47 protein-coding genes and 5 pseudogenes (2 of these 52 cut by a window edge) are annotated in these 56738 nt (G+C 70.2%); 21 read left to right on the top strand and 31 right to left on the bottom strand.

Annotated features, from left to right (window positions below; genetic code table 11):
* Positions 1-360: the 5' portion of a LysR family transcriptional regulator gene (locus ACZ4WS_RS01030; protein ID WP_467975999.1), read on the bottom strand. It extends 522 nt beyond the left edge of the window; 360 of the gene's 882 nt are visible here — the first part of the coding sequence; its start codon is at positions 358-360; its stop codon lies beyond the left edge, outside the window.
* A 120-nt stretch (positions 361-480) separates the two neighbouring features.
* Between ACZ4WS_RS01030 and ACZ4WS_RS01025 the strand changes: the two genes are divergently transcribed.
* From ACZ4WS_RS01025 to ACZ4WS_RS01005, 5 genes are all read left to right on the top strand, one after another.
* On the top strand, positions 481-1152 hold the full coding sequence (locus ACZ4WS_RS01025) for a succinate dehydrogenase (protein WP_467975998.1): 672 nt from the start codon (positions 481-483) through the stop codon (positions 1150-1152).
* 1 nt (position 1153) lies between these two features.
* The gene (locus tag ACZ4WS_RS01020; RefSeq protein WP_467975996.1) at positions 1154-3103 is read left to right on the top strand and encodes a fumarate reductase/succinate dehydrogenase flavoprotein subunit; all 1950 of its coding nucleotides are present in this window, start codon (positions 1154-1156) and stop codon (positions 3101-3103) included.
* Positions 3100-3849, top strand: a complete 750-nt coding sequence (locus ACZ4WS_RS01015) for a succinate dehydrogenase/fumarate reductase iron-sulfur subunit (protein ID WP_467975994.1) — start codon at positions 3100-3102, stop codon at positions 3847-3849. Before ACZ4WS_RS01020 ends, ACZ4WS_RS01015 begins: the two co-directional genes overlap by 4 nt.
* A 229-nt stretch (positions 3850-4078) precedes the next feature.
* Positions 4079-4921, top strand: a complete 843-nt coding sequence (locus ACZ4WS_RS01010) for a GNAT family N-acetyltransferase (protein WP_467975993.1) — start codon at positions 4079-4081, stop codon at positions 4919-4921.
* Between the two features lie 5 nt (positions 4922-4926).
* Positions 4927-5994, top strand: coding sequence for a lysophospholipid acyltransferase family protein (locus tag ACZ4WS_RS01005; protein ID WP_467975992.1), 1068 nt, complete (start codon positions 4927-4929; stop codon positions 5992-5994).
* On the opposite strand, the gene ACZ4WS_RS01000 is transcribed toward ACZ4WS_RS01005, so the two are convergent.
* The 5 genes and pseudogenes from ACZ4WS_RS01000 to ACZ4WS_RS00980 form a co-directional block, all read right to left on the bottom strand.
* Positions 5982-8321, bottom strand: a complete 2340-nt coding sequence (locus tag ACZ4WS_RS01000; protein WP_467975990.1) for an ATP-binding cassette domain-containing protein — start codon at positions 8319-8321, stop codon at positions 5982-5984. The genes ACZ4WS_RS01005 and ACZ4WS_RS01000 overlap by 13 nt on opposite strands.
* 40 nt (positions 8322-8361) lie before the next feature.
* Positions 8362-9375 carry an LLM class flavin-dependent oxidoreductase gene (locus ACZ4WS_RS00995; protein WP_467977115.1) on the bottom strand — a complete coding sequence of 338 codons (1014 nt, stop codon included), beginning with the start codon at positions 9373-9375 and terminating at the stop codon, positions 8362-8364.
* Between the two features lie 105 nt (positions 9376-9480).
* Positions 9481-9603, bottom strand: a pseudogene (locus tag ACZ4WS_RS00990) (non-oxidative hydroxyarylic acid decarboxylases subunit D); the annotation flags it as partial.
* 29 nt (positions 9604-9632) lie between these two features.
* Positions 9633-10052: pseudogene (locus ACZ4WS_RS00985) on the bottom strand (phenolic acid decarboxylase); the annotation flags it as partial.
* A gap of 4 nt (positions 10053-10056) precedes the next feature.
* Positions 10057-10449 (bottom strand): annotated as a pseudogene (locus ACZ4WS_RS00980) (UbiX family flavin prenyltransferase); the annotation flags it as partial.
* Between the two features lie 89 nt (positions 10450-10538).
* On the opposite strand from ACZ4WS_RS00980, the gene ACZ4WS_RS00975 reads away from it, so the two are divergent.
* Positions 10539-11408: a helix-turn-helix transcriptional regulator gene (locus ACZ4WS_RS00975; RefSeq protein ID WP_467975988.1), complete on the top strand. Its 870-nt coding sequence runs from the start codon at positions 10539-10541 to the stop codon at positions 11406-11408.
* A gap of 7 nt (positions 11409-11415) precedes the next feature.
* Here ACZ4WS_RS00975 and ACZ4WS_RS00970 read toward each other — a convergent pair whose 3' ends face one another.
* On the bottom strand, positions 11416-12345 hold the full coding sequence (locus tag ACZ4WS_RS00970; RefSeq protein ID WP_467975987.1) for a helix-turn-helix domain-containing protein: 930 nt from the start codon (positions 12343-12345) through the stop codon (positions 11416-11418).
* A gap of 210 nt (positions 12346-12555) precedes the next feature.
* Here ACZ4WS_RS00970 and ACZ4WS_RS00965 point away from each other — a divergent pair, with 210 nt between their 5' ends.
* The 4 genes from ACZ4WS_RS00965 (at position 12556) to ACZ4WS_RS00950 (ending at position 18106) form a co-directional block, all read left to right on the top strand.
* Entirely contained in the window at positions 12556-13329 is a 774-nt protein-coding gene (locus tag ACZ4WS_RS00965) for a nuclear transport factor 2 family protein (RefSeq protein WP_467975985.1), read from the top strand.
* A 191-nt stretch (positions 13330-13520) separates the two neighbouring features.
* Positions 13521-14489 (top strand): aldo/keto reductase, encoded by a 969-nt coding sequence (locus ACZ4WS_RS00960; protein WP_467975983.1) that lies wholly within the window; start codon positions 13521-13523, stop codon positions 14487-14489.
* Positions 14490-14583: 94 nt separating this feature from the next.
* Positions 14584-15822, top strand: a complete 1239-nt coding sequence (locus tag ACZ4WS_RS00955; RefSeq protein WP_467975982.1) for a L,D-transpeptidase — start codon at positions 14584-14586, stop codon at positions 15820-15822.
* Between the two features lie 370 nt (positions 15823-16192).
* Positions 16193-18106: a ricin-type beta-trefoil lectin domain protein gene (locus tag ACZ4WS_RS00950; protein WP_467975980.1), complete on the top strand. Its 1914-nt coding sequence runs from the start codon at positions 16193-16195 to the stop codon at positions 18104-18106.
* A gap of 4 nt (positions 18107-18110) precedes the next feature.
* Here the strand turns inward: ACZ4WS_RS00950 and ACZ4WS_RS00945 are convergent, their stop codons facing one another.
* The 3 genes from ACZ4WS_RS00945 to ACZ4WS_RS00935 all read right to left on the bottom strand — a co-directional run bounded on the left by ACZ4WS_RS00945 (position 18111) and on the right by ACZ4WS_RS00935 (position 21909).
* Positions 18111-19358 (bottom strand): polysaccharide deacetylase family protein, encoded by a 1248-nt coding sequence (locus ACZ4WS_RS00945; RefSeq protein ID WP_467975978.1) that lies wholly within the window; start codon positions 19356-19358, stop codon positions 18111-18113.
* A gap of 213 nt (positions 19359-19571) precedes the next feature.
* Positions 19572-20240, bottom strand: a complete 669-nt coding sequence (locus ACZ4WS_RS00940; RefSeq protein WP_467977113.1) for a DUF4232 domain-containing protein — start codon at positions 20238-20240, stop codon at positions 19572-19574.
* A 286-nt stretch (positions 20241-20526) separates the two neighbouring features.
* Entirely contained in the window at positions 20527-21909 is a 1383-nt protein-coding gene (locus ACZ4WS_RS00935) for a serine/threonine-protein kinase (protein WP_467975977.1), read from the bottom strand.
* Positions 21910-21955: 46 nt separating this feature from the next.
* Between ACZ4WS_RS00935 and ACZ4WS_RS00930 the strand changes: the two genes are divergently transcribed.
* The gene (locus tag ACZ4WS_RS00930; RefSeq protein WP_467975976.1) at positions 21956-22507 is read left to right on the top strand and encodes an RNA polymerase sigma factor; all 552 of its coding nucleotides are present in this window, start codon (positions 21956-21958) and stop codon (positions 22505-22507) included.
* A 203-nt stretch (positions 22508-22710) separates the two neighbouring features.
* Positions 22711-23643 (top strand): annotated as a pseudogene (locus ACZ4WS_RS00925) (hydrolase); the annotation flags it as partial.
* Positions 23644-23732: 89 nt separating this feature from the next.
* Here the strand turns inward: ACZ4WS_RS00925 and ACZ4WS_RS00920 are convergent.
* The 4 genes from ACZ4WS_RS00920 to ACZ4WS_RS00905 are packed head-to-tail and all read right to left on the bottom strand — an operon-like array spanning position 23733 to position 30504.
* Entirely contained in the window at positions 23733-25082 is a 1350-nt protein-coding gene (locus ACZ4WS_RS00920) for a jacalin-like lectin (RefSeq protein WP_467975975.1), read from the bottom strand.
* A 29-nt stretch (positions 25083-25111) separates the two neighbouring features.
* Positions 25112-26491, bottom strand: coding sequence for a glycoside hydrolase family 43 protein (locus ACZ4WS_RS00915; protein ID WP_467975974.1), 1380 nt, complete (start codon positions 26489-26491; stop codon positions 25112-25114).
* A 29-nt stretch (positions 26492-26520) separates the two neighbouring features.
* Positions 26521-27924 carry a glycoside hydrolase family 43 protein gene (locus ACZ4WS_RS00910; RefSeq protein WP_467975972.1) on the bottom strand — a complete coding sequence of 468 codons (1404 nt, stop codon included), beginning with the start codon at positions 27922-27924 and terminating at the stop codon, positions 26521-26523.
* 21 nt (positions 27925-27945) lie between these two features.
* Positions 27946-30504, bottom strand: coding sequence for a beta-L-arabinofuranosidase domain-containing protein (locus ACZ4WS_RS00905; RefSeq protein ID WP_467975970.1), 2559 nt, complete (start codon positions 30502-30504; stop codon positions 27946-27948).
* A gap of 222 nt (positions 30505-30726) precedes the next feature.
* Here ACZ4WS_RS00905 and ACZ4WS_RS00900 point away from each other — a divergent pair, with 222 nt between their 5' ends.
* The gene (locus ACZ4WS_RS00900) at positions 30727-31218 is read left to right on the top strand and encodes a phosphatase domain-containing protein (protein WP_467975968.1); all 492 of its coding nucleotides are present in this window, start codon (positions 30727-30729) and stop codon (positions 31216-31218) included.
* A 66-nt stretch (positions 31219-31284) separates the two neighbouring features.
* Here the strand turns inward: ACZ4WS_RS00900 and ACZ4WS_RS00895 are convergent, their stop codons facing one another.
* A complete protein-coding gene (locus ACZ4WS_RS00895) occupies positions 31285-31500 on the bottom strand; it encodes a dodecin (RefSeq protein ID WP_467975966.1) in 216 nt (71 codons plus the stop codon).
* 224 nt (positions 31501-31724) lie between these two features.
* Here ACZ4WS_RS00895 and ACZ4WS_RS00890 point away from each other — a divergent pair, with 224 nt between their 5' ends.
* The gene (locus tag ACZ4WS_RS00890; protein WP_467975964.1) at positions 31725-32984 is read left to right on the top strand and encodes an extracellular solute-binding protein; all 1260 of its coding nucleotides are present in this window, start codon (positions 31725-31727) and stop codon (positions 32982-32984) included.
* Positions 32985-33115: 131 nt separating this feature from the next.
* On the opposite strand, the gene ACZ4WS_RS00885 is transcribed toward ACZ4WS_RS00890, so the two are convergent.
* Genes ACZ4WS_RS00885 through ACZ4WS_RS00875 form a run of 3 tightly spaced genes read right to left on the bottom strand, consistent with a single transcriptional unit; the run spans position 33116 to position 37637 of the window.
* Positions 33116-34087, bottom strand: coding sequence for an antibiotic biosynthesis monooxygenase (locus ACZ4WS_RS00885; RefSeq protein ID WP_467975962.1), 972 nt, complete (start codon positions 34085-34087; stop codon positions 33116-33118).
* On the bottom strand, positions 34084-36813 hold the full coding sequence (locus ACZ4WS_RS00880; RefSeq protein WP_467975960.1) for a molybdopterin-dependent oxidoreductase: 2730 nt from the start codon (positions 36811-36813) through the stop codon (positions 34084-34086). Before ACZ4WS_RS00880 ends, ACZ4WS_RS00885 begins: the two co-directional genes overlap by 4 nt.
* The gene (locus ACZ4WS_RS00875; protein WP_467975958.1) at positions 36810-37637 is read right to left on the bottom strand and encodes an FAD binding domain-containing protein; all 828 of its coding nucleotides are present in this window, start codon (positions 37635-37637) and stop codon (positions 36810-36812) included. The genes ACZ4WS_RS00880 and ACZ4WS_RS00875 overlap by 4 nt, the downstream gene beginning before the upstream one ends.
* Positions 37638-37744: 107 nt before the next feature.
* On the opposite strand from ACZ4WS_RS00875, the gene ACZ4WS_RS00870 reads away from it, so the two are divergent.
* Positions 37745-37948 (top strand): hypothetical protein, encoded by a 204-nt coding sequence (locus tag ACZ4WS_RS00870; RefSeq protein ID WP_467975956.1) that lies wholly within the window; start codon positions 37745-37747, stop codon positions 37946-37948.
* Between the two features lie 40 nt (positions 37949-37988).
* Here the strand turns inward: ACZ4WS_RS00870 and egtD are convergent, their stop codons facing one another.
* From egtD to egtA, 4 genes are read right to left on the bottom strand one after another with little or no spacing between them, the layout of a single operon-like run.
* Entirely contained in the window at positions 37989-38951 is a 963-nt protein-coding gene (egtD, locus tag ACZ4WS_RS00865) for an L-histidine N(alpha)-methyltransferase (protein WP_467975954.1), read from the bottom strand.
* Positions 38948-39775 carry an ergothioneine biosynthesis protein EgtC gene (gene egtC, locus ACZ4WS_RS00860; RefSeq protein WP_467975953.1) on the bottom strand — a complete coding sequence of 276 codons (828 nt, stop codon included), beginning with the start codon at positions 39773-39775 and terminating at the stop codon, positions 38948-38950. The genes egtD and egtC overlap by 4 nt, the downstream gene beginning before the upstream one ends.
* On the bottom strand, positions 39775-41118 hold the full coding sequence (gene egtB, locus ACZ4WS_RS00855; RefSeq protein ID WP_467975951.1) for an ergothioneine biosynthesis protein EgtB: 1344 nt from the start codon (positions 41116-41118) through the stop codon (positions 39775-39777). Before egtB ends, egtC begins: the two co-directional genes overlap by 1 nt.
* Positions 41115-42401, bottom strand: coding sequence for an ergothioneine biosynthesis glutamate--cysteine ligase EgtA (egtA, locus tag ACZ4WS_RS00850; RefSeq protein WP_467975949.1), 1287 nt, complete (start codon positions 42399-42401; stop codon positions 41115-41117). The genes egtB and egtA overlap by 4 nt, the downstream gene beginning before the upstream one ends.
* A gap of 257 nt (positions 42402-42658) precedes the next feature.
* On the opposite strand from egtA, the gene ACZ4WS_RS00845 reads away from it, so the two are divergent.
* Entirely contained in the window at positions 42659-43480 is an 822-nt protein-coding gene (locus tag ACZ4WS_RS00845) for a TIGR02452 family protein (RefSeq protein ID WP_467975947.1), read from the top strand.
* Between the two features lie 115 nt (positions 43481-43595).
* Here the strand turns inward: ACZ4WS_RS00845 and ACZ4WS_RS00840 are convergent, their stop codons facing one another.
* The 4 genes from ACZ4WS_RS00840 to ACZ4WS_RS00825 all read right to left on the bottom strand — a co-directional run bounded on the left by ACZ4WS_RS00840 (position 43596) and on the right by ACZ4WS_RS00825 (position 47459).
* Positions 43596-44051 (bottom strand): type II toxin-antitoxin system PemK/MazF family toxin, encoded by a 456-nt coding sequence (locus ACZ4WS_RS00840; protein ID WP_467975946.1) that lies wholly within the window; start codon positions 44049-44051, stop codon positions 43596-43598.
* A gap of 106 nt (positions 44052-44157) precedes the next feature.
* Complete coding sequence (locus ACZ4WS_RS00835) at positions 44158-45645, bottom strand: SPFH domain-containing protein (RefSeq protein WP_467975945.1); 1488 nt, start codon at positions 45643-45645, stop codon at positions 44158-44160.
* Positions 45646-45789: 144 nt separating this feature from the next.
* The gene (locus tag ACZ4WS_RS00830; RefSeq protein ID WP_467975943.1) at positions 45790-46014 is read right to left on the bottom strand and encodes a hypothetical protein; all 225 of its coding nucleotides are present in this window, start codon (positions 46012-46014) and stop codon (positions 45790-45792) included.
* Positions 46015-46034: 20 nt separating this feature from the next.
* Complete coding sequence (locus ACZ4WS_RS00825; protein ID WP_467975941.1) at positions 46035-47459, bottom strand: amidase; 1425 nt, start codon at positions 47457-47459, stop codon at positions 46035-46037.
* 170 nt (positions 47460-47629) lie between these two features.
* Here ACZ4WS_RS00825 and ACZ4WS_RS00820 point away from each other — a divergent pair, with 170 nt between their 5' ends.
* From ACZ4WS_RS00820 to ACZ4WS_RS00810, 3 genes are read left to right on the top strand one after another with little or no spacing between them, the layout of a single operon-like run.
* Positions 47630-48664 (top strand): LacI family DNA-binding transcriptional regulator, encoded by a 1035-nt coding sequence (locus tag ACZ4WS_RS00820; RefSeq protein WP_467975939.1) that lies wholly within the window; start codon positions 47630-47632, stop codon positions 48662-48664.
* Between the two features lie 47 nt (positions 48665-48711).
* Positions 48712-49890, top strand: a complete 1179-nt coding sequence (locus tag ACZ4WS_RS00815) for a 4-hydroxybenzoate 3-monooxygenase (protein WP_467975938.1) — start codon at positions 48712-48714, stop codon at positions 49888-49890.
* A gap of 38 nt (positions 49891-49928) precedes the next feature.
* Positions 49929-51365: an aldehyde dehydrogenase family protein gene (locus ACZ4WS_RS00810; RefSeq protein ID WP_467975936.1), complete on the top strand. Its 1437-nt coding sequence runs from the start codon at positions 49929-49931 to the stop codon at positions 51363-51365.
* A gap of 3 nt (positions 51366-51368) precedes the next feature.
* On the opposite strand, the gene trxA is transcribed toward ACZ4WS_RS00810, so the two are convergent.
* Positions 51369-51746, bottom strand: coding sequence for a thioredoxin (gene trxA / locus ACZ4WS_RS00805; protein WP_467975935.1), 378 nt, complete (start codon positions 51744-51746; stop codon positions 51369-51371).
* Positions 51747-51873: 127 nt separating this feature from the next.
* Here trxA and ACZ4WS_RS00800 point away from each other — a divergent pair, with 127 nt between their 5' ends.
* Positions 51874-53307: a dihydrolipoyl dehydrogenase family protein gene (locus ACZ4WS_RS00800; RefSeq protein ID WP_467975933.1), complete on the top strand. Its 1434-nt coding sequence runs from the start codon at positions 51874-51876 to the stop codon at positions 53305-53307.
* Between the two features lie 80 nt (positions 53308-53387).
* Here the strand turns inward: ACZ4WS_RS00800 and ACZ4WS_RS00795 are convergent.
* Positions 53388-53801 (bottom strand): annotated as a pseudogene (locus ACZ4WS_RS00795) (hypothetical protein); the annotation flags it as partial.
* A complete protein-coding gene (locus tag ACZ4WS_RS00790; RefSeq protein ID WP_467975932.1) occupies positions 53686-54342 on the bottom strand; it encodes a peptide deformylase in 657 nt (218 codons plus the stop codon). The gene ACZ4WS_RS00790 and the pseudogene ACZ4WS_RS00795, both read right to left, overlap by 116 nt.
* 202 nt (positions 54343-54544) lie before the next feature.
* On the opposite strand from ACZ4WS_RS00790, the gene ACZ4WS_RS00785 reads away from it, so the two are divergent.
* Positions 54545-55942 carry a PepSY-associated TM helix domain-containing protein gene (locus tag ACZ4WS_RS00785; protein WP_467975930.1) on the top strand — a complete coding sequence of 466 codons (1398 nt, stop codon included), beginning with the start codon at positions 54545-54547 and terminating at the stop codon, positions 55940-55942.
* Between the two features lie 184 nt (positions 55943-56126).
* Here the strand turns inward: ACZ4WS_RS00785 and ACZ4WS_RS00780 are convergent, their stop codons facing one another.
* Together ACZ4WS_RS00780 and ACZ4WS_RS00775 are read right to left on the bottom strand one after the other, a co-directional pair.
* Positions 56127-56474 carry a tetratricopeptide repeat protein gene (locus ACZ4WS_RS00780; protein ID WP_467975928.1) on the bottom strand — a complete coding sequence of 116 codons (348 nt, stop codon included), beginning with the start codon at positions 56472-56474 and terminating at the stop codon, positions 56127-56129.
* 114 nt (positions 56475-56588) lie between these two features.
* Positions 56589-56738 carry the 3' portion of a MarR family winged helix-turn-helix transcriptional regulator gene (locus ACZ4WS_RS00775; RefSeq protein ID WP_467975926.1) on the bottom strand. Its footprint extends 291 nt past the window's final position, so 150 of the gene's 441 nt are visible here — the last part of the coding sequence; its start codon lies off the right edge, out of view; it ends in the stop codon at positions 56589-56591.

Below are 56738 nucleotides of genomic sequence, written 5' to 3'. Positions count from 1 at the left end.
GATGCCCGGATAGCGGTCGTGGAAGACGCGCAGGACATCCGGGAGCAGACCGGTGCACACACTCGGAGTCGCGCCGAGGCGGATCCGGCCGCTGCGCAGCTGCGCCAGCTCCTGCACCTCGTGCCGGGCCGTGTCGGCGTCGGCGAGGATGCGCCGGGCCAGCGGGAGCAGGGCCTCCCCGGCGTCCGTGAGCGTGATGTTCCCGCGCGCCCGCAGGAACAGATCCGCCCCCAACTCCCGCTCCAGCGCCTTGATCTGCTGGGAGAGGGACGGCTGCGCGACATGGACCAGATCGGCGGCCCGGGTGAAATGCCGGGTCTCGGCGACCGCCACGAAGTACTGGAGCTGTTGGAACTGCACCCAAGCCACGATAGGCCATGCCTATGGAATCCAGCCGCACCATGTCTTGGACCGATCGGCCCCCTCGGTCCTAGCGTCTGTGACATGGCTCTGGCAACGAGGACGGACCGACGACCGTCCATGACACGCACCGTGTGGGACAGCTCCGTCGGGAAGAAGACGGTCATGGCCGTGAGCGGTCTGATCATGCTGCTTTACCTGGCCGCCCACATGTTCGGCAATCTCAAGATCTTCTTCGGTTCCGGCGAATTCAACCGCTACGCGCACGCCCTGCGCACCCTCGGCGAGCCCTTCCTGCACTACGAGTGGGCCCTGTGGATCATCCGCGTCGTCCTGGTCGTCGCCGTCGTCGCGCACGCCACAGCCGCGTACCAGCTGAGCCGCCGCGACATCAAGGCGCGCCCCAGCAAGTACGTCCACAAGAAGCCGCGGGCCAGCTACGCCACGCGCACCATGCGCTGGGGCGGTATCATCCTCGGCCTGTTCATCGTGTGGCACATCCTCGACCTGACGACCGGCACCGTGCACCCGGACGGCTTCCAGGCCGGACACCCGTACCAGAACGTGATCGACACCTTCTCCACCTGGTACGGCGACGCCATCTACATCGTCGCGATGCTCGCGCTCGGCCTGCACATCCGGCACGGCTTCTGGAGCGCGGCACAGACCCTCGGCGCGGGCAGCCGCACCCGTGACCGCGCCCTCAAGACCATCGCCAACGTCCTCGCGCTGGTGCTGACGGTGGGCTTCATCTCCGTACCTGTCGGTGTCATGACCGGATTGGTGAGCTGACATGACCTCTTACGCCGAGTACGCGACCGGTGAGCCGGTCGTCGACACCAAAGCCCCCGAGGGCCCCGTCAACGAACGCTGGGACACCCGCCGTTTCGAGGCCAAGCTGGTCAACCCCGCCAACCGCCGCAAGCACACGGTGATCGTCGTCGGCACGGGCCTCGCGGGCGGTTCCGCCGGCGCCACACTCGCCGAACAGGGCTACCACGTCGTCCAGTTCTGCTACCAGGACTCGCCCCGCCGCGCCCACTCGATCGCCGCGCAGGGCGGCATCAACGCGGCGAAGAACTACCGCAACGACGGCGACTCGGTCCACCGGCTGTTCTACGACACCGTCAAGGGCGGGGACTTCAGGGCGCGCGAGTCGAACGTCCACCGGCTCGCGCAGATTTCGGTGGAGATCATCGATCAGTGCGTGGCGCAGGGCGTCCCCTTCGCCCGCGAGTACGGCGGCCTCCTCGACACCCGCTCCTTCGGCGGCGTCCAGGTGTCCAGGACCTTCTACGCCCGCGGCCAGACGGGCCAGCAGCTTCTCCTCGGCGCCTATCAGGCGCTGTCGCGGCAGATTGCCGCGGGCAACATCGAGATGCACCCGCGCACCGAGATGCTCGACCTGATCGTGGTCGACGGCCGGGCGCGGGGGATCGTGGCCCGCGATCTGATCACGGGGAAGATCGACACGTACTACGCGGACGCGGTGGTCCTCGCCTCCGGCGGATACGGCAACGTCTTCTACCTCTCGACGAACGCCATGAACTCCAACGCGACCGCGATCTGGCGGGCGCACCGGCGCGGCGCCTACTTCGCCAACCCCTGCTTCACCCAGATCCACCCCACCTGCATCCCGCGCACCGGCGACCACCAGTCCAAGCTCACCCTGATGAGCGAGTCGCTGCGCAACGACGGCCGGATCTGGGTGCCGAAGGCGCAGGGCGACACGCGACCGCCGAACGAGATCCCCGAGGACGAGCGCGACTACTACCTGGAGCGCATCTACCCGTCCTTCGGCAACCTCGTGCCCCGCGACATCGCCTCCCGCGCCGCCAAGAACGTCTGCGACGAGGGCCGTGGCGTAGGCCCCGGCGGCCAGGGTGTCTACCTGGACTTCGCCGACGCCATCCAGCGGATGGGCAAGGCGAAGGTCGAGGAGAAGTACGGCAACCTCTTCGACATGTACGCGCGGATCACCGCCGAGGACCCGTACACCGTGCCGATGCGCATCTACCCCGCCGTGCACTACACGATGGGCGGACTGTGGGTCGACTACGACCTCCAGACCACCATCCCGGGCCTGTTCGCGATCGGCGAGGCCAACTTCTCCGACCACGGCGCGAACCGGCTGGGCGCCTCGGCCCTGATGCAGGGCCTCGCCGACGGCTACTTCGTGCTGCCGTCCACGATCAACGACTACCTCGCTCGCAACCCGCACCACGAGCGGGTCACCGACGAACACCCCGCCGTCCAGGAGGTGCTGACCGAGACCGAGGACCGCGTCACCAGGCTCCTCGCCGTCGACGGCGACCGCACCCCCGATTCCTTCCACCGCGAAGTCGGCGAACTCATGTGGGAGTTCTGCGGCATGGCCCGTACGGAGACGGGGCTGCGCAAGGCACTTGAGCGCATCCCGCAGATCCGCGAGGAGTTCTGGCGGCGCATCAAGGTGCCCGGCACCGGCGAGGAGTTCAACCAGTCCCTGGAGAAGGCCAACCGCGTCGTCGACTACCTGGAGCTCGCCGAGCTCATGTGCCTCGACGCCCTGCACCGGTCGGAGTCCTGCGGCGGGCACTTCCGCGAGGAGTCCCAGACCCCGGACGGCGAGGCCGCCCGCAGGGACGAGGAGTTCTCGTACGCGGCCGCCTGGGAGTTCACCGCCACCGGCGACGCGCCCGTCCTGCACAAGGAAGACCTGGTCTTCGAGTACGTCCACCCCACTCAGCGGAGCTACGCATGAAGCTCACCCTGCGCGTCTGGCGCCAGAAGAACGCCGACGCCGACGGAGCGATGTCCACGTACGAGGTGGACGACATCTCGGCCGACATGTCCTTCCTGGAGATGCTCGACACCCTCAACGAGGAGCTCATCCTCAAGGGCGAGGACCCCGTCGCCTTCGACCACGACTGCCGTGAGGGCATCTGCGGCGCCTGCTCGCTCGTCATCAACGGCGACGCGCACGGCCCGGAGCGCACCACGTCCTGCCAGCTGCACATGCGGTCCTTCCAGGACGGCGACACGATCGACATCGAGCCGTGGCGCGCCTCGGCCTTCCCGGTCGTGAAGGATCTCGTGGTCGACCGGTCCGCCTTCGACCGGATCATCCAGGCCGGCGGCTACATCACCGCCCCGACCGGCGCGGCGCCCGAGGCCCATGCGACACCGGTACCGAAGCCGGACGCCGACTTCGCCTTCGAGCACGCCGAGTGCATCGGCTGCGGCGCCTGCGTGGCGGCCTGCCCGAACGGCGCGGCGATGCTGTTCACCTCGGCGAAGATCAACCATCTGAACGTCCTGCCGCAGGGCGCGCCCGAGCGCGAGACCCGCGTGCTCGACATGGTGGCGCAGATGGACGAGGAGGGCTTCGGCGGCTGCACCCTCACCGGGGAGTGCGCGACCGCCTGCCCGAAGGGCATCCCGCTGGTCTCCATCACCGGCATGAACAAGGAGTGGCTGCGCGCGACCCGCAGGGCGGGAAGGCGTTAGCCCGTAAGTCGTTCGCCGTTAGGGTGCGGACGGGCGGGACCGGCAGTGGTGCTCATTGCCGGTCCCGTCTCGCTCCTCCGGGCACCCCTGGCATTCAACATCCTCACATCCGCCCTCCTGGCACAGGTCACGCGCACGCCAACCGGCATCGGAAGAACAGGAGCGCGCAGACCGCACCGATCCGGTCTGCCGCCGCTTCGCCGAACCGGCCCGTGACCAGGAGAGTGCCATGACCGGCGTTTCCACCCTCGACAGCCCCCCACTGTCGACCGCCCCCACCCGCTACACCGTCACCCTCGCCCGCGACGAGGCCGACGTCCGAGCCGCACAGCGGCTGCGCCACGACGTCTTCGCGGGAGAGATGGGCGCCCTGCTGACCACCCCGCAGCCGGGCCTCGACATCGACCCCTTCGACGCGTACTGCGATCACCTGCTGGTCCGCGACACGGTGAGCGGTCAGGTCGTCGGCACCTACCGGCTGCTGCCGCCCGAGCGGGCCGCGATCGCCGGACGGCTGTACTCGGAGAGCGAGTTCGACCTCGGCCCGCTGGCCGCGATCCGCTCCGGGCTCGTCGAAGTCGGCCGCTCCTGTGTGCACCCCGACCACCGCGACGGCGCGGTCATCGGCCTCATCTGGGCCGGGATAGCCCGCTACATGGTCGAGGGCGGCCACGAGTGGCTCGCGGGCTGCTGCTCCATTCCGCTGGCCGACGGCGGCGCGCTGGCCGCGGGCACCTGGGACCGGGTACGGGAGAAGCACCTGGCTCCCGAGGAGTACCGCGTACGGCCGCTGCTGCCCTGGACCGCGGAGGACGTCACCCGGCCCGCCCGCACACCTCTGTCCCCACCCGCCCGCACACCTCTGTCCCCACCCGCCCGCACACCTCTGTCCCCACCCGCCCGCACCGAGCTGCCCCCGCTGCTGCGCGGCTACCTCCGCCTCGGCGCCTGGGTCTGTGCCGAGCCCGCGTACGACCCGGACTTCGGCGTCGCCGACCTGTATGTGCTGCTGTCGATGCGCCGGGTCAACCCGCGCTATCTGCGGCACTTCCTCTCGCTCGTCCCGGCGTGATGAGCGTGACCCGTAGCGGTGTCCTGCGCGCGTCTGGCATCGGTGTCCTGCGCGCATCCCACACAGGTGTCCTGCGCGCGTCCCGCATCGGCGGGATACGCCGCCCCGGCCGCGGCGCGGCGGCGCTCACCGGTCCGGACGCCGGCACGGCGGCGGTCCCGGCCACCGGAAAGGTACCGTCGCCGCGCCGCGCCGGCGTGCCGGTCAGGCCCCGGTCCGGGTGGGCGCCCCCGGGCGCCGCGCCGGAGAGCGCCTGGCTGCCCAGCGCCCCGTGCTCCCCGCGCGTCTGCGTGGAGTCCACGGGGTCGGTGGCCACCGCGCCGCGCGCCGTGCTGCGGCTGGCCGCGCTCCTGGTCGTGGTCGTCGTCGGGATCGCGCTGACCCCGGTGGTCGCGCGGATCTCCGCAGCGCCGCGCGACCGGATGGTCAGAACGTGGTGCCGGACGGTCGTTCGGGCCGCCGGCGTGCGCGTACGGATCACCGGTGCCGCCCCGCCCACCGGCGGTCTGCTGATGGTCGCCAACCACATCTCCTGGCTGGACATCCCGCTGCTCGCCGCCGTCCGCCCCGGCCGGATGCTGGCCAAGGCGGAGATCCGGCAGTGGCCCGTGGCGGGCGCGCTGACCGCCAGCAGCGGCGCGCTGTTCATCGAGCGGGACCGGCTGCGCGCGCTGCCCCGGACGGTCGCGCGGATCGCGGACACCCTGCGCGACGGAGCCGCGGTGGCGGTGTTCCCCGAGGGGAGCACCTGGTGCGGCCGGGCACAGGGGTACTTCCGGCGGGCCGTCTTCCAGGCCGCGCTCGATGCGGCCGCGCCCGTCCAGCCAGTACGCCTCCACTACCGGCTGGACGGAGGAGCGGCGAGCACGGCGCCCGCGTTCGTCGGGAGCGATTCGCTGCTCGCCTCGGTGTGGCGGGTCGTATCGGCCCGCGCGCTCGTCGCGGAGGTGAACGTGCTCCCCGTGCTCGTGCCGGGCAGCCACTGCGACCGCCGCGGCCTGGCCCACGCCGCACAAGGAGGGCTGCACACACCGAGCGCACACGCACACTCCGCCACCATCTACGGGGCTTGAGGGAGCGCGCGGGCGAGATAGGGAGCCGTCGTGCTGCCCTCCGCCCGCGCCATCTCGGCCGGAGGCCCCGCCGCGACGATCCGACCGCCCGCGTCACCGCCGCCCGGACCCAGGTCGATCACCCAGTCCGCGCCCGCGACCACCGCCATGTCGTGCTCGACGACCACGACGGTGTGGCCCGCGTCGACCAGACCGTGCAGCTGGCGCATCAGCACCTCCACATCGGCCGGGTGCAGTCCCGTGGTCGGCTCGTCGAGGAGGTAGAGGGTGTGGCCACGGCGGACGCGCTGCAACTCGCTGGCCAGCTTGATGCGTTGGGCCTCGCCGCCCGACAACTCCGTGGCGGGCTGGCCGAGTCGCAGATAGCCGAGGCCCACGTCGAGCAGCGTGGCGAGACTGCGGGCCACGGCCGGGGTGTCCGCGAAGAACTCCGCCGCGGCCTCCACCGTCATGTCCAGCACCTGCGCGATGTTCCGTCCCCGGTACGTCACTTCGAGCGTCTCGGGGTTGTAGCGCGCCCCGCCGCAGTCCGGGCACGGCGCGTACGTGCTCGGCAGGAAGAGCAGCTCGACGCTGACGAACCCCTCGCCCTGACAGGTCTCGCAGCGCCCGCCCACGACGTTGAACGAGAAGCGCCCCACGCCGTAGTCCCGCCTCCTCGCCTCCTCCGTCGCGGCGAAGGCCTTGCGCACGACATCGAAGAGGCCTGTGTACGTCGCCAGATTCGAGCGCGGGGTACGGCCGATGGGCTTCTGGTCGACGGAGACGAGCCGTCCGACGCCCGCCAGATCCTCCGTCACCTCGCCGATGAGCGTGGACTTGCCCGAGCCGGACACACCGGTGACCGCCGTGAACACGCCGAGCGGGACCTCGGCGGTCACCCCGTGCAGGTTGTGCCGGGTGACCGGACCGACCTTCAACTGGCCGCGCGGCGACCGTACTTCGCGTACGGCAGCGGGGGAGCGGCCGAAGAGGAAGCGAGCCGTCGCCGACTCCTCGACCTCGGCCAGCTGCGCCACCGGACCGCTGTGCAGCACCCGTCCGCCGTGCTCGCCCGCACGCGGGCCGACATCGACGAGCCAGTCGGCTCCGCGGACCACATCGAGATGGTGCTCCACGACGAACACCGAGTTCCCCGCCGACTTCAGCCGGTCCAGAACCGTGAGCAGGGCTTCGGTGTCCGCCGGGTGCAGCCCGGCCGACGGCTCGTCGAGGACGTACACGACACCGAAGAGCCCGGAGCGCAGCTGTGTTGCCAGCCGCAGGCGTTGGAGTTCGCCCGCGGAGAGGGTGGGGGTGGCCCGGTCGAGGCTCAGATAGCCGAGGCCGAGTTCGGCGACGGGCGCGATACGGGCCTTCAGGTCCTCCGTCAGGACGCGGGCGGTCTCGGAGCCGGCCGTGAGGGATCCGGCGAGCTCGGCCAACGGCAGCGCGGCCAGCTCGGCGATCGTGTGTCCCGCGAACGTCACGGCCAGTGCCTCGGGACGCAGCCGGCTCCCGTTGCACACCGGGCAGGGGGCACCGGCGAGAAACCGCTCCGCCTTGGCCCTCAGCGTCTGGCTCTTGGAGTCCGAGAACGTCTTCATGACATAGCGCCGGGCACTCATGTACGTGCCCTGGTACGGGCGTTGGATCCGCCCCGCGTCCCGCACCGGATGCACGGTGACGACCGGCTGCTCGTCCGTGAACAGGATCCACTCGCGCTGCTCGGCGGGCAGCTCGCGCCACGGCCGGTCCACGTCATGGCCGAGGGTGTCGAGGACATCGCGCAGGTTCTTGCCCTGCCAGGCACCCGGCCACGCGGCGATCGCACCCTCGCGGATCGACAGCGACGGATCGGGGACCAGCAACTCCTCACTCGTACGGTGTACTTGACCGAGCCCATGACACTCGGGGCAGGCCCCCGCCGCCCTATTCGGCGAGAACGCGTCCGAGTCGAGCCGCTCGGCACCCTCCGGATAGTCACCCGCGCGCGAGAACAGCATCCTCAGGGAGTTGGAAAGGTTGGTGACCGTGCCCACGGACGAGCGCGAGGTCGGTGCCGAGCGGCGCTGCTGGAGCGAGACCGCGGGCGGCAGCCCGGTGATGTCCCCGACCTTCGGCGCCCCGACCTGGTGGATCAGCCGCCGCGCGTACGGGGCGACCGACTCGAAGTAGCGCCGCTGGGCCTCCGCGTAGATCGTCCCGAAGGCCAGCGAGGACTTGCCGGACCCGGAGACGCCGGTGAAGACCGCGAGGACGTCCCGGGGGATGTCGACGTCCACGCCCTGGAGATTGTGCTCACGGGCGCCCCGGACGCGGACGTACGAGTCGTGCGGGCTGGACATCGTGGGGACTCCTGTGGGGCCTGGGGCAAACCCCACGATTCTAGGCCCCGGTCAGTCCCGCGACCCGGGCGAGCCTCCGGTAGGAGTCCAAGAGGGCGTCCCGGTCGTACGTACTGGTCGTGACCAGCACCTCCTGCGCCCCCGTCTCCTTGATCACCGTCTCCAGCTCATGGGCGACCTGTTCCTCCGTGCCGACGATGTGCCCCGCGAGACCGGACTCGTACAAGCCCCGCTCCTTGTCGGTCATCGGCAGGCTGTCGACACGCTCGGCGGGCGGCAGCGGCGGGAAGGTGCCGTGCGTGCGGGAGTACGCCATCGACCAGGCCTCCGGGAGCAGCAGACGGCGCGCTTCCTGCGGGCTTTCGGCGACCGCGACCGTGCCGGAGATGACGACGTACGGCTCCCGCGCCCAGACGGACGGGCGGAACGTCGCGCGGTAGTGATCGATGCCGCGCCGCATCTTCTCCCGGTTCCTGAGGTCCCCGATGACCATCGGCAGGCCCGCGCGCGCCGCGATGGTGGCACCCTCGCCCATGGCGAGCACGAAGGGCGGCACGGTGAGGCCCTCCGAGGGGCGGGCGTGCACGCCGGTCGGTGACGTGCCGCGGAACCAGCCGAGCAGCTCGGCGAGGTGCGCGGCGAAGTCCGCTGTGTTGGCGGCGCCCTTGTCCCGCCCCAGCGCCTTGCGCACCCCGTCCGTGAAGCCGACGGAACGGCCCAGCCCCATGTCGATCCGCCCCGGGAACAGGGACTCCAGGACACCGAACTGCTCGGCCACGACCAGGGGTTGGTGGTTCGGCAGCATCACACCGCCGGTGCCGACCCGGATCGTCCGGGTGGCGGCGGCGACCGCGGCGGCCAGTACGGTGGGCGCGGAACCGGCCACTCCGGGGACCCCGTGGTGCTCCGAGACCCAGATCCGGTGATATCCGAGCTGCTCCAGGTGCTGGGCCAGGCGAACCGTGTCGCGCAGGGCCTCGGGAACCTCGTGCCCCTCGCGGGTGCGCGAGCGGTCGAGGACGGAGAAGCGGGTCGACGCGATCACAGAGCTCACAGGGGGGTCAACGCCTGACGGGCGCCAGGATTCCCGCCGCTGATGATCGAAGACCCCCAGGGGCCGTAGGGGCATTTGGTCAATGCGGGGGCCATGCGAGCGGCGGGCGGGTTCGGTTGTGCGCCACATGTAGAGGCAGCGGGCGCACTGGAGGACGTCCCAGACGCCGGGGACCGGGGAGGTGGTGACGGTCTCGATGGTGTCGTGGGCGCAGCGGGGGCAGATCATCCGGGGTTCCTCGAATTCGTACGGTGGGCTCAGCGGGCGGCGAGCAGGGACTGGAGGCGGGCGGTCCACTCGGCGGTCTCGGGCAGGTCCTTCGCCGGGGTGCTGAAGTTGCCGCGGACGTCGGGGGCGACGGGCGTGGTCGCGTCGATGATCATCTTGCTGGTGATGCCGGCGGGCTGGGCGGCCGGGGCCAGCTCCAGGACCGACAGGTTCGGGATGATCACGACGTCGTCCTTGGGGTTCACCTTCGCCGACATCGCCCACATGACCTGGGGGAGGTCGAAGGGGTCCACGTCCTCGTCGACCAGGATCACCTGGGCGACGTAGCCGAGACCGTGCGGTGTGGTCATCGCGCGCATGCCGACCGCCTTGGCGAAGCCCCCGTACCGCTTCTTCGTCGAGATGATCACCAGCAGCCCGTGGGTGTACATGGCGTTGACGGCCTGCACCATCCAGGTGGATCTCGCTCAGCGGGGTCTCGCGGGGTACGAGCACCAGTCGGCGGCGCTCCTTGAGGACGACGTCGGCGGCCCGGCCGATGAGCCCGTCGGCATAGCCGAGCCGGATCCCGGCGAGGGTCTTCATCGAGCAGGGGACGACGACCATGCCGTCGGTCCGGAACGATCCGGAGGAGATCGTGGCGCCCTGGTCGTCGGGGTGGTGCACGACGTCGGCCAGTTCGGCGACCTCGCGGGCGCTGCGCCCGGTCTCCAGCTCGATCGTCGTCCGCGCCCAGCGCGACAGCACAAGATGTGTCTCCACCTCGGGCAGTTCGCGCAGGTTCTCCAGCAGACGGATGCCGAACACGGCGCCCGTCGCCCCCGTCATCCCCACGGTCAGCCGCATCCGGCTCAGCTCCTTCGTCTCCTTCGTCCGTCCTTCGCTTCGACGCTAGGAGCGTTTACGCAGGTCCAGGGGTACGCTGAGGACTCATCATGGGGAAAAACGGACAGACTTCCATCACGGACGTCGCCTACCGCCCGCATCTGGGCGCGCCGATCGGCATGGACGTCCTGGACTTCGCGGAGCTGCGCGCCCGGGGCCGCCGCCGCGGCATCGACCTGGGGGCGCCGATGCGGCCCGCCTTCCACCACCTGATCCAGGTACGGTCCGGCACCCTGCGCCACTCCGTGGACTTCACCGACCACGGCCTCCCGGCGGGCAGCTGGATCTGGATCCGGCCGGGGCAGGTCCACCGCTACACACCGGCCGACCTCGCCACCGCACGCGGCACGTTCGTCATCTGGCAGCCGGGTTTCGTCGCCGCCGAGCCGCCGTACGATCAGTCACCGCTGCTGCCGACGGGCCCGCACGCCCGCGCCGTACAGCTGGCGCTGCGTCATCTCACCCAGGAGTACGCCGACTTGGCGTCCATCCCGCTCGACGCGCACATCGAGGCGCTGCGTCACCTGCTGGCGGTGCTGCTGCTCCGCCTGGCGCACGCGGGCCCGGCGCCCGCGTCCCCCGTACTCGCCGACGACACCTTCCACCGCTACCACGCAGCCGTCGAGCGCGACTTCGCCCGCACCCACCGCGTCGCCGACTACGCGGCCGCCCTCGGGTACAGCGTCCGCACCCTGACCCGCGCCACCCTCGCCGCCACCGGCCGCACCGCCAAGCAGCACCTCGACGCCCGCATCCTGCTGGAGGCCAAGCGCCTCCTCGTCCACACCGACGTCTCGGCCGCCGCCGTCGGTGCCCAGCTCGGCTTCGCCGACGCGGGGGACTTCACCAAGTTCTTTCGCAAGCGGGCCGGGCGCACTCCGCTGGAGTTCCGGGCGACGGCACGCGGCCTTCCCGGTTGAGCGGTGATCAACCGGTGTGCCCGGCGCGGAACTCTCCCGGTGTCACGCCCGCGTGGTGGGTGAAGTACTTCCCGAAGTTGGTGGCCTCGGTGAAGCCGAGGCGGTGCGCGATCGCCGTGGCCGTCAGGTCGGTGTGGACGAGCAGGCGCTTGGCCTCCAGTACTGCACGCCGGTCGACGACCTGCTTCGCGGTGTGCCCGGTGGCCGCCTGACAGGCGCGGTTGAGCGTCTTGGACGAGTAGCCGAGGCGCTGGGCGTAGTCCTCCACCTGGCGGGTGCGGTGGAAGTGCCGTTCCACCTCGCGCCGGAAGCGCAGATACGTCTCGTCCGCCACGGCCGTGGGCTGGGCCGCTCCGGGCGGTGTGGGCAGCGCGGCGATCCGCAGGAGCAGCACGGTGAGCTGGTGCCGGAGCAGTTCGATGCCGAGCGGCGGTGTCGCGGTCGTGTGCCCCGCCGGTACGGACATTCCGCAGGCGGTGGCGTAGTCCTCGGCGAGTTGCCCGACCGTCGCGGTCAGGGTGCGCTGTGTCTCCGGTGCGAGGAGCTGCCACACGAGCGTCTCGTACTGGTCCTCCATGAGTCCCCGCAGCACCGGTGACGGAGGAAGGAAGCCCGTGGTGAAGAGCACGACACGGCCGTCGAGCCCGGGCGCCGCGGTGTTCTCCTGGACCTGGTTCGGGCGCAGCCACAGCAGGGTGCCGGGACGGCATTCGTGGTCGACGAAGTCCACGGTGTGGTGGCCGTGTCCCGAGGTGATCAGGAAGATCTGATGGAAGTCCAGCCGTTGCGGCTGCGTCAGCGTGGCGGCCGGGACCCGCCGCCGCAGCTCGGCCAGCGTGAAGGTCTCCACACTGAGCCCCGGATGGACGGGATTGCGGAAGTCGAGCTCCTTGATCGCACCGCGTCCCGGTGTGCCGACGTGTCCCGTATCCACCATGACGACTCCTGATCCGACCTCGCCTCCCATCCTGCACCCGCGCAGGCTGAAGGTCCTTCCGTCGACTCCCGCGGGCACCGCGCCGCTGAGGTCGGGTGCGGAAGGCGGCGATCCGCAGCGGCCCGCAGCGCCCCGCCCCGTACGGGCACACGATGCGAAGACACCCCCACACCCATCTGAAGCCACCTCCCACACCGCTCTGGAGTCCTCATGGTCCGGATCCCGCAGATCGCCGACCTCGCCGACCGCCTCGGCGCCGCCGACCTCGCCGACGCGCTGCGCGACCCCGGCGCGGCCACCGTCCCGGTCGCCCTCGACGACCCGGAGGCCGGCCGGATCAGCGGCCCGGGTGTGCTCGCCGCCTGGCTGGCCGAGCAGGAAGAATGGCGCGCGGAGCACGACGTGGAGATCGGGCCGGTCGCCACGACCGTCTCCGAGCGGCGGGCCGTGGGCGAGTGGGTCGTGAACCTGGACAGTCCGGACGGCCGGCGCATCGGGCTCCCCGTGGCCGTCGCCGTGGAGCCCGCCTCGGCGCTGCCGGTGCGGATCCACCACTCCCGGTGGCCGCTGCTCGGCCATCACGTCGTACGTCCGCCACTGCTGCCGTACGACCCGGACGCGCACGCCTCCGATGTGGTGGGCGCCTACAAGGCGGCCCTCGGCGCGGGCGACGCCGCGGCCGTCGTCGCGACCTTCGCGGCCGACGGCTACTTCCGTGAGCCGTCCGGCGACGCCTACCGGTATGTCGGCACCGAGGTGCTGACCGACTTCTACAAGGGCTTCTTCGCCGCGGGCGGCGGGATCCCGCTGAAGCCGTGCACCGTCACGGAGGACGGCACCCGCAGCGCGTTCGAGTACATCTGCGACCGCTGGGGCGCCGCCGAGCTGCCGCCGCAGGCGGGCCTCGCCGTCTACACGCGGGGACCCGACGGCCTGATCACGGCCGCCCACGTGTACGACGACGTGGAAGCCCCCGTCGAGTAGCCCCGTCGAGCAGCCCCCACCGAGCAGCCGCTGTCGGACGGGCTGGCGCCGGTTCCGGTCGTCCGCGGTGGCCGGGCGACTAAGGGGACCGCGATCGGGCATGGCTCTCCCGAAGGCCTTGTGCGCGGCCCGCCACGGCCGCCACGCCGGGGCCCCACCCCACCGCCGGTGAGAGCAGAGCAGGAGTGAGCATGCAGTACGTGAAGCTCGGTTCGACGGGCCTGGACGTCTCCCGGATCTGCCTGGGCTGCATGAGCTTTGGCCTTCCCGATCGCGGCGTCCACGAGTGGACCCTGGACGAGGCGGCGTCACGTCCGTTGATCCGCCAGGCGCTGGAGGCCGGGATCAACTTCTTCGACACCGCGAATGTGTACTCCGACGGCACCGGCGAGGAGATCGTCGGCCGGGTGCTGACCGACCTCGCGCGCCGCGACGAGGTCGTCATCGCCAGCAAGGTGCACGGCGGGATGCACGACGGCCCCAACGCCCGTGGCCTGTCCCGCAAGGCGATCATGACGGAGATCGACAACAGCCTGCGCCGCCTGGGCACCGACTACGTCGACCTCTACCAGATCCACCGCTTCGACCCCGCGACCCCCGTCGAGGAGACGATGGAGGCCCTGCACGATGTGGTCAAGGCGGGCAAGGCCCGTTACATCGGGGCGAGTTCGATGTACGCCTGGCAGTTCTCCAAGGCCCAGTACACGGCCCGGCTGAACGGCTGGACGCGGTTCGTCTCCATGCAGAACCACTACAACCTCCTCTACCGCGAGGAGGAGCGCGAGATGCTCCCGCTGTGCGAGGACCAGGGCGTCGGCGTACTGCCCTGGAGTCCGCTCGCCCGCGGCCGCCTCACCCGCGACTGGGACGCCGTCACCGCGCGCAGCAGGACCGATGAGTTCGGCAGGAACCTCTACAAGGACGGCGACCGCGAGATCGTCGACGCGGTGGCCCGGATCGCCGCCGAGCGGGAGGTGCCGCGTGCGCGGGTCGCCCTTGCCTGGCTGCTGCAGCAGAGCGCCGTGACCGCACCCATCGTCGGCGCCACCAAGCCGCAGCACGTCGAGGACGCCGTCGCCGCCGTTGGCCTGCAGCTGACGGACAAGGAGATCGAGGAGCTGGAGCAGCCGTACTCGCCTCGGGCGATCAGCGGTCACTGATCGGGAGTCTTACTTGAACCTTAAAGTGTGTGTACTTTAAGGTTCAAGTGATAGCTCCGAGGGTGCACTCCGCAAGATGCGTAAGGATTTCCGCGTGAACCACGACCGCAGCCGCCGCACCTCCACGACCTCGACGGCCCGGCGGCTGGGCAGGCGCTCACTGCTCGCCGTTCTCGGCGCCTCGGTGGTCAGTGCCTGTACGTCCGGCACGTCCGCCACCAAGAAGGCCTCCAACTCACCTTCCCCGTCGGCGATTTCGACCGCTCGTGTCACGGTCGCGCCCAAGACCGGCGCGGCGAACACGGCGGTCGAGGGCGCGCTGTCCGTCTCCGTGCGCGGTGGCGAGCTCGCTTCGGTGACGGTCACCGCCGAGAACGGCACGCGCGTGTCGGGCACCTTCTCCTCCGGCCACACGCGCTGGACGCCAGACGGCAGGCTCTCCCCGTCCACCCGTTACTCGGTCCGCGCCGTCGCCACCGATGCCCGTGGCCGTGAGGCGCTGGCCAACACCACCTTCACCACCATCGCGCCCGAAGCCACCCTCGTCGGCTACTTCACCCCCGAGGACGGCTCCACGGTCGGCGTCGGCATGCCGGTCTCCTTGAACTTCAACCACGCCATCACCGACAAGGAGGCCGTTGAGAAGGCGGTGTCCGTGACCTCCACGGCCGGGGTCGAGATCGCCGCGCACTGGTTCGGCGACAGCCGACTCGACTTCCGTCCCGAGCAGTACTGGCCGAGCGGCACCAAGGTCACACTTTCCCTGCGGCTGCGCGGTGTTGAGGGCGCCTCCGGCCGCTACGGCGTCCAGCGCAAGGACGTCACCTTCACTGTCGGCCGCAACCAGACCAGCCTGGTCGACTCCGAGAAGAAGACGATGACCGTACGACGTGAGGGCCGCGCGGTGCGCACCATCCCGATCACTTCCGGGGCGCCCGAACACACCACGTGGAACGGGAAGATGGTGATCTCCGAGAAGTATCCGCAGACGCGGATGGACGGTTCCACCGTCGGCTTCGGCGGTGAGTACGACATCCCCGACGTGCCGCACGCCATGCGCCTGACCACCTCCGGCACCTTCGTCCACGGCAACTACTGGTCGCCCGCCTCCACCTTCGGCTCGCAGAACGTCAGCCACGGCTGCGTCGGCCTGCGTGATACCCAGGGCGCGAAGGACATCGGCACGCCGGGCTACTGGTTCTACGAGAACTCGCTCATCGGCGATGTCGTGGAGGTGGTCAACTCCCACGACGACACCGTGTCGCCCGACAACGGACTCAACGGCTGGAACATGAGCTGGCAGGAATGGCGGGCGGGCAGCGCGCTCGGCTGACGTGTGAGAGCGCTCCCAATGTGGTGAGTTCTGTGGCGGTTCGCGGCGGCGAAGGGATTCCGAATTTCATTTGTGAACCCCTGTTTGACGTTCAGTCAATAACCGGGCTCGTGCAGCAAATGGGAAAATGGCGAGATCGCTTGTTCCGGCTCGGTGCCCTGTGTAAAGGTGTGCCTTGTCGGCGTACAGACAATATTCGCTTCCTTCTGTGCGCGTACGGTGCGCCCGCTCGTCCCTCGCTTCAAAAGAGCTGCCAGAGGTGGCTGTTCGTGGCGCAACCCCCCATGGGTAGCCCCTCCGCTTCGACGGGCGGGCTACATACCCATTGGTATGGACTAATTCCTGCGTTACCTTTGGGAGGAAAGCGGACGTGAATGACGCAGCTCTGTCTCATTCCCCAACACCCGCTCGCTTGTTCGATGTTCCGGATGAGCGGCTCGCGGCCGACCTGAAGATGAGCCCGGGGAACACGCCCGCGCGCCATCCCGTCGGAGAACTCCTGGACCGCCACTGGGAAGCGGTCTTCTCTTACGCGCGACTGAGCACCCATGGTGTGCGTCCCGCCGGAATGCTCACCACGGCCGCATTCACGCGTCTGTTCGGGGAATCGCTGCGGCAGAGCGGTCCTTCGGCGGCATGGCGGCCGCAGTTGCTGGTCACCGTGCGCCGCATAGCCGCCGAGTGGCTCATGGACCAGCGGCGCGAGCTGCTCCACCCCGACATGCGGTCCGGCTCGGACGGCGGGGAGCGGGCGGCGGCGCGACTTCTCCCGCCGGAGGGCAGGCGCCTGCTGGCCCGGGCCTTCCAGCGGCTCCCCGAACCCGCCCGCTGCCTGCTCTGGCACACCGAGGTCGAGGCCGAGCAACTGGAGCTGCCCGCCGCCCTGTTGGGCCTTGCCGTCGAGGACGCCGACGTGGAACTGCGGCGGGCCCGTGAACGCCTGCGCGAGGGCTGCCTGGAGATCCATCGCGAACTGGCCCCCGAGCAGGAGTGCCGCCGCTACCACCGCATGCTGGACGTGTCCCTCCGGCGCGGCGGCCTCGACCTCGACCCCGATCTGTGGCGCCACATGGCCCGATGCGCGCACTGCCGCCAGGCCGCCGACCAGTTGAACCAGTTCAATGGCCGACTCGCCCTCCCGCTCGCGGAGGCCGTGCTCGGCTGGGGTGCGCGGGCGTACCTCGCATCCAGGCAGGGACGCGCCACCGCGATCGTGGAGGTGACGGAAGCTACCGAGGCCGCCGAGGCCGCCGTGGCCGATGCGGGCGAAGATTTCCGCGCTCCGGCCGACACCCCTCGCCCGCCGAGCCTCGCCACTCGGCCCGCGCCCCGCGGACAGTCGCCCACCGACTCCCGCCCGCCGACGCACAAGGCCCCCCGGAGCGCCCCGCGGCGCCGCAATGTCGCCCTCGCCGTGCTCACCGTGAGCGCGCTGATCCTCATTCCGCTGGTCCTGTGGGCCGGTTCGAGCTCCGACGGGCAGGATGGCATGGCCGACGGCTCCGGCCCCTCGGAAGCGCCCAGTTCCGGCCGGGGTACGGTGCCCGGCGCGAACCCTTCGTGGATCGGGACCGGTGACCCGTCGGACGGAACCGCACGGGGCAGGCTGCGCAACTCCGCGACCGGGCTGTGCGTCGGCATCGTCGGCAAGAAGCCGGTGAAGGGCGTGGAGACCGAACTCACCTCGTGCACCTCGAAGTCGGCCCAGCAATGGTCGTACGAGGCGGACGGGGTGCTCCGCGACGTGGCCGCCCCCGACCTCTGCCTCGACTCCCACCTCGGCTACTCGGTCCAACTGGCCCCCTGCACGAGCGAGTCGCAGCCGGGCACCAAGAACGTGCGCTACGACTTCACCCTCCAGGGCACGCTGGTGCCGCGGTGGAACCAGGACCTGGCCCTGGTACCCGCCTCCACCAAGGGCGACGGGGCGCTGGTCCTCAAACTCCGCAAAGACGCGTCGGACCAGCGCTGGAGGCTCGACACCTCCACGCCCTCGCTCCAGCTGGAGGTGGTCAACTGGGACTCCGCCAGTGAGCCGACGGCGTCCGCGACCGGGTCCGTCCCCCAGGCCTCGAAGACCCCGTCGCCGACCGGCACCCACAAGCCTTCGGCGACCCCCTCGACCCCGCAGCCGACCTCGTCGTCCGGGTCTCCGACGTACGGCTCCTGCTATCCCTATTACTACTGCCCGGGGGACGGGCAGTACGGCTGGCCCGGCTATGGCGATGGCTCCGGATCCGGCTCCGGCTACGGATACGGCGGAGGCCAAGGAGGCCGAAGGTGACTCGTCAGGATCCGGCCGTGCCCGCGGGCGAAGCCGCCGTGCCCAGGAATTCCGCCCAGCCGCCGAGGGGCGACTGACCGGGGCCGAGCGTGCGCAGCTTCCGCAGCACCGCCGGGTCCTGAGCCTCCAGCCACTCCACGAGTTGCCGGAAGGAGACCATCCGTACGTCGTCGTACGCGGCGATCCGCTCGACGGCCTCCTCGACGGCGTCCATGTAGATGCCGCCGTTCCACCGCTCGAAGTGGTTGCCGACGAAGAACGGGGCGCGATTGCTTTCGTAGGCGCGACGGAAACCGGCGACGTAGGTGTCACGGGCCTGGGCGCGCCAGGTGTCGTACTGGGCGCGGTCGCCGAGCGGGTTGGCGCCGGACTGGTTGGCCATCATGTTGTAGTCCATCGACAGGACCTGGAAGGAGTGGCCGGAGAAGGGGATCGACTGGAGCGGGAAGTCCCAGATCCGGCCGCCCTGCACCTTGCCGGGCCACATTTGGAGGCCGCCGGGTGAGCTGGCGTCGTACTTCCAGCCGAGTTCGGCGGCGGTCGGCAGCAGGTTGGCCTGGCCCTCCAGGCACGGCGTGCGGCCACCGATCAGCTCCTTGCGGTAGTCGAAGGGGAGCGGATCGAGGTCGGTGAAGCCGGTGTTGGTCTTCCACTCAGTGACGAAGCGCGTCGCCTGGTCGATCTCGCTGCGCCACTCGGCGGGGGACCAGCGGCGGACTCCGTCGGCGCCGCAGAAGTGGCCGTTGAAGTGGGTGCCTATCTCGTGGCCCTCCAGCCAGGCCGCGCGCACCTGCTGGAGGGTGGCGTGGATGTGCCGGTCGGAGAGGTAGCCGATGGCGGAGGCTCCGACGGGGTGCTGCGGCGGGCTGTAGAGGTGCTTCTTCGACTCGGGAAGGGTGTAGATGCCGCTGAGGAAGAACGTCATCGACGCGCCGTGGGCGGCCGCGACCTCGCGGAAACGGGAGAAGAGCTGGTTGCTGAGTTCGCCCGCGCCGTCCCAGGAGAACACCACGAACTGCGGAGGGCGCTCGCCGGGCGTCAGCTGCTCCGCCTTCGGCTGCCCCGGCTGGGCGCCCGTGTCGGCGGTCGAGCCGTCGCCGATGAGCCGGGCCGGCCGCGCCTGCGCCGTGCCGTTGCTGTCCGCGCTGTCGCCCCCCACGGACCAGCCCTGGGCGGAGCAGGCGGAGAGCGCGCCCAGGGCGCCCGCCGATGCCGTCGCCGTCAGCAGACGCCTGCGTGAGATGCCGCTCATGATCGTTCCCCAGTTCCTCGGTCCTCGACACGGCTCCCGCCGTGCGGCCGGAGCTTCGTCCCCGTGACGCGCCGCCCTGCGGGGCACGTCGACCGGTTGGATGGGCGGAAGCTCCGGAAAAGATCGTGGGAATCGGGGCGTGTTGCTGTTCCGTGACAAACCCCGCCGACCGTGGGGCAGTCGGCGGGGCGGGGGAGTGCGGCGAGCGGGTGGTCAGGTGCCGTTGCCGGCGCGTACGACCGTCAGGGACACCGACGACGCGTTGCCGGACACGGGCACCTTGCCCCGCGTCCATGTCACCTTGAGCGAGTCCTTCTCGTCGGGCGGCGTGACGAGCAGCGAGGCGGGCGTCGCCGTACGGGCTCCGCTGATCTCCGGATTGGAGAACGTCAGGCCTGCCCACGCCCTCTGCCCGGGCGCCAGCGTGACGGTCGTCGGCGATTCCGAGGAGCGCTCCGGGTCGGGGCCCAGCTGCTTGCCGGACGCGTCGACGAACGCCGCTCCCGGGTAGCCGCGCAGGGTGCAGGTGCGCTGGGAGCCGTTGGTCAGGATGACGGGGAAGTTCTCCTGACCCGCGCCCGGGTCGTTGTTCCCGACCGACGCGCGCAGCTCGGAGGTGTGGCAGCGGGTGCTGGACGAGCCGGTTCCGGACGCGCTCGCCGACGTGCCGGATGCGGGCGTGGTGGCACTGCCGGTCGGGCTCGCCGCGGTGCTCCCACCGGCGTCGCTGGTCCGGTCGCCGGAGGCCGGCTCGGCCGTGCCGGGAAGCTTCTGCGGCGCACTGCTCGTACCGCTGTCGGTTCCGCAGGCGGTGAGCAGCCCCAGCAGGGCGATACCTGCGAGCAGCGCCGCCCGCCGGGCGTTGGGCGAAGTGCCCGGCAGCGCTGCTCGCCGGGCGGGTGTCGAGGTGCCCGACGCTGCTGTCCGTCGGGCAGGTGCCGAAGTGCCCGACGGTGCTGCCCGCCGGGCGGGAGTCGCAGTGCGGTGTGCGGGAACCGCGCTGTGCCGGTCCGTGTCCGCCGCGCCGCGCCGGAAGGTCGCCATGTCACCACTCCTTGAGAATCTCCGCACGCCCCATGACGCGTGCGCACGGCGCGTTGTGCCCCGTCATCACTCTCCGATGCACCGGGGCGGGGAAAAGTTCGCGGGATCGGCACCTGAGTTTTCGTCAGGCTCCGACCCGTAGGGAGCCGAGGACCCGGTCGGTCGCGTCGCTGCCGCCGTCCCGACGGATCTGCACGTACACCTGGGGCTGCTTGTCGCCGCCCGTCGGGGTGAGTCCCGCCTCGGTGAGGGAGCCGGAGCTGCCCGGACAGTCGCTCCAGGTCCGTATCAGACCGTGCCAGCGCGCGCCGGTGTAGGTGCGGCTGCCGTCGTAGTGGCATCCGGTGTGGGCGATCGCGCCGACAGCCGCCCGGACGTCGCCGTGCTCGCTCAGGCCGATGAACACTCCGTTGACGCCCGAGTGGAGGTCCTGCCACTTCGAGAGGTCGTCCGCGACGGCGAGACCGGGTTCCGTCCCGTCCTTCAGGCCCAGGGCCCGCGGATTCCATCCCGAGTCGCGCAGCTGACGGCTCCACGCGGTGGGCACCTCGGCCGTGACCCGGCCGGTGCTGTCCTCGACGCGGACGGACCGCGCGGCGGGGTGCCGGTTCACGATCGCGGCGGTGACGCCGACGGCGCCGACCACGACCGCTGCGGCCAGCGCCGAGACCACGGCCCGCCGACGGCGCCGAGGCCGGGGGGCGACTTCGCGTGACATCTGTTCGGCCAGCCGGTCCAGTTCCGCGGCGAAGTCGGCCGCGGTGGGCCAGCGCCGCTCGCGGTCGGGTTCCATGGCGCGCAGCAGCGCCCGCTGGACCTCCGGGGCCAGGTCGGTACGGAGCCGGTCGGGCCGTACCACCTTCCCGGGCGGCCCGGGGACCGAGCCGGTGACCAGGTGGTAGCCGAGGGCGCCGAGGCTGTACACGTCGGCCCGCGCGTCGATCCCGGACCCGGGCTCGGCCTGCTCCGGCGGCGTATAGCCCGCCGAACCCGCCGCCATGGTGAGCCCGGACGCCTGGGCCAGACTCTTGGCCAGGCCGAGGTCCGCGAGGAGGACCCGGTCGGCTCCGCCGGGCGAGGTGCGCAGCAGCACGTTGGACGGCTTGATGTCCCGGTGCACGATGCCGGCCTCGTGCAGCGCGGCCGCTCCCCGGGCCGCGAGGGCCGTCAGACGCAGGGCCTCGGCGACGGGGAGCGGTCCGGCGGTGACCCGGTCGGCGAAGGTGCCCCGGTCGGCATACTCCATGACGAAGTACGGTCTGCCGTCCGGGAGTTCACCGATGTCGTACACCTGGACGACGCGGTTCGAGTCGGCGCGGCGCAGCAGCCGCGCCTCGGAGAGGAACCGCTCCCTGATGTCCAGGTGGTCGACCCAGTTCTCGGACAGCACCTTCACGGCGACGGCCGCCTCCAGCACGTCGTCGTGGGCGAGCCAGACCACGCCGAAGCCGCCCGCGCCCAGGCGCCGGTCCAGTCGGTAGCGGCCGATCCGTTCCAGGGAGTGCATGCGACTATGATGCCTGGCCTCTGATCGACACCGAGGGGAGCACCCAGTGCAGGACGCGGCGGGGATCGAGGAGCTCGCTCTGCGCGCGGCCGCCGGTGACGGGGCGGCGCTGAACGCGCTGCTCCACAAGGTCCAGCCCGAGGTCGTACGGCGCTGCGGACGCTTCCTGCCCTGTCGCGAGGACGCCGAGGAGGCGGCCCAGGACGTCCTCCTCCAAGTGGCCCGGAAGATCACCACCTTCGAGGGCCGCAGCCGTTTCAGCACCTGGCTCTACACGGTGGTCGCCAACTGTGCTCGCCAGAAGTACCGCGAGCTGAAGCGGCGCGCGGCCGAGCAGCCGGTCGTGATCGACGCCTCGCAGCACGTCGATCCGCGCACCACGAGCGTCATCGCCGGTTCCCGGGTCGACCTCCTGGAGGCACTGGAGCGCCTGGAGCGGGAACACCCGCATCTGGTGGCGCCGTTGGTCTACCGGGACATCTGCCAGCTGGAGTACGCCGAGGTCGCCGAGCGCGTCGGCATCCCGCTCGGCACGCTCAAGTCCCGTCTCCACGAGGCGCGCAAGCAGGTCAGGCCCTGGCTCGCCGACGCTTCCTGACGAACCGTCAATTAACGTTCTCCATGTGACGGTTGTGGTGCAAGGTAAGAGGTCGCTGAGAAGTCGCGGGAGGGTCTCCCGGCGGCCGTGATCTTGTGTGTACTGTCCAGCCTTGTGTCGAGCGGTGGTTGTCCAACGGCCGTTCTACGCGCGAAGATCGGCGCCCGCACCGCCTCTCCCCCCACTTCATGGAGGAATGCCGGATGCTCACCCCCACCAAGCCCCGCTACAGACTCGCCACCGCTCTCACCGCGCTCGGACTGCTGCTCACGGGCACCGCGCTCCAGACGTCCGCCGCCGCCCCCGCCCACGCGGCGACCACGCACCGCGTCCTGTTCGACAACGCTCACGCCGAGACGGCGGGCAATGCCGACTGGATCGTCTCCACCAGCCAGCCCGATCCGCTGGGCCAGGACTCCACGCCGTCCGCCGAGACGGACTGGACGGGGGCGCTGTCCTCGTGGGGCGTCGCCCTGCAGAAGACCGGCAGTTACAGCCTCAAGACGTTGCCTTCGGGCTCCAGCCTGACCTACGGCGGTTCGGCCGCGACGGACCTGGCGAACTTCGACACGCTGGTGCTGCCGGAGCCGAACACCCTGTTCAGCACGGCCGAGAAGACCGCGATCATGACGTTCGTGAAGAACGGCGGCGGCCTGTTCATGATCTCCGACCACACCGGCGCCGACCGGAACAACGACGGTTATGACGCGGTCGAGATCTTCAACGACCTGATGAGCAACAACAGCGTCGACAGCACCGACCCGTTCGGTTTCTCCGTCGACTCGCTGAGCATCAGCTCCGGCTACCCGGCGGCGATCAGCGACAGTACCGACCCGGTGCTGCACGGCTCCTTCGGCACGGTCACCAAGAGCCTGATCGCCAGCGGGACGACGGCCACCCTCAAGCCGGCCGACAACTCCTCCGTCAAGGGGCTGCTCTACCGCAGCGGTTACTCCGGCAATACCGGCGCGTTCTTCGCCACCAGCACGTTCGGCAGCGGCAAGGTCGCCTTCTGGGGCGACAGCTCGCCGATCGACGACGGCACCGGCCAGTCCGGGAACACGCTGTACGACGGCTGGAACGACACCGGCGCCACGAACGCCGCCCTCGCCCTGAACGCCACCGAGTGGCTCTCCTCGTGAGGTAGCCGAGCGCACACATCGGCCCTCCTCGCCACGCGTGAACGAGCGTGACGAGGAGGGCCGTCGCCCTGTGCGGGAGACGATCAGCGCTGGGTGTAGATGAAGCCGATCTTGTCGACCTCGTCGCCCGTGCGGCCGTGGAATCCGGCGATCTGCCAGCCGGACGGCGCGGTGCGGGTCACACAGTCCGAGGTCGTCGTGCCGCCCGCCAGGCTGTTGCCGAGGTTGGTCGTGAACTTGGCGTAGAAGACCCGGGTGTTGCTGTCCTTCACGCCCTGGCACAGCTGGGCCGAGGTGAGGTACTCGCCGCTGCCGAGCGTGAGGGACGAGGCGGTGCCGCCCGTGCCCCCGTGCGCCAGCGTCGTGCCGTTGCTCAGCGTCAGCCCCATCTGGTCGAGGCGTGAACCGGCGCGCAGCGAGACGGTGGTCGCCCTGGCCCCGGCCGGCACGCTGTCGATGTCGTCGAAGTAGTTCCCGTGCGGGCCGCCGAACTGGTCGCTGAGCTGGAAGGCCGAGTTGCGCGACCAGGTGAACTTGGCGGTGATCGGGTCGTGGTCGGAGAGCATCAGCCCGTCGGAGGTCAGGAAGCTCGCGTGCTCGTTGTTGTAGCTCGTGGCGTTGAGCGAGACCAGCTTGCTGCCGCGGTAGAGGATCTTGTCGACGACCTCGCAGGTGTTGGGCACGGTGGCACCGGACTGGTCGCAGACCAGCGCGTCGCTGCCCTTGGCGGGCGGGGTGCCGCCGCGGATGAGCTGCACCCAGGCGTCGGTGAGACCGTTGGCCGAGGCGAACTCGGCGATGGTGTCGCCGGATCGGGTGTAGCGGGTGTTGGTGTCGCCCATGACCACGACGGCGTTGCCCGCCGAGTGCGACTGGATGAAGGCGGTCAGCTGGTTGAGGTTGTCCGCGCGTGAGGCCAGGTCGCCGTCGTTGGTACCGGCGTTGGTGTGCAGGTTGTAGAAGTCGACGTAGACGCCCTCGGCGAGGCGCTCCCGCATGAAGGTGAAGCCCTTGGGTGTGAGGCAGTCGCCGGAGTCGATCTGGCAGGAGTTCCAGCCCACCCGCTCGAAGTCGTCGGTGTCGTAGGAGATCTTCGACAGGGTGTTGAGTCCGCTGCCTATGCCGGCGCCGCCGCTGGTGGGCGTGCGGTAGGCGTGTGCGGTGTCGGCCGCGTAGAGGTAGGCGTGGTAGTTGAAGTCCTCCTCCACGTGCACGATGTCGTACGGGGCGATGCGCTGGCCGATCGCGGTGGTGCTGGTGTCGCGGGGCGTCGAGGCGCTGGAGAGGCTCTCCGGCAGTCCGGCGACGTTGTAGCTGAGCACGCTGAAGGTGCCCGAGTCGGCGGCGGCCGCGGGGGTGGCGGTCGCCGTGAGCCCGCCGAGAGCGGCCGTTGCCGCTGCCAGACAGGCGAGAACTCTGCGGAGGGGTGACATGGGGGGTGCCTCCTGGGGACGAGAGCGGGTCAGTAGCCGACCGAGAACGTGGCGTCGGACTGATCGGCGGAAGTGGAGATCGGATCGATGCGCAGAACGTAGTTTGAGTGGCGGATGTAACGAGTGGGGTAGTTGTAGGAGCGGAAAGATGACCATGAGGTGTCGGCCAGTCCCGCGGTCCGGTAGAACGTGGCGTCCTGGGCGAACGTCGTGGTGCTGTCGTTGACGTCCAGCACCAACTGGTAGTTGGAGTGGCGCAGATAGCGGGTCGGGTAGTTGACCGACTGGAAGGACAGACCGGAGCTGTCGGCCAGGCCGGGCACGAGCTTCCACTGGGAGTCGGTGTACGGGTCGAACGGGTACGCGTCGATGCGGCCGACGTAGTTGGAGTGACGGACGTACCGGTCCGGGTAGTTGTAGGACTTCAGCCGGTTCCAGGTCGGCGCTCCGTACGCGGCGAGCAGGTTGTTGTACTCCGTCGTCGTGATCGGCTGGATGGTGCCGTGCTTGGAGTTGAGGGGCTGGGTGTAGAGCTTCTGGTCGACCGCCGTCCAGGTGCCGGTGGAGAGGTCGGTGGACTGCCAGGCGTAGAAGATGCCGTTGGGGGTGTAGGTGTCGCCCCACAGGTACCAGGTGCTCGACGACTGGGACTTGACGAGGATCGGGGCCTCGGTGCCGCCGTGCGCGACCGGCGTGCTGAACACGGTGAAGCTGCCCGGGTTCAGGGAAGTGGACTTGGCGCCCACCAGCGTCTGGTCCTTCTTGAAGTACAGGTAGTTGACACCGCTGACGCCCACGGCGAGGTCGCCGTCGATGACGTCGTAGCCGGGGTCGAAGAAGACCTGCGGATCCGTCACCGTCACGAAGTCGGTGGTGTAGTTCACCATGATCACGTTGTGGCCGCTGTCGTTGACGGCCGAGTAGATGATCCCGTACTGGCTCCGGCCGGCGTCCCAGAACGCCTCCGGCGCCCAGCTGTGCGTGGCCATCTCGTGCAGCTTCAGCCGGTGGTAGCCGGTGAAGGAGCGCAGGTCGGTGGAGTTCCAGACGTGGATGTACTGGCTCTGCAGACTCCAGTCGGTGCCCTTGAGGTCGGTGGCGATCACCACGAACGTGCCGTCCTGCTTACGCAGGATGAACGGGTCGCGCAGCCCGCCGGTGCCCTCGGTCGGGGTCACGACGGGGTTGTTCTGGTTCAGCGGCGTCCACTGGAGCGAGTCGGGGCTGACGGCCAGGTGGAGGCCGTAGTCGGAGCCGGTGCCGTTCGGGGACTCGGTGAAGTAACCCATCACGTACGCGCTCGTGGTCGCGGCGCGGGCGGGCGCGGAGCCGATGGTGAAGGTGGCGGTCAGGGCGGCCATCGCCCCCAGCACACTGCGGCGGGACGGCTGAAGCGGGCTTGCGTTCATGCGGGTCTCCGTTTCTCGCGCGATGGCGGTCATGCCCAGGCCGTGCCGGGGACGAAGGAGCTGTCCTGGCGGAAGAGGTCGGTGCCGTCCGCGACGTCCACGCGGAGCTGGTAGTTGTAGTGGCGCAGGTAGTAGCCCGGGTAGTTGTACGACTCCAGGCGGACCGAGCCGCTCGGTGTGCCGGTCCGGGCGATGAACGTGGCGTCCTTGGCGAACGTCGACGTGCCGTCGTTCGCGTCGAAGCGGCCGCGGAAGTCCCAGTGCCGCAGATAGGTGCCGGACGCGTCCCGGAACGAGTAGCCGTTCGCGTCGGCCAGGCCCGCCACGACCGTGAAAGTGGACGCCTGCTTCTCGGCGGTGGTGCTGGAGCTGGTCACCACGGGGAGGTTGAGCAGGGAGGACTGCTCCTGCCAGTAGCGGGTGGTGTAGTTGCCCGACTGGAGGGAGCGGGTGACGCCGGTCGACAGGCTCGCCCCTCCGGAGACCGTCTCCTTGATGACGGTGAAGTGGCGTGCGGTGCCGGAGATGCCCGGCAGCTTCTTCGGTGCACTCCAGGTGGCGAAGGTGTCGTAGCTGTCGCTGTAGTAGTAACTGCCGTCGCCGTAGCCGTCGAAGAAGATCCGCCAGCCGCCGTTGTCGAGCTGGATCAGCGCCGGGCCTTCACGCGTGCCGCCCCAGCCCGCCCAGTCACCGGTCCTGCTGATGGTGTACGAACCGGTGAGGCTGGAGGCGGTGGCGTACTCGATGTACTTCGTCGTCTCGTTCTTCGTGAACGCGTGGTACGTCGACCCGATCTTCACGATGAAGGTGTCGATGTGGTTGCTGCCGATGCCGGACAGCGCCACGGGTGAACTCCACGCGGTGAGCGCGGAGTTGGTGGCCTTCAGCCGATACGGCGTGAAGATCCACTCGTCGCTGGTGACCGAGCAGGACACGATGACGTTCACGCTGCCGTCGCTGTCGACGAACCACTCGGGCGCCCACGCGCGGGACAGGTTGGCGAGTGGGACCGTGTAGTCGTACAGGAAAGTCCAGTTGACCCGGTCGGAGCTGCGGGCGAAGCCGATCGTGGTGCTGACGTCCTGCCAGGTGTGCGTGGTGTACGTGACGTAGTAGTAGCCGTCCGTGTGCCGGAAGACGCTGGCGTCGCGGATCCGGTTGCTGGGCGGCGTGTACGCGGACGCCTTCAGGAGCCGGAAGTCGGTGGCGTCGTCGGACTCGTAGACGTTCACGGTGCCGTCATTGCTGTTGAGGAACGGCACGATGGTGTAGCGGGTGGCGTAGCCCCGGGCGGGGGCCGCCGCGGCGGCTGTGCCGAGGAGTCCAGGGAGTTCGCCCAGGACGAGCGCGGCGGTGGGCAGCGCGACCATGGCGCGCAGCAGGCTGCGGCGGGACGGCGGAACAGGGCGTGACGGTGCGTTCGGTGTGATCATGTGCGGCTCTCCTTGGATCGGTCACTCAGCCAGCGCGGCGACTTCCGCGGTGGTGAGGGTCTTGCCGTACACGCGGAAGTCGTCGACCGCACCCTTCAAGTAAGGGTCGGCGTACTGGGACTTGCCGATGTACCCGGCGCGGATGTGGTTGCCGAAGTAGCGCGGCTCCACGCGGACGTTCGTATTGCGGCCCGCCTCCTGGCCGTCCACGTACAGGACCGCGGTCCCGCTCCCGTACGTCACCGCCACGTGCACCCAGCGGTCGATGGGCAACGGGTCGGCGTCGATGCGCTGTTCGGCTCCCGCGCCCCCGGCGGTGATGGCGTACCGGAGGGTGCCGTCGCCGCTGAGCGGGGTGAGGAACATGTTGGCCGTGACGCCGGTGCCGATGTCGAACACGCGGCTCCAGACGCCGGGTTGACCATCGAGCCGCACCCATGCGGCCACCGAGTGGGCGGAGGCCCCCGCGAGGAGATCGTCGGCCAGTCGTACGTACCCGTCGGCGCCGTTCAGCGTCACCGCGCCGTCGATCCGGCCGGCCGTCGTCCAGGCGGCACCGCCGACGAGTTGGGCCGCCTCGCCGTTGCCGGTGGCGTCGACGGCCGTCGTCCCGGACGTCTCGTCGAAGCGGTGCCAGGCGGCGAACTCCGGTGGCGGGGGCGGCGGTTCGCCGGTCAGCCAGTAGACGCTGTAGTGCTGATGGTGCACACGGGCGATCGGCAGCAGAGAGACGTCTTTGCCGTCGGCGCGGGCGGTGAACCGCAGGGGGTCGGCCGACTCCTGGCGCACGGACGTGGCGTCCAGGCGCGACAGCCACGGAATCGCCTCGTCGCCGTACGCCCCGGCCAGCACCACCGGGCCGTGCAGCACGGCCTGTACGTCGGGGTCGTCGGGCGTGGGCTCGACGACCGTACGCATGGGCAGCGACACCTCGACCCGGTCCCCGGCGCGCCACTCGCGCTCGAGGGTGAGCCAGCTGCCGGGCTGCGGACGGTCGGGCAGGGAACGGCCGTTGAGACGCGCGCGGGCCCCCGAGGCCCAGGAGGGGATGCGGATCAGGAGCTGGTGCGCCGCCCGTCCGGCCGTGACGGTCAGCGTGGTCGAGGGCTCGTCGGGGAAGCCCGTGGTCTGCCGCCAGGTGATGCCCCGCTCCCGCCAGGCGACCCGGGAGGGGATGAAGAGATTGACCAGCAGCCGGTGTTCGTCGTGCGAGTAGACCGTGTCGGCGAACTTCGCCTGCGTCTCCATGCCCGTGCCGTGGTCGCAGGAGAAGTTGTCGTAGTCGGTGGAATAGGCGTCCGGATCGGTGCCCATGAAGGACGGCTGCTGCTTGAAGGAGCCGGGCGCCAGGCCCGTGTAGTAGATGTTGAAGCCGTGCTCGGAGTCGGGGTCCTGCTCGCCCAGCATCTGGTTGAACAGGGTCCGCTCGTAGTAGTCGAGCAGGTCGGTGCGGTCCGGCGCGTGGAGGTGCAGCAGCCGGGTCAGCTTCAGCATGTTATAGCTGTTGCAGTTCTCACAGGTGTTGTTGGACAACTGGCCCGCGACGACATCCGGTTCGTGGAAGCCCTCGCCGTTGCTGTTGCCACCGATGACGTACGTGTGGTGGTCGGTGACGATCTGCCAGAAGTTCCCGGCGATCGTGCGGTAGCGGTCCGCCCCGCCCTCCTCCCACAGCCGCAGCGCGCCGACCATCTTGGGGATCTGGGTGTTGGCGTGCAGCCCGGCCAGCTTGTCCTCGTTCCGGGCCAGCGGGTCGAACACGCGGGCGTGCGTGAAGCGTTCGGCGACGTCGAGCCACCTGGCGTCGCCGGTGAGGGCGTGCAGGTCGGCGAGCACGTCGTTCATGCCGCCGAACTCGGTCTCCAGTACTCGCTGCATCTGCTCGTACGAGAGTGCCGCCGTCCGCCGGTCGACCCACTCGCCCTGACGGAGCACGACGTCGAGAGCCTGGTCGCTGCCGGTCAGCAGGTGCTGGTGGACGAGCCCGGCCATGATCTTGTGGATCGTGTAGTACGGCGCCCAGACGCCGGTCCCGGCTTCGAGGCGGTCGAAGAAGTTCTCCGGGAACGCGGACAGATAGCCCGCGCCGAATCCCGCCGAGGGCGAAGCGGACTGGCACTCGGCGAGTGCGGCCACGAGCCGGTGGCCCTTGTCGCGCAGCGCCCGTTCGCCGGTATTGGCGTAAGCGAGGGCCAGTCCGGAGAGCAGGTGGCCCGTGGAGTGGCCGCGCAGTTCGACACCGGGGCCCTCCCAACCACCGCACGGCTGGGCGGTGCTGGGCAGGCCGACGTTGGTGCGGAAGGTGTGCAGCAGCCGGTCGATGTCGACGAAACGCAGATAGGCGGAGTTGCGCCGCTGGTTGGCACGGAAGGGACCCTCCAGGAGGGTCACCGAACCGAGCGGGAAGGGTTCCACGGACGGAGCGGCGGCGTCCGAGGCGGCTCGGGGGGCGGTGGCGGACGCGCCGGCGGTGCCGCCGAGCGCTGTGGCGGTGCCGCCGACCGCCGTGGCCAGGGTCGCGGCCGCGGTGGACGTGCCGGTGACCGCGAGGAAATGCCGTCTGTCGAGAGGGGGGTTCACGAAGACCTCCGCATGCCGAAGAGCCGGGCGGTGGTGTCCCTCCACCACCCTGCTCTCGTTCGAAATACCGAATGTTGTGCGACATGCTGTGCGAGGCATTACGGTAAGGGCTTGCTGGGTGATGTGAACAGTGCCTGAAGAGGCGGAAGTTGGGTGCGTTCACCTGGGGGATCGGCGCATGCGGGGCGCGGGGTGCCCCGGGGCCTGTTTAGGGTGGTCCGCGTGACGCAGAAGAGCAGCAGACCACTCGCCGTCTTCGACCTGGACGGCACACTCGCGGACACCGCGCACCGGCAGCGGTTCCTGGAGTGCAAGCCTCGGGACTGGGACGCGTTCTTCGCGGCCGCGCCGCAGGATCCGCCGCTCGCCGAGGGGGTGGCCCTGGCGCTGAAGAGCGCGGAGGAGTGCGAGGTGGTCTACCTGACCGGTCGCCCCGAGCGGTGCCGCCGTGACACCGTCGACTGGCTGGCCGCCCAGGGGCTGCCCGAGGGGCACATCTGGATGCGGCGCAACGGCGACCGCAGGCCCGCCCGCAGCACCAAGCTGGAGATCCTCCGCCGGCTCGCCCGCGACCGCGAGATCCGCGTCCTCGTGGACGACGACGAACTCGTCTGCGAGGACGCGGAACGGGCGGGCTTCAAGGTCGTACGGGCACGCTGGGCGACCGCGTCCGAGGCGCTGAAGGACGCGCAGGAGCGGGAAGGGCGGACCTGAGAGGGCCGTGGGGCACTGGCCCCGCGCTCGCGGGCCTGCGGATCCGAGGGATGGTCCCTGGAGGCGTCAGTCGCCCTCCTCCAGGCGGAATCCGACCTTCAGGCCGACCTGGTAGTGCTCGATCTGCCCGTTCGCGATCTGCCCCCTGACCTGCGTGACCTCGAACCAGTCCAGGTTGCGCAGGGTCTGCGAGGCGCGCGTGATGCCATTACGAATGGCCTGGTCGACGCCCTCGTGGGAGGTACCGACGATCTCGGTGACCCGGTACGTGTGCTCGGACATGCGGGTGCTCCTCTCCGCCGTGGCGGGTGTGCCACGCGTCATTCCACGGTGCCCCACAGCGCGGCGGTCCGCGAGATGGCCGGGGTACGCCGGGTGACTGAGTAGCCGCCCTTGACGGACTTGATTGGTCCATACCAAAATCCAGCACACCCGTGCGAGTGCTGAGCTCGCCCCCCCACGTCGGGCCCCCCCTCCCCTGTCCGCCAGACAGAACAGGACCCCTCGTGAGACGTCGCCTTCTCGCCCTCGTATGTGTGACCGCCACCCTGCTCACCGCGTGCAGTGTCCTGCCGGGAGGAGGCTCCGAGCGGCGGACCGTCACGGTGTGGCTGATGAAGGACAGCGCGTCCAAGGAGTTCCTGACGCGTTTCACCGCTGATTTCGAGCAGACCCACGGTGACATCGACCTGGACATCCGTATCCAGCAGTGGACCGGGATCGTCGAGAAGGTCCAGACGGCGCTGAAGAAGGAGGGCGGGGACGGGCCCGACGTCATCGAGGTGGGCAACACCCAGGTCGCGCAGTACGTGGACGACGGCGGACTGTACGACCTCACCATCGAGTCGATGGCCGACTGGGGCATGGAGGACTGGCTCCCGGGCCTGGCCCAGCCCGGCAGCTTCAACCACCACCAGTACGGCATCCCGTGGTACGCGGCCAACCGCGTCGTCATCTACCGCAAGGACCTGTTCGCGCAGGCCGGCATCGAGCAGCCGCCGCAGACCCGCGACCAGTGGATCGCGGACACCCAGCGGCTCAACTCCGGCGGGAACCAGGGGATCTACCTGGCCGGACAGGACTGGTACACCCTCGCCGGGTTCATCTGGGACGAGGGTGGTGACCTGGCGAAGGAGTCCTCCGGGACCTGGGAGGGCAGTCTGCAGACGCCCGCCGCCCTGCGGGGCATGGACTTCTACCGGCGCCTGCAGGCACTCGGCGACGGCCCCCTGGACGCCGACGAGGAACACCCGCCGCAGGCCGGGGTGTTCGCCAAGGGCCGCGTGGCGCAACTCGTGGCCGTGCCCGGGCTCGTCCAGGCCATCGTGCAGAAGAACCCCGCGCTCAAGGACAAGCTGGGCTTCTTCCCGGTCCCCGGCAAGACGGCCGCGGCACCCGGCGCGGTCTTCACCGGCGGCTCCGATCTCGTGGTGCCCAAGAACACGGCGGACCGCCGGGCCGCCACGGCCGTCGTCGGGGCGCTCGCCGGCGCCAAGTGGCAGACCGAGCTGGCCCGGACGATGAACTACGTGCCCAACAAGACGACGCTCGCGGGTGCGGTGGCGGGCGAGGAAGGAGCCGCGGCCATGGCGGCGGGCGCCGCGCAGGGCCGCGCCACCCCCGCCTCGCCGGAGTGGGCCGCCGTCGAGGCCGACAACCCGATCAAGGACTACATGACCAAGGTCCTCACCGGATCGGACCCGGCGACCGAGGCCCGGCGCGCCGCCCGCCGCATCACGGAGACGCTGGCGGGGAACACCGGGTGACGGATGCTCATGCCTCCTGCGGCATGCGGCAGGAGGCATGGAGCGACGGCTTCCGGGTTTCCGCGACGGTTTCCGGGTTTCCGCGACGGTTTCCGGGTTTCCGCGACGGTTTCGCCGACCCTCGTGACCGGTCAGGGCAGCGTCCAGATCTGGGTCGTCACGACGTAGAAGACAGCGACCCAGAACACGGTCACCGCGGCGACGGTGCCGAGGCCGGCGAGGTTGGTCTTCGCCGCCGGTTCGTCCGGTGACGGCCGCAGCCACCGCTTGAGCAGCCGGTTCACGTAGTAGGGCATCGTGAAGAAGCTCATGATGAAGCTCGAAAACAGGTTGCCCACGAGCAGCCCGAGCCAGAGCGGCATCTTCAGCGGCGACAGGGCGAGCGTCAGCAGCACAACGGTCGGGTACAAGCCGACCCAGACCGCGATGGCGGTTTTGGTTTCCGAGGGCGGTGGCGCTTCCTCGCCGTTCTCTTCGAAGGCGAACCAGCTGCCGAACGAGTTGTCGATCGTGCGGAGTTTGAAGTCGTTGAACTTCTTGCCTTCAGCGAGAACCTCCTGCCGCTTGGCCGACGTCAGCCAGGCATCAAGGTGCTCGGCGTTGTCGAATCGGTACAGTGTGGTCCATTCGTTCTGAAGTCCCTCGACGGGGCGGAAGAGCTCGGTTCCGCGAAAGCCTTCGAATTTGTTCTCCTCCTCGTTCATTTGGCGCTGCCACTCGAGAAAGTCGTCTACCTGGTTCGGGTGGACGCGGTGGGTAACCACGACGGTCACCAGCGGATCCGTCGGGTGTGTGCCGCCGCTGATGACCTGCTGGGTTCCGGGACCGTCAAAATATTTCCTGCCGATATCGAGAAGACTCTGCCTGGTTGCTCCGTTGATCCACGCTTGTAGATGGGCTATCGAGTCGAATCGGTATACGACAACCCAGTCGGGTTGCAGGGGTGTCGGCCGGGAGATCTCGGCGCCGAGGTGCCCGGGGTAGTCGGCGGCGGCGACGTTGACGCTCTCCTGCCACGCTTCGTACTCCCGCTCCAGTCCGGGCAGAACCTTCTGGCCGATGATCACCGTCGCCTCGGCTTCTTGAAGCTTTTCGGTGTTCATTTGCTCAGGCCGTCCGCACGCGCCGACTGTTTTTCGCTGAGTCGGCTGTAAATCCGTTCCGGAGTCAGGGGCAGCGCCCGGTAGCGGACACCCGTGGCGTCATGGAGCGCATTGGCCAACGCGGGGGCCACCGGGTTGATACAGCATTCCGCCATCCCCTTCGACCGCATGGGCCCAACGGAATCCGACGAGTCCACCAGGAGCAGGTCGGTGCGGGGGATGTCGGCGTAGGTGGGGATGCGGTAGTTGCGGAGGTTCGGGTTGACCATGACGCCGTTCGCGTCGACGTGGAAATTCTCGGTCAGCGTGAAGCCGATTCCCTGGGCGACACCGCCTTCCACCTGTCCGCGGACCTGGGCGGGGTTGATCACTACGGCAGCGTCGGTCGCCTGGACGCTGTAAAGGATACGGATCTCACCGGTCACCCTATGGACGGCGATGCGGAACCCCTGCGTGTTGGAGACGATGCTTCGGGGTGATCCGTAGGCCTTGCGGGCGGCGGTGAATCGAATTCCGCGCGCTCGGGCCAAGGCGACGAGCTCGGCCAACGACACGCGCTGGTCGCCGCAGAGGACACCCTCGTCGTCCATCGAGCACATCACGACATGGACACCCGTATGCGCGGCAGCAAATTCCAGGATGCGGTCGCGCACGGCATTGGCCGCTCGAAGTACCGCGTTGCCCGACACGAAAAGACCTGCACTCGCGAAGGCGCCGGTGTCGAATCCCGTGCGGTCGGTGTCGGACTGCACCAGGCGAATCCGTGAAGGCGTCGTGCCCAGCTGGTTGGCCGCGATCTGGACATGCGCGGTCGACGTACCCTCGCCGAATTCGACTGTTCCGACCGCCAACTCGTAGATGAGGTCGTCGCCCAGCGTGACCCAGGCCTCGGAGATGTGTTCGGTTGGGGGCGCGGTCTCGTGCATGGAACTCGCGACGCCGGCCCCGACGAGCCATCCGGGGCCGGGGGACGGCTCATCGGCTGTACGGGCCATGGCGTTGCCCACCAGATCGATGCACTTCGCGAGTCCGTCCTCGGTGAACAGCACGTCGTCGGGGCCGTCATCCATGGCGACGAGCGGCTCACCCGGTCGCACGATATTGCGTCGTCGCAGTTCGAGCGGATCGATGTGCAATGCGCGGGCCAGTTCGTCCATCGCCGATTCCACGGCGTACGCCGGTTGCGTCATCCCGTAACCGCGCAGCGCCCCGCTCGGAACGGTGTTCGTATAGACGGAGAACGCGTCGTACTTCTTGTTGGGGCAGCGGTAGATCATGACGGCAGAGCCACCCGCATACAGCGTTTCGCCGCCGTGGTTGCCGTAGGCGCCCGTGTTCGACACATTGCGGACTTGGAACGCCGTGAGCGTTCCGTTTGCCTTCGCGCCGAGCTTGACCGTCAACGTCATCGGATGCCGTGGCGAAGCCGTTGTGAACTCCTCCTCGCGGGTGTACTCGAAGCAGACGGGTCGCCCGGTGTCCAGGGTGGCGAGCGCGGCCAGATCCTCCGAGATCACTTCCTGTTTGCCACCGAAGCCGCCGCCAACGCGTTTGCAGAACACGCGGAGTTGGTCCGGGCGCAGCCCGAACAGATGGGAGAGTTTTACTTTCGCGATCGACGGCGACTGCGAACTGGTACGGACGTTCAGACGACCGTTCTCCATCCAGGCAATCGAGCCGTGGGTTTCGAGATGCGCGTGTTGCACTCGCGGTGAGGAGTACGTGCCTTCGTGGATCACGTCGGCTGCGGCGAACCCCGCGTCGATGTCGCCGATGTGGGAATGGATCTCGAGCAAGATGTTGTGGACGGGATCGTGGACGAAGGGATCGACCGTCCCGTGTATCTGTGGCGCCCCCTCGGCCATTGCCTCTTCGGGGTCGAATACTGCCGGCATTTCCTCGTATTCGACAACGACCCTTCGGCAGCCCTCTTCTGCCGCCCCGACCGTTTCTGCCAGGACCGCAACGACGCGTTGGCCGACGAAGCGGACCGTGTTGTCGAGGATGAAGGTGTCGTCCGGATCGACAAGGTGGTCGGTGTGGATCGCCGTAGTAAAACGCTTGCGCGGCACATCTTCCCAGGTGTAGACGCGATGCACGCCGGGAACTGCGAGTGCGGCGGTCTTGTCGATCGAGACGATCCGGGCGTGGGCGTGTGGTGAGTGCAGCACCTTGAGGTGCAGCATGCCTTCGATGCGGGTGTCCATCGTGAACTCGGCGCGACCGGTGACCACGTCATTGGCGGCCGGCGCACTGACACTCGTCCCGACGGCCTTTCCCGGCGCGGCCGTCTCTACGCCGACGACGCCCTTCACGGCATCCTCGATCCCCCGATAGCCGGTGCAGCGGCAGAGGTTGCCCTTCAACGCCCGTGGCAAGTCCTTTTTCTGGGCCTCGGTGAACGTCGCCGACGTCATGATCATCCCTGCGGTGCAGAAACCGCATTGGAACCCCGGGGCGTCGCGGAACTGTCGCTGCATGGGATGCAGGTTGCCGGGTGATCCGATGCCTTCGATCGTCGTCACCTGGCGACCGTCTGCGCGGAAAGCAGGGGTGATGCAGCTGTGTACCGGGTCGCCGTCGACCCACACCGTGCACGCGCCGCAATCGCCCGCGTCGCAGCCCTTTTTGACGCCATAGTGGCCGAGTGAGCGGAGGAAGGTGCGCAGGCACTGGCCGGGGTCTGGTTCTTCGTCGAAGCTCTTGCCGTTCACGATGTAAGTCATGCCGGGCTCCCAGCTATGAGTTCGTGACGGATCTCTTCGGCGAAGTGTTGTGTCAGGTGGTGACGGTGGTCGGGGGTCCCGTTGGGATCGGCGAACCAGACCTGGGCGGGGACAACGTCGATGCTCTGCTGCAGAGTTCGGGCATCGGGCATGGTGTCGAAAGCGATGCGCACAGGCCGTGTAGTGCCGGCTGTGACGGTGAGCAGCAGGTCGCTCGTTCCTGGCGTCTGAGTTCCGATGAGGAACACCGTCGACCGGCCGAGGTGGGTCAGTGTGAAGCGGCGGTGTGCGGTGCGTTTCCTCAGGGCGCGCGCCGGAATGCTGATGCGCCGCAAGATTTCCCCGGGAGTAAGAATGTTCTGATTGTCGCCCGTCACGAAGTCGAGGGCATCGACGATGCGCGTGGAGCCGTCAGCAGCCCACAGCTCGTACTGTGCCTCGAGTGCGACCGTCAGCGTGATCATGGGGCCGGCAGGCAAGGACATGCAGATATTGCCGCCCACGGTCGCCGAGCTCCAGACTTTGAACGAGGACAGAAACGCCTCGCAGCTTTTCGCGAAGAGCGGGCCCGCGATCCAATCACCTGGCGGCGCAAAGGCATACAGGTCGCGGATGGTGCACGTCGCGCCGATTTCGAGGCCCGCGTCGCTCGGGACGAGGGCATCCCAACGCAACGCTGTCAAGTCGATCAGGCGGCGCAGGCGTGGCTGCTCCGCGGAATACAGCCACGTTCCGCCTGCGAGCCAAGCGTCGCCTTCGCGCCAGTCCACGCCGGGCCGATCGGACGGTCGCCTGATGACTTCGGTGATGGTGTTGAGGTCCATGGCGTACTTATTTCGATTGCGGACACTCGGCTCGATACATGCGTCGAATGTCGACGGGTCGCGATGCGCGCTGGGGGCGGCCCAACCTCAAGCGACAGAACCGAAATATGGCCGCTTCGGTCGAACTGCTCGAGGAAAGACCGGCGGGAGAAGAGATTCATGTCAAGGATATCGCAGAAGGGGCCGGCCTCGCCAAGTCAGGGCTTCGGCGCGAAGTCGTGATGCTTGAAAACATGACCAGCTTGCGGCCGCCGTACTTTTCACCGTCGGCCGGCAAGCTGATCATGGTGGCAACAAGCGTCCGTATGTGACAACTTTCGTCAGTAGTCACATCCCGCTCAGCGGCGGCTGCTATCCGGCCCTGCTCAACGACAGCGCGAAGCGGCCCTCCTGGTCCGTCCACCAATGGGTCAATTCGAAGCCTGCCGTGGCCAGTTCGGAGCGTACGCCCTCCGTGCGGAACTTCGCCGAGATCTCGGTGCGCAGTTCCTCGCCTTCCGAGAAGTCGACGACCAGGTCGAGGGCGGGGATCTTCACGGTCTGCGCGGTACGCGAGCGCAGCCGCATCTCGATCCACTCGTGCTCGGCGTCCCAGAGAGCGACATGATCGAAGGCATCGAGGTCGAAGTCGGCGTCGAGCTCACGGTCGACGACGGTCAGCACGTTCTTGTTGAACGCGGCCGTCACCCCGGCCGCGTCGTCGTACGCGGCGACCAGCACCGACTCGTCCTTGACGAGATCCGTGCCGAGCAGCAGCGCGTCGCCGGGCGACAGCAGGGCCCGTACGGAGGCCAGGAAGGTGGCGCGTTCGGCGGGCAGCAGATTGCCGATCGTGCCGCCGAGGAACGCCACGAGCCGCGGTCCGGGCGTGCCGGGAAGCGAGAGACCACCGGTGAAGTCGGCGATCAGCGCGTGCACGTTGAGGTCGGGACGCTCGGCGATCAGGGCCTGCCCGGCCTGGGTGAGGGCACTCTCGCTGACGTCGACGGGCATGTACGTGTGCAGTCCCGGCATCGCGTCGAGCAGATACCGCGTCTTCTCGGACGAGCCGGAACCCAGCTCGACGAGGGTGCGCGCGCCGGTCGCCGCGGCGATCTCGGGCGCACGGGCGATCAGGATCTCGCGCTCGGCGCGGGTGGGGTAGTACTCGGGCAGTTCGGTGATCTTCTCGAAGAGCTCGCTGCCCTGCGCGTCGTAGAACCACTTCGGCGGCAGCGTTTTGGGTGTGCGGGTGAGGCCGTGCAGGACGTCGGCACGCAGGGCGGCCTCCGTGGCGTCCTCGGGCAGGGTGCGGGTGAGAAGGAACGGGCTCACGTACGGGGCTCCTTCGGCGATGGGGGTCCCCCCGCTCGAGCGGAGCCGAGAGTGGGGGAGGATGCCATGTGGTCGTTCATGTCCTTGAGCGGCGTGAGCAGTACCTCGGTGCGGCTCGCCGCGAGGAGTGTGCGGTCGGGGACCTCCTGCCAGTGCGGGTCGTCGTCGTAGGGCTCGGAGGCCACGACGGTGCGGCGGCCGGGCTGGGCGAGATACCAGAGGGTGTCGCCCCAGGCCGCCGCCGTGATCGTCTCGCCGTTGGTGAGCAGCAGGTTGAGCCGGGATCCGGGCGCCGCCTCGGCGACCTCCAGGACCGTGTCGGCCAGCGCCTGACTCCCGCCGTCGCCGCCACGCAGCCGGTGCAGGAGCAGCGCCCAGACGAGCGCCGAGTCGCAGCGGGCCTCCAGCGACAGCAACTCCACCGCGGGCAGGGTCGGGACGAGTGGTGCGAGCGATCCCGGCCACCCGAGGACGGCGCCGTTGTGGCTGAACAGCCAGGGGCCCGCGGCGAACGGCGCCGCCGCGGCCTCCCCGTCCGCGCCCGCCACGGTCGCGTCCCGCACCGCGGCGAGCAGCGCGGTGGTCCTGATGACCCGGGCCAGGTCCGCGAACGACTGATCGCCCCAGATGGGCCCGGCACGGCGGTAGCGAGCGGGCACGGGATCCCCCTCGGCGTACCAACCCACCCCGAAGCCATCGGCGTTGACCGTCCCGTACCGCTGCCGCCGTGGGGCCCACGACTGCCGGTACAGGCTGTGCGGCGGTTCGACGAGGAGCGCGCCGAGCGGCTCCGCGGGTCCCAGGAACGCGAGATGACGGCACATCAGGAACTCCCGGGCCCGGCGTCCCGTGCCGTACGGAACCCGGAGAAGATCTGCCGCCTGATCGGATAGTCCCAGTTACGGAACGTGCCCCGGCAGGCCACCGGGTCCACGGCGAACGAGCCACCGCGCAGCACCTTGTACTCCGGCCCGAAGAACACCTCCGAGTACTCCTTGTACGGGAAGGCCGCGAAGCCGGGGTAGGGCAGCAGGTCGCTCGACGTCCATTCCCACACATCACCGATCAACTGCCGTACTCCGAGGGGCGATTCCCCTGCCGGATAGCTCCCGGCCGGAGCCGGGCGCAGATGGCGCTGGCCGAGGTTGGCGTGCTCGGGCGTGGGGTCGGCGTCGCCCCACGGGTAGCGGGTGGAGCGGTCGGACGCCGGGTCGTGGCGGGCCGCCTTCTCCCACTCGGCCTCGCTGGGCAGTCGCCGTCCCGCCCAGCGCGCGTACGCGTCGGCCTCGTACCAGCAGACGTGCAGCACCGGCTCGTCGCGCGGTACGGGCTCGGTGGCGCCGAAGCGGCGGCGCAGCCACTGCCCGCCCTCGCGGCGCCAGAACAGCGGCGCTTCGACGCCGTGCGTCCGGATGTGGTCCCAGCCCGCCGGACTCCACCAGCGTTCGGTGTCGTAGCCGCCGTCCTCGATGAAGGCCTGATAGGCGGCGTTCGTCACCGGTGTGGTGTCGATGAAGAACGCCGGTACCTCGCGCCGGTGCGCGGGCCGCTCGTTGTCCAGCGCCCACGGCTCGGTGGACGTGCCCATCGTGAACGGGCCGCCGGGCACCAGGACTTCGGCCGGTCCGGTGAACAGGGGCGCGGGCGCGGGATCCGGTGCTGTCAGAGCGGCCGGTCCCTTGCGGAGCTGATGGGTGATCAGCATCGTCTCGTCGTGCTGCTGTTCGTGCTGCGCGATCATCCCGAAGGCGAAGCCCGCCTCGGTCAGCCGCGTGCCCTGGAACGCGGTGCTCTCCAGGACGTCCAGCGCCCGGCCGCGTACCTCGGCCGCGTACTGGCGGGCCTCGGTGGGCGGCAGCAGCGGCAGCGAGGGCCGCTCGGCGCGCGGATGCTCGAACGCGTCGTAGAGGCCGTCGATCTCGGGCCGCATCGCCGTACGCCCCGCGACCGCCCGCAACAGCCACAGCTCCTCCTGGTTGCCGATGTGCGCGAGGTCCCACACCAGCGGGGACATCAACGGCGAGTGCTGCGCGGTCAGTTCGGGCTCGTCCACGCAGGACGTGAGGAGCGCGGTGCGGTCGCGGGCCGTGGTCAGCGCGTCCAGGGCGCGCTCCCTGAGCGACTCGGGGTCCGTGAGCGAATCGTGGGCGGTGTCGGGGGCGGTCATGTGCGGATGTCCTTCCCGTGGAACTGACCGTTGAGCCGGCTGAGCAGGTCGTCGGCCGGGCAGCGGCCCCGGGCCACATAGCGGTCGGTGAACTCCGCGACGGCGTCCAGGACCTCGGTGGTGGCGCCGAGCCGGGGCAGGGCCTCGGCCGCCGCGGCGAAACAGGTGACGGCGGCCTCGCGCAGCTCGGCATCGGCCAGGCCGTACCGGGCGGCGTCCCGCCACAGCGCATTGCGCGGAGCCGGCAGCGAATCCGCCCGCTCCGCAAGGGGTTTGACGGTCCGGTAGGCGATCTCGGCGGCCTCCGGGTCGTCGAACAGCGCCGTCGTCACGGCGAGCGGCACGATCCATCCGTCGTCGCCCGGCTGCGCGTCGATCATGCGGAGCTCCAGATGCCCGCGCGGGCGGACCGGCGGGAACAGGGTCGTGAGGTGATAGTCGAGATCGGTCCGGTTCGGCGGTGCGCCGGACCGGGTCCACGCCCGGAAACTCATGCCTTCGGGCACGTCCCAGGGGCCGCTGGACGCCCGTACGCACATCACCGGCGCGTCCAGCACGTGCCGGGCCCAGGCGGCACGCGGCTCGCCGCCCAGGGGAGGTGCGCTGCTCCGCCCGGGATCCATCGCGGCCCACAGCGACTGCCGTGTGGAGCGCCAGCCGGTGTGCCGTCCCCGGGCCATCGGCGAGTGGGCGAACGCGGCCACCAGGACCGCGCCCAGCTGGTGCGCCATCCACCAGCGACGCCCGTGCCCGAGCGGCCCCGGCTCCTCGTACCCGGCGTCCAGACAGACCTGGACGGAGGCGGAGCTGCACATCATGGCGCGGCCCTCGGGCCCCGCACGGTCGAGGTACCGCTCCATGGCGTCGTACCGCGGCTCATGGAGAAAACGGCTCGGAGGGTTCCAGGGATCCTGGCCGTAACCACTGAGGCCGAGATCCGCCTCGCGCAGTACCGCGCGTACGGCGTCGAGGTCGGCGGAGACGCACCCGATGCACTCCATCAGGGAGGCGGCGGGAGGGGAGCTGAGCTCCAGCTGGCCGCCGGGTTCGACGGTGAGCGCCGAACGCAGGGTCAGGGTCCGCAGTGCGGCGTAAGCCGCTTCCAGTCGTGCGGGTCTTACCGGGAGCTGCGGCATCCGCAGCTCGTGGACGAGCCATTCCACTTCCACGCCGAGGAACCGGGGCGGTCCGGTCTTGAAGCAGATGCCGCGGACCAGCGCTTCCACCTCGGCCTCGGTGACGGCGGAGCGGTGCTCCGTACAGTCACTCACCGAATCGGACATGTCGGGATCCTCCTGAGATTCCACCATGCCGCCGGCCCGGCGTCTGTGGGGCCGGACCGGCATCGCTCGTCCCACCCAAGACCACCGGCGCCGGTCGCACAAGGGTGCAGATCGTCGCTTTCAGGGGCCGCAAAACAGTGTTTGCGTGCCCGGGAAACTCTGTTGCGCCGCATGACCAGCATCGCTCACGATGCGTTCATGAGCACGACGGGGGAGAGCGCGTGGGGCGCGCTCATGGCGCGTACGGGGGTGGCGCCATGAGCGCGCGCCTGCGCGCGATCGCGCAGCAGACGGAGGAGATCGTCGCGGCGGGCGCGTATCGAGCGTCCGACGGGCGCGAGGTGCCGATCGCCGCGGCGGTCGAGGCCGCGCGGGCCGGGACGCGGATGTACGGGCCGCAGCCGGTGGAGATACCGGCTGGTAGCGCCGTGAGCACGTTGTTCGAGGTCACGGGCGAGAGCAGCCTGGAGGCCGCCCGACGTCTCACGGGGGAGAGCGGGCCTACGGACCCCGTCGCCGTCCTGAACTTCTCTTCGGCGCGCAATCCCGGCGGCGGCTATCTGAACGGCGCGCAGGCCCAGGAAGAGGCCCTGTGCCGGGCCTCCGCGCTGTACACGTGCCTGCTGCGGGCCCGGGAGTTCTACGATCACCACCGCGCCCACCGCGACCCGTTCTACACGGACCGTGTCATCCACTCACCCGCCGTGCCCGTCTTCCGCGACGACCGCGGCCGCCTGCTCGACGAGCCGTACACGGCCGGATTCCTGACCGCCGCGGCACCCAACGTGGGAGTCGTCCTGCGCACCGCACCGCAGCGCGCGGCCGAGCTGCCGCGCGCCCTGGCCATACGCGCCGAAAGAGTCCTGGAGACGGCCGCAGCCCACGGCTACCGGCGACTGGTGCTCGGCGCGTGGGGCTGTGGCGTCTTCCAGAACGATCCGGCGGAGGTCGCCGGGGCCTTCCACGGCCTGCTGGTCAAGGGCCGCTTCGAGGGGTACTTCGACCACGTCGTGTTCGGGATCCTCGACCGTACGGCGGGGGCGGTGACGCGCGCCGCCTTCGAACGCACCTTCGGGTAGGTGTGCGCCCCATAGAGGCGCGGGGAACTGCGCGATCAGCCACATCCGGCCCGCAGGAGACCAGGAGACTACGAGACCAACCGCGCGGACCCCGTGGGGAGCTGCAGAGCGGAGCTCAGCGCCAGCCGTAGCGTTCCCGCAGCCGGTGCACCACCGAATTGAACCGCATCCGATCCAGCGCACACGCCTCCCGCCGCATACCGTCCTCATACAGTCGCAGCACCCGGTCCACGTCGACCCACGAGTCGCGCCCGGAGCGGTCCCACGGCCCGCTCCCGATCGGCACCCACTCCCGGTCGCCGTCGTGCCGCTTGCTGGAGAGCTGGACGGCGAGCAGCGTGCCCGAGGTCTCGCGGGCGACGACGAGCACCGGGCGGTCCTTGCCGCGGCCGTCGTTCTCCTCGAAGGGCACCCACGTCCAGACGATCTCGCCGGGGTCGGGGTCGCCGTCGTGCGCGGGCGAGTACTCGGTCTTCACCCGGCCCACCTCGCGGGGCTCGGCCTCGGTGGTCGCGGAGGGGCCGTAGCGGCCGGGGACGTCTGCATCGGTTTCACCGGTAAAAGCGTTCACGCGGGCCACGTTAGAGCCTGGCCGGGGCAACCCGCCGAGTGGGTCCACACGGGCGGGACTTCGGGCGTACGGAGGTCAACTCCCGTACGCCCGAAGTCTCAACGATTCACCCCTTGTCCTTCTCCACCGGCACCCGCTCCGAACGCGGCGGCACCACGCCGTTGAGCCCCGCGGTCCCGCTGTCCGCCGTCCCGTTCTGGTTCATCGAGGCCAGCAACTGCCGGGCCAGGCCCAGCCCCGTGCCCCCCATGGTGAGCGCCTTGGCGAACATGTCCGACATGCCGTCGGCGCCGTTGAGCAGCACCATGTGGTCGACGTTGCCGAACGCGCTCGCGCCCGCCTGGACGATCTCCGGCCAGTTCTCGGCGAGTTGCTGGGCGACCACCGCCTCCTGGTTCTCGGCGAGGGCGGCGGCCCGCGCCTTGATGGCCTCGGCCTCCGCGAGGCCTTGCGCCCGCGTCGCCTCGGCGGCGGCGAGGCCCTTGGCCTGAGCGGCGGCGGCTTCGGCCTCACCGGTGGCCTTGGTCGCCGTCGCGGCGGCCACGCCCCGGGCCTTCGTCGCCTCGGCCTCGGCGTTCGCGGCCGTCTTGACCCGGTTCGCCTCGGCCGCGGCCGCGAGCTCGGTCTCCTTGGCCTTGGCCTGCGCGGCGGAGATCCGCGCGTCACGCTCGGCCTCGGCCCGGGCACGGGTCTCGTACGCCTTCGCGTCGGCGGGCTTGCGGACGTCCGCCTGGAGCTGCTGCTCACGACGGTGCGCCTCAAGTTCGGCGACGCGCGTCTCCTGTACGACGACGTCCTGTTGGGCGGCCGCGAAGGCAAGCGGTCCGGCCTGCTGGGCCTTGGCGGCCGCCTTGTCGCGCTCGGCCTGGTACCCGGCCTGCAGGATCTCGCTGTCCCGCGTGGCCTCCGACATCCGGGCCGCGGCCTGCTGCTCGGCCTCGGTGGCGAGACGATTCGCCTCCGCCTGCGCGATGCGCGCGTCCCGCTGTACGGCGGCGGCGTGCGGCATCGCGAGGTTCTTGATGTACCCGGTCGGGTCCTCGATCTCGTGGATCTGCAGCGAGTCGACGATCAGACCCAGCTTCTCCATCTCGGTCCCGCACGCGGACCGCGTCTGACCGGTCAGTTTCTCCCGGTCGCGGATCATGTCCTCGACGGTCAACCCGCCGACGATCGACCGCAGATGACCCGCGAACACGTTGTGCACCCGCTCCGACATCATCTTCTGCTGGTCGAGGAAGCGGCGGCCCGCGTTGGCGATCGACACGAAGTCGTCGCCCACCTTGAAGATGACCACGCCCCGCACCTTCAGCGGAATGCCCTGGGTGGTCACGCAGTCCACGTGCAACTCGGTCTCGTTGAGGTCGAGCGAGATCTTGCGCACCGCCTGTACGCCCGGCAGTACCAGCGTGCCGCGCCCCGTCACGATGCGAAATCCCATGCCTTCTTCAAGGCCTTCGGTCCGATGCTTCGAACCGGAAATGATCAACGCTTCGTTGGGCTCCGCGACACGCCACATGAGCTTGAAGACCACAACGATGAAGATCAGTGCGAGGACAACCGCCCCCGCCACGACGCCGACAACCATCGGCATACGCCCCCTTTGCATGGTGCCCTATCGGCACCGAACGAACGGGAGTGTGCTCCTGTGCAAGGGCGGGGTACAGACGCTGACGAATCCTTGTTGCAATCTTGACGCATACCTCTCACCTGGGGCGAACCGCGCGCAGACGAGCTGTCAATTGTCGTATGCGGCCGAGACGTACACCGTGCGCGGCGGCAGGTACTCCACCACCATCACCACCGTGCCGCGCTCGATGCGCTCCTTCGATGCGGCGGGGTACGCGAGGAAGTGCTCGGCGCCGCCGCGCACCCGGACGATCACCTCGCCGACGAGCCCGGGTCCGACCGTCCCGGTCACTCGCCCCATCAACCCGACCATCGACGCATCGTCCATGGTCACAGAGTAAGGCTGGAACTCGCTTACGCCGCCGGAGAGTCCGCGGGAGCCTCGTGCGGCGGCCACACCTCGTGCCAGCGCTGGTCCGCCTCCAACTGCGCGGCCAGCGAGACGAGGAGCGGCTCGCTGTCGGCCGGGCCGAGCAGTTGGGCGCCGACGGGCAGGCCGTCGCCGACGAAGCCCGCGGGGACGTTCACGCCGGGCCATCCCAGGATGTTCCACGGCCAGGCGTACGGACAGGCGGCGATCATGGCCCGGTCGGTGCCGAGACCGTTCAGGTTCACCATCGAGCCGATCCGCGGCGGGGGAGCGGCGGTCGTCGGCGCGAGCAGGACGTCGTACGTGTCGAAGAGCGCGCCGATCCGCCGGTGCAGCGTGGCCTCGGCCCGGCGGGCCGCCCGCAGCGGCGCCCCGCCGAGCAGCCGGCCGAGGCGGGCGGCGTCACGGGTGCGCCGGTCGAGGAGATCCTGGTGGGGCAGGTCGCGCACCCGTTCGGCGAGCCCGACCGTGGCGCGCGGGATGAACGTGAGCCCGATCTGCCCGTACCGCGGCTCCGCCTCCTCCACCACGTGCCCGAGCGCCGCGAGGCGCTCCGCGAGGGCAACCACCCGGGCCCGTACGACCGGGTCGAGCCGGGCGGGCAGCGCCGTGAACGGCGGCTTCAGCGACAGCGCGATCCGCAGCCGTCCCGGATCGCGGCCCACCGCGTCCGAGACGCGCAGCGCGGGCGGGCGATGCAGATCGCCGTCGTGGTTGCCGCTCGCCGCGTCCAGGAGCAGCGCCGCGTCGGCGACCGTACGGGCGAGGGTTCCGTTGACCGTGATGCCCTGGAAGGACTCCGGGCGCGGCCAGGTCGAGATCCGGCCGCGCTGCGGCTTGATGCCGATCAGATGGGTCCAGGAGGCCGGAATGCGCACCGAGCCCGCGCCGTCCGAGCCCAGCGCGGCCGGGACCAGACCCGCCGCGACCGCCGCCGCGGAGCCCCCGGACGAGCCGCCCGGGGTGTGGTCGGGATGCCAGGGGTTGCGGGTGGCGCCGAAGGCGGGCCCCTCGGTGAAGGGCCACTGGCCCAGCTCGCAGGTGTTGGTCTTGCCGATCACGACGGCCCCGGCCGCGCGCAGCCGTCGTACGGCCTCGCCGTCCCTGGCCACGGGCGGGAAATCGCCCCGGCAGCCGAACGCGGTCGGCTCGCCCGCCACGTCCATGTCGTCCTTCACCGCCACCGGCACCCCGAGCAGCGGCCGCCGTACCCCCGCCGCCAGCTCCTTGTCCGCCGCGTCGGCCTCGGCGAGCGCCGCCTCGGCGCGCACCACACGGAAGGCGTTCACGGTGGGCTGGGTCGCCTCGATCCGGGCCAGCGCCCGCGCGACCATCTCGCGCGCGGTCACCTCACCGGCGGCGAGAGCGCGGGCGCACTCCGCCAGACCTGCGGCACGGTCGGGAGCCATAGGGGACACCTCCGGAGGCACGTCGTCTACCGCACGGTAACCTCCGGACGGGCGATCCGTAACGGGATGCGGAACTTCCCATGTGGAAGCGGGAGTTCCGGCGTCCCGGGGCCGCCAACCTCCCCCGGCACGAAGCGGCACGCCGTGCTTCTGCAAGGATGCGATACGTCATGGTGCAGATACCGAAGCAGTCCGCCCCGCCGTCGCCCGCACAACGACCCGTGCCGACGAGTGCCGATGTGGCGCGCCTCGCGGGCGTCTCCCGCGCGACCGTCTCGTACGTCCTGAACAACACGAGCGCCGTCCGGATCAGCGAACCCACCCGCATCCGCGTCCACGAGGCCGCCAAGGAACTCGGATACGTCCCGCACGCCGCCGCCCGCAGCCTGCGCGCCGGTCACAGCCGCATGGTCCTGATGCCCGCGCCGACCGTGCCGGTGGGTCCCCTCTACAGTCAGTTCTTCAACGAGCTCCAGTGGGCGCTCAGCCGTCTCGACTACACCGTCGTGCAGTACGGCAGCGTCGGCCTGCACGGCGACGAGGCCGCCCGGGTCTGGGCCGAGCTGCGGCCGGTCGCCGTGCTGGTGCCGGGCAGCGGGCTCGGCCCGCAGGGCGTGGCCGTGCTCAAGCGCTCCGGCGCCCGGGCCGTCGTCACGATGGGCCCCGAGCGCGTGGAGGGCGCGCACGCGCTGCTCATGGACCACGACCGGGTCGGCCACTGCGCGGGCGCCCACCTAGTGGCCCGCGGCCGCCGCCGCATCGGTGTCGTGGTCCCTGAGGAAGCGGGCCTGGAGATCTTCTCCAAGCCCCGCCTCGACGGCGTACGCCGCGCCCTGCACGGCACGGACGCGTCGGTGACCGAGCTGCCGCTGGCATACGAGGAGGAGGCCGCCGCCCGTCTCGCCGCGCGCTGGCGCTCGCTCGACCTGGACGCCGTGTTCGCGTACAACGACGAGTACGCGATGCTGCTGATGCGCGCCCTGCAGGACGAGGGCATCGGCATCCCGGACGACACGGCCGTCATCGGTGCCGACGACCTGATGCTCGGCCGGCTGCTGCGGCCCCGGCTGAGCACCGTCCACATCGAGCTGCCGTCCGGCCGCGACCTCGCGGAACTGGTCGACCGGGCGGTCCGCGAGCCCGGCGCGGCGCCCGAGACGCACGAGGTGCTGGGAGCGAGAGTCGTGCACCGCGAGTCGAGCTGAGAGAGGCTGGGGCTGTTCCCCGCCCGATCGGACACGGGAGGCGCGTCATGCGGACCACGGTCGGCATCATCGGTGGCGGCCCGGCCGGACTCCTGCTGGCCCGGCTGCTGCACCGGACGGGAATCGCCTGTGTCCTCCTGGAGAGCAGGACGCGCGCGTACGTCGAGCAGCGCCAGCGCGCCGGCATGCTGGAGCAGGGCACCGTGAACGCGCTGCGCGAGTGCGGCGCCGCCGACCGTCTGGACGCCGAAGGCCTCATCCACCACGGCATCGAGCTGCGCTTCGACCGCGAGCGCCATCACATCGACTTCCCCGTGCTCACCGGCGGCCGCACCGTCACGATCTACGCCCAGACGGAGATCGTGAAGGATCTCATCGACCTCCAACTCGCCGACGGACCACCGCTGTTGTTCGAGGCCGAGGCGGTCGCGATCGAGAAGCCGGAGAGCGACTCGCCCGTTGTGCGGTTTGTGCACGAGGGCCGCGAGCAGACCCTGAGCTGTGACTACCTGGTGGGCTGCGACGGCTACCACGGCATCGCGCGCGGCGCGTTCCCCGCCGAGGCGAGCCGCACATACGCGTACGACTACCCCTACTCCTGGCTCGGAATCCTCGCCGATGTGCCGCCCTCCTGCGAGGAGTTGATCTACGCGCGCGGCCCGGGCGGCTTCGCGCTGCACAGCATGCGCTCGCCATCGGTGTCGCGGCTGTATCTGCAGGTTCCGAACGGCACCGACGCCGACGACTGGTCCGACGAGCGCATCTGGGACGAACTCGCCGCGCGCTTCGAGATCGACGGCGACTGGCGGCTGGAGCGCGGCCCCATCACCGCCAAGTCCGTGACACCGATGCGGAGTTGCGTCCACGAGCCGATGAGTCACGGCCGGCTGTTCCTGGCCGGGGACGCCGCACACATAGTGCCGCCGACGGGCGCCAAAGGCCTCAACCTGGCCGTGTCCGACGTACGGGTCCTGGCCCGCTGTTTCGCCGAGTTCCATCGCACGGGATCGGCTCGACTGCTCGACCGTTACTCGGAGATGTGCCTGGAGCGCGTATGGCAGGCCACGCGTTTCTCGTACGACATGACCAGGATGTTGCACACTCAACCAGATGGGGATGCCTTCGACCGCCGGATGCAGCTCGCACGGCTGCGCCGGATCACCGCATCCCGCCACGCGGCGGCCGAACTGGCCGCGAACTACACGGGACTTCCGCTCTCGTTATGAGTCCCGCCGGTGATTCAGTGATCGATCGGAGAGCCGTCATGCCGCTGCTCGACCCCAGGACCTGGCAGTCCCGCGCCCTCTCGGGCGGTGAGTACACCGTCACCGAGCCCGCCACGGGTGAGCCGCTCGGCGCCGTCACGCTCGCCGCGGCCGAGGACATCGCACCGGCCGCGCGGGCCGCGCGCGCCGCCCAGGCCGACTGGGCCAAGGCCCCGCACTTCGTGCGCGCCGCCGTCCTGCGCAAGGCGGGGGACCTCTTCGCCGCGCACGCCGGTGAACTGCGCGACTGGATCGTGCGCGAGTCCGGCTCCATCCCGGGCAAGGCCGACTTCGAACTGCACGTCGCCGCCCAGGAGTGCTACGAGGCCGCCGCGCTCGCCTCGCGTCCGACGGGCCAGATCCTGCCGTCGGAGGCGCCCCGCCTGTCGTACACCCGGCGCGTCCCGGTCGGTGTCGTAGGCGTGATCGCCCCCTTCAACGCCCCGCTGATCCTCTCGATCCGCTCGGTGGCTCCGGCGCTCGCGCTCGGCAATGGCGTCCTGCTGAAGCCGGACCCGCGCACCGCCGTGTGCGGCGGCCTCGTGCTCGCCGCCGTCTTCGCCGAGGCGGGTCTGCCGGAGGGGCTGCTGCACGTACTGCCCGGTGGCCCCGAGGTCGGTCAGGCACTGGTCGCCGACCCGCAGGTACCGGTGATCTCCTTCACGGGCTCAACTGCCGCGGGACGGGCGGTCGGTGAGGCGGCGGGCCGGCATCTCAAGCGCGCGCACCTGGAGTTGGGCGGCAACTCCGCCCTGATCGTCCTGGAGGACGCCGACATCGACGCGGTGATCTCCACGGCGGCCTGGGGCTCGTTCTTCCACCAGGGCCAGATCTGTATGACGACGGGCCGCCATCTCGTGCACGCCTCGCTCTACGAGGAGTACATCGAGCGGCTCGCCGCCAAGGCCGACTCGCTCGCCGTCGGCGACCCGTACCGCGAACAGGTGCACCTCGGTCCCATCATCGACAGCGCCCAACTCGCCAAGATCCAGGGGCTGGTGGAGTCCAGCACGGCGCGCGGGGCGAAGCTGGCGGCGGGCGGCACGCACGAGAAACTGTTCTACCGCCCGACGGTGCTCGCCGGAGTCGACGACTCGACTCCGGCGTACGCGGAGGAGGTCTTCGGGCCGGTCGCGCCCGTACGGTCCTTCGCCACCGCCGACGAGGCCGCCGCCCTCGCTGCCACGGGACCGTACGGCCTGTCGCTGGGCATCGTCACCAGGGACACCGCTCGCGGCCTCGACCTCGCCGAGCGCATCCCCACCGGCATCGCCCACATCAACGACCAGACCGTCAACGACGAGGCGGTCGCGCCCTTCGGCGGGATCGCCGCCTCCGGCACCGGTGCCCGCTTCGGCGGTGAGGCCAATCTGGAGGCCTTCACCGACGTGCGCTGGACGACGGTGCGCGGGGACGTGGCGCCGTACCCGTTCTAGGGCTTACTCGCTGCCCTGAGCCTGCTGCTGGGCGACCTGCTTGCGGACCTCGTCCATGTCCAGCTTCCGGGCCTGCCCGATGACGTCGTCCAGCGCGGCCTGGGGCAGCGCCCCGGGCTGGGCGAAGATCGCGACCTGGTCGCGGACGATCATCAGCGTCGGGATCGACTGGATGTCGAAGGCCGCGGCCAGCTCGGGCTGCGCCTCCGTGTCGACCTTGGCGAACACCAGGTCCGGGTTGGCCTCGGCGGCCTTCTCGTAGACCGGAGCGAACTGACGGCACGGCCCGCACCAGGACGCCCAGAAGTCGATCAGGACGAACTCGTTGTCCGTGACCGTCTGGTCGAAGTTCTCCTTGGTGAGCTCCACGGTGCTGCTCATGGCGTGTTTCCCTCTTCCTGGTGTCGGGGCTCAGGGCAAGCCGGTGTGCACAACGCCGCCCCTCGGCGGCGTATTCCGCGCGCGTACCCGTGTGGCCACGGCGCACACCAACAACCAGACTGACCCCATGACGGAAACGGAATCCATCGTGTACGACGTCGTGGTGCTCGGTGCCGGGCCCGTGGGGGAGAACGTCGCCGACCGCGCCCGCGCGGCAGGCCTCGCCACCGCGGTCGTGGAGAGCGAGCTGGTCGGCGGCGAGTGCTCCTACTGGGCCTGCATGCCCAGCAAGGCCCTGCTGCGCCCGGCCATCGCCCGCGCCGACGCCCGCCGCGTGCCCGGCCTCAGCCAGTCGGTGCAGGGCCCCCTCGACGCCCCCGCGGTGCTCGCCCACCGTGACTACTACACCTCCCACTGGAAGGACGACGGCCAGGTCGACTGGCTGGAGAGCATCGGGGCGGTGCTGTATCGCGGACACGGGCGGCTCGCCGGGCCGCGCAAGGTGGTGGTGGAGGGCGCCGAGGGTGCGCGGCACGAGCTGACCGCGCGGCACGCCGTCGTCGTCAGCACCGGCAGCCGCGCCCTCCTCCCCGACCTGCCGGGACTCGCCCAGGTCAAGCCCTGGACCAGCCGTGAGGCCACCAGCTCGCACGCCGTGCCCGGCCGGCTGATCGTGGTGGGCGGCGGGGTGGTCGCCGCCGAGATGGCCACGGCCTGGCAGGCCCTCGGCTCCCAGGTCACCGTCCTCGTCCGTGGCAAGGGACTGCTGCCCCGTATGGAGCCCTTCGCCGGGGAGCTGGTCGCCGAGGCGCTGACGGAGGCGGGCGCGGACGTGCGCACCGGCACCTCGGTGTCCGCGGTGACGCGCGAGGGCTCGACGGTGGTCGCGCTGACCGACTCCGGCGACCGGATCGAGGCCGACGAGATCCTCTTCGCCACCGGCCGCGCACCCCGCACCGACGACCTCGGCCTCGACACGGTCGGCCTGGAACCGGGCTCGTGGCTGGAGGTCGACGACAGCCTCCGCGTGACCGGCAGCGAGTGGTTGTACGCGGTCGGCGACGTCAATCACCGCGCGCTCCTCACCCATCAGGGCAAGTACCAGGCCCGGATCGCGGGCGCCGCCATCGCCGCCCGCGCCGCCGGCGCACCCCTCCTGGAGACGGACCCGTGGGGCGCCCACGCCGCGACCGCCGACCACGGGGCCGTCCCGCAGGTCGTCTTCACCGACCCGGAGGCGGCGGCCGTGGGCCTCTCCCTCGCAGAGGCGGAACAGGCGGGCCACCGCGTGCGGGCCGTGGATGTCGACATGTCCTCGGTGGCGGGCGCGGGCCTGTACGCCGATGGCTACCGCGGCAAGGCCCGCATGGTCGTCGACAGCGACCGGGAGATCCTTCTCGGCGTCACCCTCGTCGGTCCCGGCGTGGGTGAACTGATCCACTCGGCGTCGGTCGCGGTCGCCGGTGAGGTACCCATCGGCCGCCTGTGGCACGCGGTCCCGTCCTATCCGACGGTGAGCGAGGTGTGGCTGCGGCTGCTGGAGGCGTACCGGGACGCGTAGCCCTGTGCGTCACGCCGACCCCTGCGGGACGGCCCCGTGGCCGGCGGTCGCGACATGGGCGCCCCACGGGCCCGTCTCCAGAGTGTGCCGTGGTCCGCGAACAGGATGCGGGCCGGCTCGACGCGACGGCGCCGGCCGCCGGACAGGGCGCCGACTGGCTGGTCCATGACCCGTTCGGCAGGCCGAGCCCCACGACGATCCGGGCTGTCTCGGGCTCGGCCGCGTACCCGCCGCGCGCCGGGAACTCGGCCTCGGCGCGCGCGTACGGCCTGGTGCAGGCCACGGGCCGACAGGATCCGGTCGGTGACCGTGACGGTGGGATCGGCTGCCTGGGAGTCCTGGGCCACGTCGCCACGAGCCCTCAGCACCTGCGGGGCTTCAGTCGGGCAAGGCGAAGCCGAGCGCCGCTGCCGCCCGCTCCGGCGTCGGCTGCATCCAGCGCTCCGCGATCTCCTGGTTCGAGGACAGCGAGCGCAGCTCCGCGTGGTCGAGATAGAGCACGCCGTCGAGATGGTCCGTCTCGTGCTGGACGATGCGCGCGGGCCAGCCCGTGAACACCTCGTCGACGGCGCGGCCGTGCTCGTCCAGCGCCTTCAGCCGCACCGCGGAATGCCGAGCCACCACGGCCTGCCAGCCCGGAACACTCAGGCAGCCCTCGAAGAACGCCACCCGACCCGTGCCGACCCCCTCGTACGACGGATTGACCAGCACCCGGAACGGCTGCGGCGCCCGGGCGCGCACCAGCCGCACCTCCTCGGACACCGGCGCCGGGTCCTCGACGACCGCGAGCCGCAGCGGTACGCCGACTTGTGGCGCCGCGAGGCCGACGCCCGGCGCGGCGTGCATCGTCGCGCGCAGGGCGGCAATGAAGCGGGTCAGGAGCCCCGGGTCCAACTGGCCGTCGAACGGCTCGGTGACCCGGCGCAGCACCGGGTCACCGGCGGCGACGATCGGCAGCGGACCTTCGCGCGAGAGGAGTTCCTCGACCTGGTCGCTCAGGGGGCGAGAGGTGCTGGGGTCACGTTCGGATGCCATCGCGCCAGGATGCCAAGACGGATCGCGCTGAGCGAGGCGGCGCCGGGCGAGTCCCGCACCTTCCCGTATGTGACGCACGCCACGCATCCGCCCGGGAACTCGACAGCCCCGCCCCCCGACTACTGGATCGCCACCGGTGAAGGGAGCCCAACTCCCCGGCCCACGGCCCGTTTCCGTCCCCTGCCCTCCGGAGAACCCGCCGATGCCCACCGCTCCCTCCACCGCGACGGACGAGTCCCCGCAGTCCGTCGCCCCGGCACCGTCCCGAAGAGTCTGGTCCTCGCTGCGCCCGCTGGTCCTGCGCCTGCACTTCTACGCCGGAGTGCTGGTCGCCCCGTTCCTGCTGGTCGCCGCCGCGACCGGCTTCCTGTACGCCGCCTCGTACCAGGCCGAGAAGATCGTGTACGCGCACGAGCTGACCGTCCCGGTGGGCGACCACAAGCTGTCGCTGTCCCAGCAGGTGGCCGCCGCCCGCAAGGCCCACCCGGAGGGCACGGTCTCCGCCGTACGCCCCTCGCCGGAGTCGGACGCGACGACCCGCGTACTGCTCTCGGGCGTGCCGGGCGTCGGCGCCGACCACACCCTCGCGGTCTTCGTCGACCCGTACACCGGGAAGGTGCGCGGAGCCCTCGAACAGTACGGCTCCACCGGCGCGCTCCCGCTGCGCACCTGGATCGACGAGTTCCACCGTGACCTGCACCTCGGCGAGAACGGTCGCCTCTACAGCGAGCTCGCGGCCAGCTGGCTGTGGGTGATAGCGGGCGGCGGCCTGGTGCTCTGGTTCGCGCGCCGTCGCGCCCAGCGCAAGGTGCGGGGCACCTCCGGGCGGCGCCGCACCCTGGGGCTGCACGGCACGGTCGGTGTCTGGGCGGCCGCGGGCTTCATCTTCCTCTCGGCCACCGGCCTGACCTGGTCGACGTACGCCGGGGCGAACATCGACACGCTCAGGACCTCGCTCGGCCAGGCGACTCCCTCGGTGTCGGCGGCGACGGGCGGCGAACACGCGGGACACAGCGGCGCAGGGGCCGCCGGTGAGGCCACGACACAGGACCTCGACAAGATCCTCGCCGCCGCCCGCGCGAAGGGCCTCGGCGACCCGGTCGAGATCGTCGCGCCCGCCGACTCCTCCTCCGCCTACGTCGTGAAGCAGATCCAGCGCAGCTGGCCCGAGAAGCAGGACTCGGTCGCTGTCGACCCGGCGACCGGCAAGGTCACCGACGAACTCCGCTTCGCCGACTACCCGCTGCTGGCCAAGCTGACCCGCTGGGGCATCGACGCCCACACCGGCGTCCTGTTCGGCCTGGTCAACCAGATCGCCCTGATGGCCCTCGCCCTCTCGCTGATCCTGCTCATCGTGTGGGGCTACCGCATGTGGTGGCAGCGCGGCCGTGCCTCCGCCTTCGGCCGCCCCGTCCCGCGCGGGGCCTGGCAGCAGGTCCCGCCGCAGATCCTGGTCCCGGCCATGGCGGCCGTCGCCGTCCTCGGCTACTTCGTCCCGCTGCTCGGCATCCCACTGGCGGTGTTCGTCGCCGTGGACGTCCTTCTCGGCGAGATCGCGTACCGGAGGGGGAAGCGCGTCTACGACGGCCAGGCGGCGTGAGGAATTTCAGCCCCTCCGGCGTTTGAGGAGCGGGGTCTGGGGCGGAGCCCCAGGTCGGGACGGGAAGGGGTGGTGGGGGGCGAAATCCTGCCCCCACCTCAGCCCCCACCGGCAGGTTGCCCGTACCGAGGGCACATACGAAAAGGCCGGCCACCGAGGTGACCGGCCTTCCCCCGAGGGGGCATCACACCTGCGTGAAGTCCCCCGCGAGCGCGGAGGCGATCCGCATGTGCGACTCCGCCTCGTCGTGCCGCCCCTGGCGCTGCAGCGTGCGTCCGAGCATCAGCCGGGCGTAGTGCTCGACCGGGTCGAGCTCCACGAGCACGCGCAACTCGGCCTCGGCGCGGCGCAGTTGAGCGGAGTGGTAGTACGAGCGGGCCAGCAGCAGCCGGGGTCCGACCTGCTCCGGCACCTCCTCGACCAGCGCACCCAGAATGCGCGCCGCGGCGGTGTAGTCCTTGGCGTCGAAGAACATCCGCGCCCGCTCCCAGCGCTCCGCGGTCGTCCCCTGGTCGTAGTACGTCATGTCCACTGCTGACCTCCTTCGACGGCCACAACCGGGCCGGGTGGTTGAATATTCCACAACCTCTCGCGTGTGAGCGGTGTGCTGCTACATGTGCTGATGTGTGTGCTGCTGCATGGGCCGCTACGCGTCGGCCAGCTCCGCGTTGGCTCGCTCCGTGACCAGCGTCAGCACGCGACCCGCGGTTGCCAGATCCTCGGCCGGAATGCCCGCGTACACGCGGGCCGCGATCTCGTTGCCGCCCGTGCGGATCCGCTCGAAGAGCTCCCGGCC

This window comes from Streptomyces sp. NPDC029292 (assembly GCF_055569295.1).
The sequence above is the reverse complement of the archived record's forward strand: the minus strand, read 5'-3'. Positions and strand labels throughout refer to the sequence as shown.

Excerpts from the sequence above, each read along its gene's own strand:
- ACZ4WS_RS01025 (WP_467975998.1), top strand. The coding sequence starts at position 481 with ATGACACGCACCGTGTGGGACAGCTCCGTCGGGAAGAAGACGGTCATG.
- ACZ4WS_RS01020 (WP_467975996.1), top strand. The coding sequence starts at position 1,154 with ATGACCTCTTACGCCGAGTACGCGACCGGTGAGCCGGTCGTCGACACC.
- ACZ4WS_RS01015 (WP_467975994.1), top strand. The coding sequence starts at position 3,100 with ATGAAGCTCACCCTGCGCGTCTGGCGCCAGAAGAACGCCGACGCCGAC.
- ACZ4WS_RS01010 (WP_467975993.1), top strand. The coding sequence starts at position 4,079 with ATGACCGGCGTTTCCACCCTCGACAGCCCCCCACTGTCGACCGCCCCC.
- ACZ4WS_RS01000 (WP_467975990.1), bottom strand. The coding sequence starts at position 8,321 with ATGTCCAGCCCGCACGACTCGTACGTCCGCGTCCGGGGCGCCCGTGAG.
- ACZ4WS_RS00975 (WP_467975988.1), top strand. The coding sequence starts at position 10,539 with ATGGGGAAAAACGGACAGACTTCCATCACGGACGTCGCCTACCGCCCG.
- ACZ4WS_RS00970 (WP_467975987.1), bottom strand. The coding sequence starts at position 12,345 with ATGGTGGATACGGGACACGTCGGCACACCGGGACGCGGTGCGATCAAG.
- ACZ4WS_RS00965 (WP_467975985.1), top strand. The coding sequence starts at position 12,556 with ATGGTCCGGATCCCGCAGATCGCCGACCTCGCCGACCGCCTCGGCGCC.
- ACZ4WS_RS00960 (WP_467975983.1), top strand. The coding sequence starts at position 13,521 with ATGCAGTACGTGAAGCTCGGTTCGACGGGCCTGGACGTCTCCCGGATC.
- ACZ4WS_RS00945 (WP_467975978.1), bottom strand. The coding sequence starts at position 19,358 with ATGAGCGGCATCTCACGCAGGCGTCTGCTGACGGCGACGGCATCGGCG.
- ACZ4WS_RS00935 (WP_467975977.1), bottom strand. The coding sequence starts at position 21,909 with ATGCACTCCCTGGAACGGATCGGCCGCTACCGACTGGACCGGCGCCTG.
- ACZ4WS_RS00920 (WP_467975975.1), bottom strand. The coding sequence starts at position 25,082 with ATGTCACCCCTCCGCAGAGTTCTCGCCTGTCTGGCAGCGGCAACGGCC.
- ACZ4WS_RS00915 (WP_467975974.1), bottom strand. The coding sequence starts at position 26,491 with ATGAACGCAAGCCCGCTTCAGCCGTCCCGCCGCAGTGTGCTGGGGGCG.
- ACZ4WS_RS00910 (WP_467975972.1), bottom strand. The coding sequence starts at position 27,924 with ATGATCACACCGAACGCACCGTCACGCCCTGTTCCGCCGTCCCGCCGC.
- ACZ4WS_RS00895 (WP_467975966.1), bottom strand. The coding sequence starts at position 31,500 with ATGTCCGAGCACACGTACCGGGTCACCGAGATCGTCGGTACCTCCCAC.
- ACZ4WS_RS00885 (WP_467975962.1), bottom strand. The coding sequence starts at position 34,087 with ATGAACACCGAAAAGCTTCAAGAAGCCGAGGCGACGGTGATCATCGGC.
- ACZ4WS_RS00880 (WP_467975960.1), bottom strand. The coding sequence starts at position 36,813 with ATGACTTACATCGTGAACGGCAAGAGCTTCGACGAAGAACCAGACCCC.
- ACZ4WS_RS00875 (WP_467975958.1), bottom strand. The coding sequence starts at position 37,637 with ATGGACCTCAACACCATCACCGAAGTCATCAGGCGACCGTCCGATCGG.
- ACZ4WS_RS00870 (WP_467975956.1), top strand. The coding sequence starts at position 37,745 with ATGGCCGCTTCGGTCGAACTGCTCGAGGAAAGACCGGCGGGAGAAGAG.
- egtC (WP_467975953.1), bottom strand. The coding sequence starts at position 39,775 with ATGTGCCGTCATCTCGCGTTCCTGGGACCCGCGGAGCCGCTCGGCGCG.
- egtB (WP_467975951.1), bottom strand. The coding sequence starts at position 41,118 with ATGACCGCCCCCGACACCGCCCACGATTCGCTCACGGACCCCGAGTCG.
- egtA (WP_467975949.1), bottom strand. The coding sequence starts at position 42,401 with ATGTCCGATTCGGTGAGTGACTGTACGGAGCACCGCTCCGCCGTCACC.
- ACZ4WS_RS00845 (WP_467975947.1), top strand. The coding sequence starts at position 42,659 with ATGAGCGCGCGCCTGCGCGCGATCGCGCAGCAGACGGAGGAGATCGTC.
- ACZ4WS_RS00835 (WP_467975945.1), bottom strand. The coding sequence starts at position 45,645 with ATGCCGATGGTTGTCGGCGTCGTGGCGGGGGCGGTTGTCCTCGCACTG.
- ACZ4WS_RS00825 (WP_467975941.1), bottom strand. The coding sequence starts at position 47,459 with ATGGCTCCCGACCGTGCCGCAGGTCTGGCGGAGTGCGCCCGCGCTCTC.
- ACZ4WS_RS00820 (WP_467975939.1), top strand. The coding sequence starts at position 47,630 with ATGGTGCAGATACCGAAGCAGTCCGCCCCGCCGTCGCCCGCACAACGA.
- ACZ4WS_RS00815 (WP_467975938.1), top strand. The coding sequence starts at position 48,712 with ATGCGGACCACGGTCGGCATCATCGGTGGCGGCCCGGCCGGACTCCTG.
- ACZ4WS_RS00810 (WP_467975936.1), top strand. The coding sequence starts at position 49,929 with ATGCCGCTGCTCGACCCCAGGACCTGGCAGTCCCGCGCCCTCTCGGGC.
- trxA (WP_467975935.1), bottom strand. The coding sequence starts at position 51,746 with ATGAGCAGCACCGTGGAGCTCACCAAGGAGAACTTCGACCAGACGGTC.
- ACZ4WS_RS00800 (WP_467975933.1), top strand. The coding sequence starts at position 51,874 with ATGACGGAAACGGAATCCATCGTGTACGACGTCGTGGTGCTCGGTGCC.
- ACZ4WS_RS00790 (WP_467975932.1), bottom strand. The coding sequence starts at position 54,342 with ATGGCATCCGAACGTGACCCCAGCACCTCTCGCCCCCTGAGCGACCAG.
- ACZ4WS_RS00785 (WP_467975930.1), top strand. The coding sequence starts at position 54,545 with ATGCCCACCGCTCCCTCCACCGCGACGGACGAGTCCCCGCAGTCCGTC.